This window comes from Emticicia sp. MM (assembly GCF_001649495.1).
In genome coordinates, this window is sequence record NZ_LXHX01000020.1 from 1 (window position 1) to 57,671 (window position 57,671).

Annotated in this window: 37 protein-coding genes (1 of these 37 running past the window's edge); 16 read left to right on the forward strand and 21 right to left on the reverse strand. The window is 36.9% G+C overall.

What is annotated here, in order from left to right; genetic code table 11:
- The 3 genes from A6M55_RS02895 to leuS all read right to left on the reverse strand — a co-directional run.
- On the reverse strand, positions 1 to 7,613 hold a 7,613-nt coding region (locus tag A6M55_RS02895; protein ID WP_156510968.1), incomplete at its 3' end, for a PKD-like domain-containing protein.
- A 295-nt stretch (positions 7,614 to 7,908) separates the two neighbouring features.
- Positions 7,909 to 8,175: a hypothetical protein gene (locus A6M55_RS02900; protein ID WP_064196382.1), complete on the reverse strand. Its 267-nt coding sequence runs from the start codon at positions 8,173 to 8,175 to the stop codon at positions 7,909 to 7,911.
- 135 nt (positions 8,176 to 8,310) lie between these two features.
- On the reverse strand, positions 8,311 to 11,091 hold the full coding sequence (gene leuS / locus A6M55_RS02905) for a leucine--tRNA ligase (RefSeq protein ID WP_064196383.1): 2,781 nt from the start codon (positions 11,089 to 11,091) through the stop codon (positions 8,311 to 8,313).
- A 117-nt stretch (positions 11,092 to 11,208) separates the two neighbouring features.
- Between leuS and A6M55_RS02910 the strand changes: the two genes are divergently transcribed.
- A complete protein-coding gene (locus A6M55_RS02910) occupies positions 11,209 to 12,126 on the forward strand; it encodes an S-adenosyl-l-methionine hydroxide adenosyltransferase family protein (protein WP_064196384.1) in 918 nt (305 codons plus the stop codon).
- Between the two features lie 194 nt (positions 12,127 to 12,320).
- Here the strand turns inward: A6M55_RS02910 and A6M55_RS02915 are convergent, their stop codons facing one another.
- The 4 genes from A6M55_RS02915 to A6M55_RS02930 form a co-directional block, all read right to left on the reverse strand.
- Positions 12,321 to 13,253, reverse strand: coding sequence for a dihydrodipicolinate synthase family protein (locus tag A6M55_RS02915; protein ID WP_064196385.1), 933 nt, complete (start codon positions 13,251 to 13,253; stop codon positions 12,321 to 12,323).
- Positions 13,254 to 13,316: 63 nt separating this feature from the next.
- Positions 13,317 to 14,687 carry a DUF3748 domain-containing protein gene (locus A6M55_RS02920; RefSeq protein ID WP_064196386.1) on the reverse strand — a complete coding sequence of 457 codons (1,371 nt, stop codon included), beginning with the start codon at positions 14,685 to 14,687 and terminating at the stop codon, positions 13,317 to 13,319.
- 10 nt (positions 14,688 to 14,697) lie between these two features.
- Entirely contained in the window at positions 14,698 to 16,917 is a 2,220-nt protein-coding gene (locus A6M55_RS02925) for a hypothetical protein (RefSeq protein WP_064196387.1), read from the reverse strand.
- A gap of 29 nt (positions 16,918 to 16,946) precedes the next feature.
- Positions 16,947 to 18,131 carry an exo-alpha-sialidase gene (locus tag A6M55_RS02930; protein ID WP_064196444.1) on the reverse strand — a complete coding sequence of 395 codons (1,185 nt, stop codon included), beginning with the start codon at positions 18,129 to 18,131 and terminating at the stop codon, positions 16,947 to 16,949.
- A 174-nt stretch (positions 18,132 to 18,305) separates the two neighbouring features.
- On the opposite strand from A6M55_RS02930, the gene A6M55_RS02935 reads away from it, so the two are divergent.
- On the forward strand, positions 18,306 to 19,661 hold the full coding sequence (locus A6M55_RS02935; RefSeq protein WP_064196388.1) for a PhoPQ-activated pathogenicity-related family protein: 1,356 nt from the start codon (positions 18,306 to 18,308) through the stop codon (positions 19,659 to 19,661).
- Between the two features lie 97 nt (positions 19,662 to 19,758).
- Here the strand turns inward: A6M55_RS02935 and A6M55_RS02940 are convergent, their stop codons facing one another.
- From A6M55_RS02940 to A6M55_RS02950, 3 genes are all read right to left on the reverse strand, one after another.
- The gene (locus tag A6M55_RS02940; RefSeq protein ID WP_064196389.1) at positions 19,759 to 20,583 is read right to left on the reverse strand and encodes an enoyl-CoA hydratase/isomerase family protein; all 825 of its coding nucleotides are present in this window, start codon (positions 20,581 to 20,583) and stop codon (positions 19,759 to 19,761) included.
- Positions 20,584 to 20,601: 18 nt separating this feature from the next.
- Positions 20,602 to 21,894: a DUF559 domain-containing protein gene (locus tag A6M55_RS02945; protein WP_082892907.1), complete on the reverse strand. Its 1,293-nt coding sequence runs from the start codon at positions 21,892 to 21,894 to the stop codon at positions 20,602 to 20,604.
- 83 nt (positions 21,895 to 21,977) lie between these two features.
- Positions 21,978 to 23,132, reverse strand: a complete 1,155-nt coding sequence (locus tag A6M55_RS02950; protein WP_064196446.1) for an acyl-CoA dehydrogenase family protein — start codon at positions 23,130 to 23,132, stop codon at positions 21,978 to 21,980.
- 141 nt (positions 23,133 to 23,273) lie between these two features.
- Between A6M55_RS02950 and A6M55_RS02955 the strand changes: the two genes are divergently transcribed.
- Entirely contained in the window at positions 23,274 to 24,878 is a 1,605-nt protein-coding gene (locus A6M55_RS02955) for an acyl-CoA carboxylase subunit beta (RefSeq protein WP_197491648.1), read from the forward strand.
- A gap of 145 nt (positions 24,879 to 25,023) precedes the next feature.
- Positions 25,024 to 27,930, forward strand: coding sequence for a M12 family metallo-peptidase (locus A6M55_RS02960; RefSeq protein ID WP_064196391.1), 2,907 nt, complete (start codon positions 25,024 to 25,026; stop codon positions 27,928 to 27,930).
- A 65-nt stretch (positions 27,931 to 27,995) separates the two neighbouring features.
- On the opposite strand, the gene A6M55_RS02965 is transcribed toward A6M55_RS02960, so the two are convergent.
- The 3 genes from A6M55_RS02965 to A6M55_RS02975 form a co-directional block, all read right to left on the reverse strand.
- Entirely contained in the window at positions 27,996 to 30,320 is a 2,325-nt protein-coding gene (locus A6M55_RS02965) for a family 65 glycosyl hydrolase domain-containing protein (protein WP_064196392.1), read from the reverse strand.
- An 80-nt stretch (positions 30,321 to 30,400) separates the two neighbouring features.
- On the reverse strand, positions 30,401 to 31,051 hold the full coding sequence (gene pgmB, locus A6M55_RS02970) for a beta-phosphoglucomutase (protein ID WP_064196393.1): 651 nt from the start codon (positions 31,049 to 31,051) through the stop codon (positions 30,401 to 30,403).
- 75 nt (positions 31,052 to 31,126) lie between these two features.
- The gene (locus A6M55_RS02975) at positions 31,127 to 32,998 is read right to left on the reverse strand and encodes a glycoside hydrolase family 13 protein (protein WP_229235469.1); all 1,872 of its coding nucleotides are present in this window, start codon (positions 32,996 to 32,998) and stop codon (positions 31,127 to 31,129) included.
- Between the two features lie 108 nt (positions 32,999 to 33,106).
- Between A6M55_RS02975 and A6M55_RS02980 the strand changes: the two genes are divergently transcribed.
- The 5 genes from A6M55_RS02980 to A6M55_RS03000 all read left to right on the forward strand — a co-directional run bounded on the left by A6M55_RS02980 (position 33,107) and on the right by A6M55_RS03000 (position 39,862).
- A complete protein-coding gene (locus A6M55_RS02980) occupies positions 33,107 to 34,936 on the forward strand; it encodes an alpha-amylase family protein (RefSeq protein ID WP_064196395.1) in 1,830 nt (609 codons plus the stop codon).
- A gap of 38 nt (positions 34,937 to 34,974) precedes the next feature.
- Positions 34,975 to 36,312, forward strand: coding sequence for an MFS transporter (locus A6M55_RS02985; protein WP_064196396.1), 1,338 nt, complete (start codon positions 34,975 to 34,977; stop codon positions 36,310 to 36,312).
- A 166-nt stretch (positions 36,313 to 36,478) separates the two neighbouring features.
- Positions 36,479 to 37,495, forward strand: coding sequence for a sensor histidine kinase (locus A6M55_RS02990; RefSeq protein WP_064196397.1), 1,017 nt, complete (start codon positions 36,479 to 36,481; stop codon positions 37,493 to 37,495).
- Positions 37,496 to 37,620: 125 nt separating this feature from the next.
- Entirely contained in the window at positions 37,621 to 38,358 is a 738-nt protein-coding gene (locus A6M55_RS02995; RefSeq protein WP_305953141.1) for a LytTR family DNA-binding domain-containing protein, read from the forward strand.
- Positions 38,359 to 38,629: 271 nt separating this feature from the next.
- On the forward strand, positions 38,630 to 39,862 hold the full coding sequence (locus A6M55_RS03000) for an aspartate aminotransferase family protein (RefSeq protein ID WP_064196399.1): 1,233 nt from the start codon (positions 38,630 to 38,632) through the stop codon (positions 39,860 to 39,862).
- Positions 39,863 to 40,012: 150 nt separating this feature from the next.
- Here the strand turns inward: A6M55_RS03000 and A6M55_RS03005 are convergent, their stop codons facing one another.
- From A6M55_RS03005 to A6M55_RS03015, 3 genes are read right to left on the reverse strand one after another with little or no spacing between them, the layout of a single operon-like run.
- The gene (locus A6M55_RS03005; RefSeq protein WP_064196400.1) at positions 40,013 to 41,566 is read right to left on the reverse strand and encodes a DUF1501 domain-containing protein; all 1,554 of its coding nucleotides are present in this window, start codon (positions 41,564 to 41,566) and stop codon (positions 40,013 to 40,015) included.
- A gap of 43 nt (positions 41,567 to 41,609) precedes the next feature.
- Complete coding sequence (locus tag A6M55_RS03010) at positions 41,610 to 43,223, reverse strand: DUF1800 family protein (RefSeq protein WP_082892908.1); 1,614 nt, start codon at positions 43,221 to 43,223, stop codon at positions 41,610 to 41,612.
- Between the two features lie 46 nt (positions 43,224 to 43,269).
- Positions 43,270 to 43,941, reverse strand: coding sequence for a DUF2461 domain-containing protein (locus A6M55_RS03015; RefSeq protein ID WP_064196401.1), 672 nt, complete (start codon positions 43,939 to 43,941; stop codon positions 43,270 to 43,272).
- Positions 43,942 to 43,999: 58 nt separating this feature from the next.
- On the opposite strand from A6M55_RS03015, the gene trpS reads away from it, so the two are divergent.
- The 5 genes from trpS to A6M55_RS03040 all read left to right on the forward strand — a co-directional run bounded on the left by trpS (position 44,000) and on the right by A6M55_RS03040 (position 47,807).
- Positions 44,000 to 44,974 (forward strand): tryptophan--tRNA ligase, encoded by a 975-nt coding sequence (gene trpS, locus A6M55_RS03020; protein ID WP_064196402.1) that lies wholly within the window; start codon positions 44,000 to 44,002, stop codon positions 44,972 to 44,974.
- 1 nt (position 44,975) lies between these two features.
- Entirely contained in the window at positions 44,976 to 45,551 is a 576-nt protein-coding gene (locus A6M55_RS03025) for a phosphatase PAP2 family protein (protein WP_064196403.1), read from the forward strand.
- A gap of 4 nt (positions 45,552 to 45,555) precedes the next feature.
- On the forward strand, positions 45,556 to 45,981 hold the full coding sequence (locus A6M55_RS03030) for a DUF2147 domain-containing protein (RefSeq protein WP_064196404.1): 426 nt from the start codon (positions 45,556 to 45,558) through the stop codon (positions 45,979 to 45,981).
- 69 nt (positions 45,982 to 46,050) lie between these two features.
- Positions 46,051 to 46,686: an ATP-binding cassette domain-containing protein gene (locus A6M55_RS03035; RefSeq protein WP_064196405.1), complete on the forward strand. Its 636-nt coding sequence runs from the start codon at positions 46,051 to 46,053 to the stop codon at positions 46,684 to 46,686.
- 5 nt (positions 46,687 to 46,691) lie between these two features.
- Entirely contained in the window at positions 46,692 to 47,807 is a 1,116-nt protein-coding gene (locus A6M55_RS03040) for a hypothetical protein (RefSeq protein ID WP_064196406.1), read from the forward strand.
- Between the two features lie 54 nt (positions 47,808 to 47,861).
- Here the strand turns inward: A6M55_RS03040 and dnaK are convergent, their stop codons facing one another.
- From dnaK to A6M55_RS03055, 3 genes are all read right to left on the reverse strand, one after another.
- Positions 47,862 to 49,757, reverse strand: a complete 1,896-nt coding sequence (gene dnaK, locus A6M55_RS03045; RefSeq protein ID WP_064196407.1) for a molecular chaperone DnaK — start codon at positions 49,755 to 49,757, stop codon at positions 47,862 to 47,864.
- A 105-nt stretch (positions 49,758 to 49,862) separates the two neighbouring features.
- On the reverse strand, positions 49,863 to 52,577 hold the full coding sequence (locus A6M55_RS03050) for an NPCBM/NEW2 domain-containing protein (RefSeq protein ID WP_064196408.1): 2,715 nt from the start codon (positions 52,575 to 52,577) through the stop codon (positions 49,863 to 49,865).
- Between the two features lie 135 nt (positions 52,578 to 52,712).
- On the reverse strand, positions 52,713 to 53,300 hold the full coding sequence (locus A6M55_RS03055) for a DUF937 domain-containing protein (protein WP_064196409.1): 588 nt from the start codon (positions 53,298 to 53,300) through the stop codon (positions 52,713 to 52,715).
- A gap of 151 nt (positions 53,301 to 53,451) precedes the next feature.
- On the opposite strand from A6M55_RS03055, the gene A6M55_RS03060 reads away from it, so the two are divergent.
- Entirely contained in the window at positions 53,452 to 53,877 is a 426-nt protein-coding gene (locus tag A6M55_RS03060; RefSeq protein ID WP_064196410.1) for a nuclease A inhibitor family protein, read from the forward strand.
- Positions 53,878 to 53,969: 92 nt separating this feature from the next.
- Here A6M55_RS03060 and rplT read toward each other — a convergent pair whose 3' ends face one another.
- Positions 53,970 to 54,314: a 50S ribosomal protein L20 gene (rplT, locus tag A6M55_RS03065; protein ID WP_064196411.1), complete on the reverse strand. Its 345-nt coding sequence runs from the start codon at positions 54,312 to 54,314 to the stop codon at positions 53,970 to 53,972.
- A gap of 254 nt (positions 54,315 to 54,568) precedes the next feature.
- The gene (rpmI, locus tag A6M55_RS17185; protein ID WP_015030871.1) at positions 54,569 to 54,763 is read right to left on the reverse strand and encodes a 50S ribosomal protein L35; all 195 of its coding nucleotides are present in this window, start codon (positions 54,761 to 54,763) and stop codon (positions 54,569 to 54,571) included.
- Between the two features lie 259 nt (positions 54,764 to 55,022).
- On the opposite strand from rpmI, the gene dnaE reads away from it, so the two are divergent.
- A protein-coding gene (gene dnaE, locus A6M55_RS03075) for a DNA polymerase III subunit alpha (RefSeq protein WP_064196448.1) crosses the window boundary here: on the forward strand, positions 55,023 to 57,671 show its 5' portion. It continues 930 nt past the right edge of the window; only the first 2,649 of its 3,579 coding nucleotides appear in the window; its start codon is at positions 55,023 to 55,025; its stop codon lies beyond the right edge, outside the window.

Genomic DNA, 57,671 nt, shown 5'->3' on the forward strand with positions numbered 1-57,671 from the left:
GAAAATAAATTGCTACTTTGGAAAGTCGAGCCATCTTTTGAATAAGTATAGGCCGTTGTGCCACCAATTGCCGATAAACTGATACTCCCCGTGTTGTTTGATTGACAAGTCAAATTCGTTGGTGTGGCTGTCAAATTTATGTTTGATACAGTAATAGTTACAGTATTTGAAGAACTACTTTCACAACCAGTTACAGTACATATTGCGGTATAATTCGTAGTTACACTTGGCGAAACACTTAATGGATTTCCTGTGCCTATTATCGTATTAGAAGTATTTTTCCAAGTTATTGTTCCTTCACATGAATTAGAAATACTTAGATTTGTACTTGAACCAGCACATATTGTAGTACTGCCAGTTGCAGTTGGTGTTGTTGGAATGGATTTTATTGTCACAGCTACCGCCGTTCTATCAGTTTCACAAGTGATTAAAGGGCTTGAACCAACTACTGCAAATGCTCTTGCAACATAGTAAGTTTGTGAGGCTGTTAATGTTGGTGTATTATATATTTCATTTCTTATTCCAGATGTTGGAGATAATGCTGTAATTGAATTTGCTGCATTATACCAATTAAATGTTCCCAAAGACACACTACTGTTTGCTGTAAATGCGGCAGAACCACTGCCACAAAAATTTGACGAAGCTGGGTTGACTGTTGGTATTCCACTAAGTGAATATGGTGCATTTACAGTAATAATATTTGATGTTTTGGTACAATATTCAGAAACTACCGTAACTGTATAATCGCCTGCAGTTGATGTAGTATGTATCGAGTTTGTTGCTCCTGATATTGGATTTCCATTCAAATTCCATTGGTATGAGTACGAACCAATTCCACCAACTGGCGAAGCGGTTAAGGTCGTTGTCCTATTTAAAACTCCTGTACCGCAAAAATAAGTATTTCCTGAAATAGTAACAGATAAAGGTGGAGTAACAGAAACTTTGGCAATGGCCATGTCACTACATCCAAATTGAGACGTAACTGTTCCAAAAATGGCTGTAATTTGTGTTGTTGCTGTTGGATTTATCAATACACCACTTATTGAATTTGTGTTTCCGCTAATGGGCCCCGTAAGATTAATTGTGTTATCTCGACTCCATGAAAAAGTGCTTGTTCCATTGACAGATTTCCCATCAGAAATAAGCAAATTAATACTTTCTCCACTACAAATTTTTGCAAAATCGGGTGTTATTGTTGCTTGTGGTATTGGATTAACAGCTATTGTGAAGTTTCTTGAACTTCCCACACATGTTAATCCATCATTCGTATAAGAAGGTGTTACGGTAATTACGCCAGAAATTGATGTATTCCCAGTATTTGTAACTGTAAATGTAGCAATATTTCCTGTCCCACTTGCGGCCAATCCTATCGCTGTATTAGTATTAGTCCAATTGTAAGCTGTTCCGTTTACTGCTCCTGTAAAATTGACTGCCGATGTTGACGTTCCGCTACATAAGATTTGATTTGAAACTGCATTTACTGTTGGGGTTGGATTTACCAAAATATTGAAATTTTTGGCCGTTCCTCTACATGTAACTCCGTTGTTTGTGTAAGTTGGTGTAATGGTAATTACACCCGAAATCGGTGAACCACCAACGTTAGTAGCTGTGAATGCTGCAATATTTCCTGTACCACTTGCCGCTAAACCAATGCTTGGATTTGTGTTTGCCCAGCTATAAATAGTACCTGCAACTGTTCCAGTGAAAGCAACCGTGGTCGTTTGAGTGCCATTACACAGGGTTTGGTCTGTTATCGCATCAACCTCTGGAGTCGGATTTACTGTAATTGTAAAGCTTGTTGGAGAGCCTACACAAGTAAGTCCATTGTTGGTATATGTTGGTGTTATCGAAACTATTCCACTTATGGGTGAAGTTCCAGAATTGGTTGTATTAAAGGCTGAAATGTTTCCTGTGCCGCTCGATGGCAAGCCTATATTTCCATTAGTATTCGTCCAGTTATAAACCGTACCACTAACAGCCCCCGTAAAATTAACTGCTGAAGTTGTTGAACCATTACAAAGCGTTTGACTTGAAACGGCATTAACTGTTGGCGTTGGATTGACTATAATATCAAAACTTTGTGTTAAACCTGTGCAAGTTACACCACCATTTGTATAAGTAGGCGTAACCGTAATCGTGCTAATAAGTGGAGAAGTACCTGTGTTTGTTGCAACAAAAGCCGCAATATTCCCTATGCCACTTGTAGCTAAACCAATGCTTGAATTTGTGTTTGTCCAATTATAAATCGTACCTGCAACAGCCCCTGTAAATGTAACTTGCATAGTTTGCGAGCCATTACATGAAGTTTGATCCATAACCGCATTGACTGTTGGAGTCGGATTTACGGTAATGGTTAAACTTTGCGAACTTCCTGTGCAAGTCACACCGTTATTGGAATAAGACGGTGTAACGTTTATTGTTCCTATATTTGGAGAACTGCCAGGATTTGTAGTAGCAAAAGCCGCAATATTTCCTGAACCACTACCATCTAAGCCGATGCTTGTATTTGAATTTGTCCAATTATAAACTGTTCCACTTACTGCTCCTGTAAAATTAATTGCGTTTGTTGTAGAGCCAGAGCATAGTATTTGATTGGTAACAGTATTGACTGTTGGTGTTGGATTGACAGCAATTGTAAAAATTTTCGGCGTACCTGTACACGTAACTCCACCATTTGTAAATGACGGACTAACAGTTATTTCGCCAAAAATTGGTAAACTTCCAGTATTTGTCGCTGTAAATGCTACAATATTTCCTGTGCCATTGGCAGACAAACCAATGCTTGTATTTGAATTTGTCCAGTTATAAACCGTTCCAGTAACCGCTCCCAACATGGTTATTGCCGTAGTTTGCGAGCCATTACATAAAGATTGGTCTGTAATGCTATTAACTGATGGAGTTGGATTTACCGTAATTGTAAAATTCTGAGGAGTTCCTGTGCAAGTTACACCTTGATTCGTGTATGATGGCGTAGCTGTAATCGTTCCTGAAATTGGACTACTGGTCGAATTAGTTGCCGTAAAGGCTAAAATATTGCCATTCCCGCTCGTAGAAAGGCCGATATTTGTATTTGTGTTTGTCCAATTATAAATAGTTCCACTTACCATACCTGTGAAATTTACTGCCGTAGTTGTAGTAGCATTGCAAAGGAATTGATTCGTTATCGAATTAACAGTAGGAATCGGGTTGACTGTGATATTAGCGGTTGCGACTGTACTTTTACAATTATTTGCAACAATTTCGCAAACTGCATAATAATTGGTTGTTGCACTTGGTGTAACTGTTACTGACGAAAGAGAGTTGGTCAAATCAACATCTGAATACCATAAAGGAACACCCGTGTTACACGTTGCTGATAAGTTTACACTTTGCCCTGCACAAATAGTCGAAGAAGTCACCGTTGGAGCAGCAGGTTTCTCAATTATTTCTAAATTCAATGTTTTTGTACAACCTCGAGCATCAATTACTTGGGCAATGTGAGTTCCAGCCGATAAACCAGTAAACGAACTACCACCCCAGCTACCACCATTAACTCTATACTGAAATGGAGCCAAACCTCCTGATGCACTCAAGCTAAACATACCTGTACTTCCGACAATACAATCGTTTTGACTTGTAAGAGATAATACTATATCCGGTACAGTATTTACATTCAATGTTTTTTCTAAAATACAACCATTTGCATCTTTCACTCCCACAGTATAAGTTCCTGATGATAGATTTGAAAAAGTTGTTGTGCTTCCATAGCTACCACCATTTATGTTATACGTTAATGCTCCAGTTCCTCCAGTTCCCGAAATATTAATTATACCATTATCTCCAGTTGAACAATCATTGGAAGACTGAATTGAAAGGGACAACGGGACAGCTTGTGTTATATTAACAAACTGAGCAATTAAACATCCTTTGCTATCTCTGGCAGAAATCGTGTATGAGCCAGCAAAAATACCAGTAAAAATATTATTAGTTTGAAAATCAACACCATTCTTTGAATATTGATAGCCCGGTGTTCCACCTGTAGCACTGGCGATAATTGTAACTGGCGAACCAGCACAAGCAGCATTACCTACTTCCAAGCTCAATGCTGGATTAGGATTAACCACTATTGCAATCGTAGCCCTCTCAGTTTCACAACCATTTTGTGTCTGAGAAACATAATAATTAGTTGTTCCAACCGTACTGGTAGATGGCGTAGGTGCAGTATTAGTGCCAACCCCACCTGTTATAGTATTATACCATAGAACTGTTGCTCCCGAAGCCCCCACTATACTTAATTGGGAAGCTGTATTCCCTTGGCAATATTCGGTTGTACTTGATGGTAGTGTTGCTGGGGTTTGATTGACTATAATTGTTATATTTCCTGCGGGGCTTTTACATCCTGCGGCACTTACACATGCTCCATAATATGTTGTGGTCATTGTTGGTCTAACCAGACTTGAAACGGCATTTGTTAATGCAGCTTCTGTGTACCAAGTTATAATTCCTGAACTACAAGTAGCCGATAAAGTAGAACTTTGCCCAGAACAGATTGTAGTCGAACTCGCCGCAATACCTGTGGGTGCTGATGGGGTCGGGTTTACATTTACAGTTACATTTTCTGAAGCACTATTACAGCCTAATCCACTCATACAAGCCACATAATAGGTTGTAGTAATAATTGGACTTACTGTCGTGGCTACCACCGTCGTAAGAGCGGCATTGGTGTACCAAGTTATTGTACCACTTGCACAGGTAGCTGTCAATGATGCACTCTGCCCCACACAAATTGTGGTAGGGCTTACAGAAATATTTGTTGGAGTTGGTGGAGTAGGGTTTACTGTAACAGTTATATTTCCTACACTACTTTTACAACCAGCCGTACTTACGCAAGCTACATAATATGTGTTTGTACTTGTTGGACTAACTGGAGAGGTTACCTCCGTTGTAAGTGCATTATTGGTGTACCAAGTTACTGTTCCACTGCTACATGTTGCCGACAAAGCAGAACTTTGTCCTGAACAGATTGTAATGGGACTTGCCGAAATACTTGTTGGTGCTGATGGTATTGGATTTACAGTTATAGAAATATTTCCAGGGGTACTTTTACAACCTAATGCACTCACACATGATACATAATAGGTTGTAGTTGTAGTTGGACTTACAGTATTTGAAACAGTATTTGTTAAAGCTGCATCACTATACCAAGTTGTTGTTCCTGTACTACAAGTAGCTGATAAAGTTGAGCTTTGTCCTGAGCAGATTGTAGCGGGGCTTGCCGAAATACTTGTCGGTGCAGATGGTACTGGATTTACTGTTACAGCTACAAAACCAAATGTGCTTCTACAACCAGTATTACTTAAGCACGCAACATAATAGGTGCTTGTACTTGTCGGACTGACTATATTTGAAATAGTATTTGTCAATGTAACATCATTATACCAAGTTACTGTTCCGCCAGTACATGCTGCCAATAAAGTAGAACTTTTACCCGAACAGATTGTGAGCGGACTGGCCGAAATACCAGTTGGTGCTGTTGGTGTTGGATTTACTGTTATAGCTATACTTCCTGTGGCACTCTTGCAACCTGACGCACTCACGCAAGCTACATAATAAGTAGTTGTGCTTCCTGGACTTACCGAATTTGAAATCAAATTTGTCAATGCTGCATTGCTGTACCAGGTTACTGTGCCTGTACTACATGTGGCAGATAAGGTTGAACTTTGCCCTGAACAGATTGTAGCTGGACTGGCTGAAATACCAGTTGGTGCTGTTGGTGTTGGGTTTACATTTATTGTTACATTTCCCGAAATACTTTTGCAACCACCACTTCCTACACAAGAAACATAATAAGTTGTTGTTAAGGCTGGGCTAACTGTGCTTGTAATTGTACTCGTAAGCCCCGAATCGCTATACCAAGTTGCAGTACCGCTGTTACAAGTTGCAGATAAAGTAGAACTTTGTCCTGAGCAAATTGTAGCCAAACTTGCCGAAATAGCTGTTGGAACTGTCGGTGTAATATTAATTGCTCCTACGGTAACATTTGTGGTGGAAGTACATCCACTTGCATCGGTAGCCGTAATTGTATAAGTTCCTGCTGTTAAGTTGCTAAAAGTACCTGCTGGGCTTTGTGTGCCAATATTTGGCGAAATAACATACGAAATTGCCCCAGTTCCCCCAGTCGCAGTGTTAACTATTTTTCCATTGTTTCCACCGCTACACGTAACATTTGTAATAGTTGATGCCTCAAAAGTAATAGCGGTTGGTTGAGTAATTATGAGCGTACTAAACTTTGTACAGATATTATCTTTTACGTAGAAAGTATATGACCCCGCCGATAATCCCGAAAATATATTACTTGCTTGATAATTTGTTCCGTCTTTACTATACGTGACAGAACCCGTTGGTGTACCTGTATAATTTACGGTAGCGGTTGAAGTTCCTCCATTACAAGTAATTGCCGTTGAACTTGCCGTTACGCCTGTCAAAGTACAACAGCCTACTGAGGCAGAACCTACATTAGTAGGGAAATTTACTGTCGTAGCTCTATTTGAGTAGTTAGAAATTACTAATACATAAACCTTTCCAGCTGTGACCGATGGAATTGATAATGAGATATTTGCAGAACTTGAATAATCACAAGTTAATGGCGAACTTTGAGTGGCGAAACAAGCATCAGCGACTGTATTTACTGGTCCCCAAATAGCTCCATCCACATCTACATTTGATGTATTTGTTACATTAAATGATACAGACCCACTTGTCAAGGGAACAAAATAAAACCACGATTGATTGGGACTTGTTCCAAGGCATCCCCATTGAGTTGAGGCCGTACCTCCGTTTGTGGTATTACCCACTAAAGCTGCAAATGAAGTACCGCTGCAAAGCTGTGCATCACTCGACATTGAAAGTGCCGCACAAGAAGTGGCAGGTGTATTAATTAAAGGCTTGAAGTTTTTTGATGAAATAACATTTGTAGTAGTATTACTCTTATCTAAACTTACCGAAACAGTTTTCCATTCACTCACGCAGCCTGTTTTTGGTTCTTCGTACCTTACATAATAATCTGTTGGAGTTGTCGTAGGTGTAATCAATGTTACACCACCAGTATTTCGTTCGTGTTTCCATCTAATCTCAACACCATCTATTATTTCTTTAGTACCCAAATAAAACGGTTCGTTGGAAGTTACTTTATAATCTCCTGGCACCGTTGGGGTACCTGTAAAATTGGGCTTACTTACACTAATTGTTATTTTATTTGAAGGTTTACTTTCTCGTTCACCTGCTTTGCGTATGGCATAATAAGTCGTGGTTGCTTTAGGTGAAATTATTAAAACACTACCGCTTCCAACAACTTCATTCGAACTCGTTTTCCAAGTAATATCGCCATTGTAAGCATCGGTAACCTTCAATTCTGTACTTGTTCCAGCGCAAATCTTTATTGTTCCAGCTAATATTTCTGGAACTTTTATTGCAGAATCAGCTTTGAAAAAATGTTTAGTACTTTCAAGCAGATTCGTTGTATAGGAATATTTAGTATTAATTTTATGAGCCTCAGTAATTATTGAATTAATGAAAAATAAAAAAAATAATAAATTACCTTTTTCAATTAGGAAAACTCGTTTACTTAACGCCATTATAATTTCAGTTTATTGCATATTTGTCATAAATCATTAGGTCTGATGTAGCAAATTTTGATAATGAGGTATTGGTTAAAAAGTTTTACTTAGGTTGAATCAAACAGCACATAAAATGTCTGAATTCTACCATTATTTTTCAAGATAATTTAGGTTTAACCAACAGAACAATGAATCCAAAACTTTGCTTTTCTGATTACGTTAGGACGAAAAAAAAGCTACGAGTAACAACTTTCATACTAAAAAAAACAATGGGGATGAACTTGAAAGGCCTAAAGGGGAGGATAAAATTGAATTAGGTAAATATTAAAGTTGAGATTGAAGATGGCTCAACAAAAAAATAATTGCTCTGAATACCGATTACTGATTTCATATTTTGGGCATAATTTGGATGAAAAGCCACAGCCATTACCCAGTTTACTTGGTTGGTTAAATCTAAAAATGGAGTGGGTAGCACTTGCCCGTTAGAAATGATTTTTACTTGATTTCCATCTACAATAAAAAACCTGTCATCATTGGCATGAGTGATGTCAACGATTGATGAAAAAGCATCAGAAACCAAATTTACTTGTATGTTGGGTGATTGAGCAAAAAGAATTAATGGGCTTAAGATAAATAATAGGAAAGTTTTCTTTTTGGTTTACATCAAATTAAAGAGTATAAAAAAAGGCAGCAAATAAATCGCTGCCTTTGAATATTATATTACCACATTCACAATCCGGTTCGGAACAACGATGATTTTCTTTGGTGTTGCACCTTCCAACCATTTCAAGACTAATTCATTTTCTAAAACTAATTTCTCAATTTCTTCTTTGCTCATAGCAGCTGGGAAATTGAGTGTTGCACGAACTTTGCCATTGATCTGAATCGGGTACTCAAATGAATCTTCTACCAAATGCTTTGCATCGAAGGTTGGGAATTGTTGTGCTGTAATGCTATCAGTATGTCCCAAAACTTGCCATAATTCCTCAGTTACGTGCGGAGCGTAAGGTGACAAAATGACCAATAATTGCTCAAGAATGGCTTTTTTATGACATTTTAGGTCAGAAAGTTCATTTACACAAATCATAAACGAACTAACCGATGTATTGAATGAGAATGACTCAATATCTTCGTTTACTTTTTTGATGGTTTTGTGCAAAGCCTTCAATTCTTCTTTTGTAGGTTCGGCATCAGTTACCAAATTTTTACCATTTTGGTCAAAGAACAAACGCCACACTTTACGAACAAATCTATACGTTCCTTCAATTCCACGAGTATCCCACGGTTTGCTTTCGGTCAATGGTCCCAAGAACATTTCATAAAGGCGGAATGTGTCAGCACCATAACGCTCAACGATTGTATCAGGATTCACCACATTGAACTTAGATTTTGACATTTTCTCTACTTCCGAACCACAAACATATTTTCCGTCTTCCAAAATAAATTGAGGGTCGTCGCCAATGTCATTTCTTGTTGCTTTAAATTTCTCGACGTCTAAAACATCATTTTCCACGATATTTACATCAACATGAAGTTTTGTGGTTTCATATTGGTCTTTTAAGCCGTAAGAAACAAAGGTTACTTTTTCAGAATCTTTCAAGCGATAAACGAAGTTTGAACGCCCCATAATCATTCCTTGATTAATGAGTTTCATGGCGTATTCTTCTTGCGGTACATGCCCTCTATCTTTCAAGAATTTATTCCAAAAACGGCTATACAATAAGTGGCCAGTTGCGTGTTCAGTTCCTCCTAAATATAAATCCACATTTTGCCAATAATCAATCGCTTCTTTTGATGCAAACTCTTGGTCGTTGTTGGCGTCCATGTATCTGAACCAATACCAGCTACTTCCTGCCCAACCTGGCATTGTGCTTAGCTCATATTCATTACCTTTATAATTCCATCCTTCGGCACGACCGAGTGGTGGTTCGCCATCTTCGGTTGGTAAATATTTGTCAATTTCTGGCAAAACTAACGGCAAATCTTCTTTGTCAATCAAATATGGCAAGCCCTCTTTGAAAAATACAGGTACAGGTTCACCCCAATAGCGTTGACGAGCAAAAACCGCATCACGCAAGCGATAATTAACTTTGCCTTTTCCAATGCCGTTTTCTTCCATGAAAGCAATCAATTTGGCTGTTGCTTCCTTGTATTCGAGGCCATTTATCATACCCGAATTGATGTATTTTCCCTCTTTGGTAGCATCGGCTTGGGTTTCAATATCAGCTTGAGCATCAAGTATTTGCACGATTGGTAAACCAAAATGTGTGGCGAAATTCCAGTCACGTTGGTCGCCCGAAGGTACGCCCATAACCGCACCTGTTCCGTAGCCCGCTAAAACATAATCAGCAATCCAGATTGGTACTTTTTCACCACTAAATGGATTGATACAATAGCTACCAGTAAATGCTCCCGAAACTGTTCTGACATCTGACATACGGTCGAGTTCAGAGCGTTTTTGTGTTTCAGAAATATAATTTTCGATGCTTTCTTTTTGTTCGGGTGTTGTCAATGAAGCAACTAATTCATGTTCAGGAGCTAAAACCATGAACGAAACCCCATAAATAGTATCAACACGGGTAGTAAAAACTTCGATTTTGGTATCCTCGTTGTTTTCAAGAGCAAATTTTACCATTGCTCCAACCGAGCGACCAATCCAGTTTTTTTGTTGCTCTTTCAATGAGTCTGACCAATCAACCAAATCCAAGCCACTTATCAAGCGGTCGGCATAAGCTGTGATTCTCATTACCCATTGTTGCATTTTTTTCTGTATAACTGGGTAGCCTCCACGCTCCGAAACGCCATCCTTTACTTCATCGTTCGATAAAACCATCCCCAATGCTGGGCAGAAGTTTACTACTGAATCAGAAAGATAAGTTAATCGATAATCCAATGAAATTTTGTATTTCTCAGTTTCACTAAATGCTTTCCATTCTTCGGCCGTGAAACTTGAGGTTTCGTCATTACAAGCGGCTTTTACGCCTGATGTACCATTTTGCTCAAATTTTGCGTATAAAGTTTCAATAGCCTCGGCTTTGTCAGATTCTTTATTGTACCAAGAATTGAATAATTCCATGAAAATCCACTGCGTCCACTTGTAATATTTGGCATCAGAAGTACGAACTTCACGACTCCAATCGTAGCAAAAACCAATTTTCTTTAATTGACTAATGTAAGTAGTAATATTATTTTCGGTCGTGATAGCTGGGTGCTGCCCTGTTTGGATAGCATATTGCTCGGCAGGAAGCCCAAACGAGTCGAAACCCATTGGGTGAAGCACATTAAAACCTTTAAGACGCTTGTATCTTGAATAAATATCAGTTGCGATGTAGCCCAGTGGATGCCCAACGTGCAGGCCAGCTCCCGAAGGATACGGAAACATATCCAACACATAAAACTTGGGCTTAGTGTGGTCGATTTCTACTTTATAAGTTTGGTTTTCTTCCCAAACTTGTTGCCATTTTTTTTCAATTTCACGATGGTTGAACTCCGACATTTCTTGAATTTTGAATGAGTGATTGCTTGAATGAGCGAATAAAATTTCCGCAAAAATACAATTTTAAAGCTGTATCGTTGTTATTTTGTGCCTACAAAATCAAACCTTTTCTATCTTATGTCTCGAAAGGTAATAATTTCGCTCCTCGTTATTTTGTCAATTGCTTTATTATCAGTGTTTTATGTTAAAACAAAAGCACAAAAATCGCCTTTAGTTTTAATGACTGATTTTGGAGTAAAAGATGGTGCAGTAGCCGCTATGAAAGGTGTTGCATTGAATTTAGCCCCTGATTTGACGATTCATGACCTTACGCACGAAATTCCAGCGTACAATATTTGGGAAGGGGCTTTTAGGTTACAACAAACCGCTCCTTATTGGCCGATTGGAACTGTGTTTGTCTGCGTGGTTGACCCAGGAGTTGGTACGGAACGCAAATCTATTATTCTGAAAACGAAAGCTAATCACTATTATGTTGGCCCTGATAATGGACTTTTTACATTAATTGCTGAAAATGAGGGAGTGGAGGAAATTCGTGAGATTTCGGCGGCCAATCGTTTGCCAAATTCTCAGAATTCATATACTTTTCATGGCCGAGATGTATTTGCTTATTCGGGAGCGAAATTGGCTTCTGCTGGAATTAACTTTGAAGAAGTAGGTGAGAAAGTGGCTGATAACAAGTTAGTTATGCTCGATTATCCAAAACCAAAATTTGAAAATGGCTTGATTTCTGGAGGTATTCCGATTTTGGATATTCAGTACGGCAATGTATGGACCAATATTGACCAAAAAACTACTAATCAGCTTGGATTAAAGATTGGTGATAAGCTTTCGGTGAAAATTTTTGATGGAGAAAAGAAGGTTTTTGAAGGACAAATGCCTTATGTCCATACATTTGGCGATGTAAAAGAAGGAGAAAATCTTTGCTATATGAATAGTTTATTGAATTTGTCTTTTGGAATCAATATGGATGATTTCTCAAAAAAATATAAGGTTGGCAGCGGCACAAATTGGAGAGTTGAGTTGAGGAAGTTGTGAAAATGTGAATAAAGATTAAACATTCATTAGGATGGAATAATTCATTGCCGTCTGCTTTAGCTGACGGATTGGATGAGATAAATCAAAATTGGCTTTAGCCCAAGTTTATATTTCGGCTAAAGCCATTTTGTGTTTTTATTTAAGTATCCGTCAGCTAAAGCAGACGGCAATGAGTTTTTTGACGGCCTTTAATATTATAATACATTCTTTATATCATACATTTCAGAAATTACTTTAAAAGAATCCATCAAGGCATTGAATCTGATTGTATCTACATTGGTAAGCATATCTGTTGGAATACGGCTATTGGTTTCAATTTTCAAGCCTCTTTTTTGTAAGAACAATTTAGCCGAAAATGGGTAAAAAGTATGTGTAACTCTATCCATCATCGTCAGAATGGCGTGTAATTGGTTCAATTTTTCTGTTCGGCCATTCGTGAAAAACTCATTTAATAAATAGCTGTAAGGCTCTGGATAAAAATTGGCCGAAATGGGTGAGATACCTCTTGCACCCGAATCGAGCGAGTCGAGGGCGGTGGCAGTATCAGCATTGTAAAGTCCAAAATTTGTTCCTTTTACGGCGGCTGATTTTCGCTCCAACGAAATTGAATTACAACTTGTGTCTTTGTGGTACACAAAACGCCCAGTCGAGGCCATCCATTTGAGCATATCTGTGCTTAAAAGACGTTTGTAAGGAACTGGACATTCATAAACTCCCAAAGGAATATTGCCAGTTTCGTTCATAATTTCCTCTAAACGAGATTTCAAAACATCGTCACTTTCATCGGGTTCTACGAGCATACTTGTTATCAAAATCACGGCATTTATGCCTGTATCATAGATTTTTTTGATAAAATCTGTATTTGTAGCACCTCCTCTATTAAAAGTTCCTGTGGCAACAACTGGGACTTTATCTTGGCAAAACTTAACAACGTTTCTCGTGAGCAGCAATCTTTCTTCGGTGGTGAGTTGATACATTTCGCTCGAAAGACAGTTGGCAAACATACCATTTGAACCAGCATCAAGATACATATTTGTTAGTCTCTCTAAGCCATCAATATCAATCTGATTGTTGGATTTGAACGGTGTAATCATCACAGGCCAAAGCCCTTTGGGTAATAAATTCATTGTTTAAGGAAGGTTGAATAGTGTTTTGTTAAAGATTGTTTTTAAAAAATTGCCTTCACGGATTTAATCAAGTTTTATCAAAAATATTTGTTTGCTTTTTATACTATTTGCTACGTTTTCTAAAAGTCTGTTAAAAGCAATCATTTTTCCATCGTGCGATATAACTAAATTGGTTGGTGATGGCTTGCTTGGTTTTGATATGATTTTCAAACGTTTATCAAAATCAAGGTCATTGATTGCAATTTCACAGATACTGCTATTCCAAATATAAAAAATACTTTTGCCCGAAGGATGCCATCGAATACTTCCTTCAACATCAGATTCATGGAAAGTAATTTGTTGGGGACTTCCTCCGTTTGGTGAAATGGTAAATATTTGTTTGATATTTTTTTCATCTTTTGCCAAGAATGCAAGTAAACTTCCCTCAAAGTTTGACCTTACAATACCTGTACAACCTGCATGAGAGTTTTTTGCGGTAAATGTTAAACGCCTTTGCGAAGCACCTTTTGGAGGTTGGGGTAATTGTGTTTCTGTGCCTTCTAAAGCCCCGAACTCACTATCAATTTCAATATTTTTGGGAATATCTACTACAAAAACTTCATCCACATTTTCTCCATTTTCTGTTTTTACCGTGCCAATAAATGCACGAGCCATTTGGCGAGTGCCATCAGGTTTTAAATAGCCATTTTTGCCAACCCAACTATCTCCAGCCGCATGACTTATTTCATCGCTTCCATTTTTTGGATTTGGTACAACTCTCACAACCAATGCCGAAAACCATTCGCCCGATAGATTTTCACCATTATTCTTTTCCGAAATATTAACCGATTTACCTTTTTTTGAAACACCAATTGTTCGTAAATTTTGTTTTTGACCAGTAGCATCTTCGAGAGATTTCATGATGGCATCATTATAGGTAAAGCCAATCCAATTACCGTCTCCGCTAAATTCGTGTCGATGCGTTCCGCCTCTCAATGCTCCTTTTGTAAATGGAGTATTAATATCTCGGGCATCAATATAAATGGGGTTTTCGCCTTTGGTTTCATCAATCATTACTCCAGTTCTTCTCCATTGTTGATATGGATTTTGCTCAGTAACATTCTGTAAGCCATGAATAAAAATAACCTGATTAGCAACGGGCGAGTAACTCGCTGCTCCAACACCTGGACCGAAAAATTGATTATTTTTTATTTCATAAACCACTTTTTTATCGCCTGTTTTTACATTTACTTTTTCAATCTTAGCCGAAGCTGCAATTCCACCCTCATCGGTGCGGGTATCATACACTAACCATTGATTATCAGGCGAAAAGTTATCATTATTATCTAAATCATGGTGGTAACTTAGGTCGTTCGTTAATTGTATTTCGGGTAAAAAACGCATGGTTTTACAACTTGTCAATAAAAGAAAAATTAAAGAAAAATAGCTTTTCATTGTTTCGATATCATTTGTTTTGAGGTGGACTAATCACCCCCAAATATCTGCCCAGCCAGTAGGGGAGTAACCAAATATCGCCTGCACTATGCTCCGAAGTTCCGTTCCCCTTGGTTCTGTCCAAATTAAACATATTGGCATTATGTCTTTGAATTGGTCGTTCGTCAGGTGGTAGCACTTCCTTGATGGTCTGACTGCGGAAGTTAATAGAAATTTTCTCAATATCCTTCCTGTGGCTATTCATAATTGTCCAGTCGATGAGGTCGAGTGGGTGTTCTCTTAAATACCAAGCAGCTTGGTTTAAATCAAAATTTTGCGTGCCAGTCAGGGCGGTGAAAATATTCCACAAACCCTCTTTTTCGGGGCGTTCGGCTTGCCAATGGTCGATAATCGCTTTTTTATAATGTGCTTTTAGCGTATCATTTAGAGCATAACGATATAAACCCCAATAACCCAGAAAATACATTTCATCGTCGGAATGATTCCAGGCATCCGACATTTTTTTACTGTGTTCGTCGGCATCTTCGGGGGCATAACCAATTTGTTTCATTGGTCGCATCAAATTTTCAAAATAGCCATGTTTTTGCATCAATTCCAATGCTTTTTCTTTATAAATTGGCTTTTTGGTGAAATAATAAGCCGTTTGAAGCATAGCAATGATATTCGATGAATTGAGTTTGCGGTCGCCCACATTGGTCGGAAAAGAGTTTACATAAGTCGGATTCCAACGCCCCCACGCAGTTGGTTTTCCATCATAATCAATTAAATATAGATCGTTTCGCACGATATGCCCCATGAGCGTATCAATCAGAGTTACCGCTCGTTTTTTGAGTTCGGGGTCTTTTATGAGTTCAGCCATTGCTCCATAGACAAAAATATGTCCAATTGCTTCATCGCTGCTGGTGGTTGCTTTCCAGTCCCATTCTTTATCGGGTGAGTGTTGCCAGCGGTCGGGGTCGGCAAGTTGTTGGATAAACCCACTTCGTTCAAACGAACGAGCAGGAAAGCCAGCAATCGGATTAATGGAATAAAGCCTTTCCATTGCATCGAGCGATTCTCGACAGTTTTGTAACGCATCTGCTTCTTTTGTGACTACATACCTAAAAATTTCTCCACCTAAATACATTGAAGTCCAAAGTCCATCATTATCAGAATCAGCCAAATAGCCAGTTGATAGATTTCCTTTTTCCATATTATCGAGCGAAGCATTGAAACCATTTCTTATGTGTCGGCTTCTGACTTGTTTTTCATAGAAAACGGCTTTTTCGTGCAAAGTCATTTTCTTGAAACAAATTTGCGAAAGTCCTTTATCGCTTACAATCAAAACAGAGTTTTCTGGGCCTTCGGAAATGTGTTTGATATTGTTACTGCTTAGCCATCTTTCACTATTATAATAATCAAACTTTCCATCTTTTTTCAAGGCAAAAGCCCCATTGGTAGTGCCAAACCAAACCTTTTCACCAATACTTTTGATGGTCGTAATCTCGGTCGTTGGTAATTTCGTTTGCTTACTGCCAATTTGTTTTTTTGAGGCAATATCTACGAAAAAGTATCCATCATTTATACCGACATAGAGATTTTTATTATCTGTTGAAAAATCAAAAGCAGTAAAATCGTTCCCTTCAAAAATTACTTCTATTTTCTTTGTTTCGGCTGAAAAAGTTGAAATGGATTTTTTACCCAAAATCCAAAAAAGATTTGTCGAGCTTTGAAATTTTAGGTCAATAATTTCATCTTTGAAGTCTGACAATTTCCAGAGAATTTGTGTTTTATCAATCAATTGGAGTGCTTTTCCATTTGAAACAAGGAAATTGAAACTCTTGCCTCCAACAAATAATTTTGCATCAGAAAGCTCATGTTTGGCGAATAAACTTCCTGCCCAAGCATTACTGAAAACTATTTTATCATCCATCAAGACGAATTGATTTTCGTACAGACCAATTCCTTTAATATTTTTATTTTGAATGGTTCTGTATGTGTTATCTGCAACCAGATTTCCTGCATAAAGAAATTGTCCATTGTGCGGCACTAATAAACCTGCCGTTGAATAAACTTTAATATTGCCGTTTCGGTCTGAATAGGCTTTTTGTGGAGAAACTGCATCGTTTTTTGTGTAAAACTTGATGCTGAAATCTTGCAGAAAAGGCTTGTCTTGATAAACTGGTTGTTTTGTTTGAGCCAAGATAAGGCCATATTGTAGTGTGAATATGAATAAAAGGATATTTTTCATTGGATGAGTTGATGTTTTAAGTTTTTAAATCAATCAAGTGGGATTTTCAAAGGATTCACCACCACATATTTAATTGATTTTTTGTCTTTTTCAAGGTGATAAGAATAAGTAAGATGCAATAAACCATCAGCAGTTTGAATCAATGATGGGTACGAAAAACTTCCTTTGTTAGGTTCTACTTTTTCGAGATATGTTTTCCATTTCCACGTTTTTCCTTCATCATCCGATAAAAATAAGCCAATACGGTAGCGGCCATCCTCAATATCATTACCCAAAAAAGCCCAACGGCCATCTTGAAGCACCAAAAGTTCAACACTGGCCGTATTCGGAATCGAAGTTTTCGTGCTTACTTGCCAAGTTTCACCATTGTCTTTTGATTCGCTTGTGTGTACTCGGGCGGGGTCGTCGCCGCTATCACGCATGAGTGCGAATAAGTTGCCGTTTTTCTTTTGAATAATAGCTGGTTGAATAGGTCCTCGACCAACTAATGGCAAACTTGGTCGCCATGTTGAGCCATCATCGTCAGAAATTGCCATTATTGACATATTGAAACCATCAGAATATAATGGTAAAACGATGCGTTTATTGGGCAAAAGGAGCGGCTTTATGCGAGTCATCCAGCCAAAACTACGTTTTACAGGGTCATTACTGGCAGTAATAATTGATTCATCATACTTTGGTGCGTAACCCGCCCAACCTGCTGTGCTTGGTGGAGTCTCTTTCAGTTTTTGTGCAACTTCTTTCGCAAAATTATTATCTGGTTTTAGCAAGATATTATCTTGCCAGTTCCAAATTGGTGGGCCACTTTTTTGATAATCGGTCGAGGTACGAAACCTTAAAATTGATTGTTCCCATTTATTGGCTTGAACGGCAATCCAGACCAAGAAAAGCTTTTTTTCATGGTTCAAAAATAATACAGGATTACAGTCTGGAATATTGGGTGTATCAGCCATCAAAAATGGCTCAGACCATGCAGATTTACCTTTTTCGAGTCTTGCACCCATCAGTTTTACATCATCAGAAGTGCGTTCTCCGCTTCCTTGAAACCAAACACACAGAAAATCGCCGCTCGGTAACGCCACAATACTGCTGGCATGAACGTGCTTTTCTTGAACAGGGAAAATAAGTGTAGATGATTGAATAGCAGGGTTTTGTGCAAAAAGAAATTGTGTGTTTAAAAGTAGAAGAAACTTAAATAGAGAATATTGTTTCATATTTAATGGCTTATTGAGTTGAAAAAACTGAAAGTAAAAACTGTTGATTCGTGGTCTATCGACCATGGACTACCAATATTTCAAATTTATTAGATTTTATTGAGTATTTATTAAAAAAAATCAAGAATATTACGTGACTTTTTTCAACCTTCTAAATCAAGCCTCTTTTCAGACATGAAATCTATTTCCATCAAGACATTTATTTGTTTTTTAATCTACATTTTTAATGGTAGTATTTTTGCTCAAAACGTAGCAGTTACACCGCAGACAGCTCTAAAAAGTTATTTATCTAATAATGATAAAAGTTTTCAGTGGGAATTAAAAGACTCATCTGCCATGGGGAATGTGATGGTTTATCAGCTATTACTCACTTCCCAAAAATGGCGAAACTATACTTGGCGACACCAACTGACTATTTTTGTTCCGAAAAATCGACAATATACGGATGCACTTTTGTTTATAACAGGTGGCTCAAATAAAGACGAACAACCCAATTGGAGTAAATCAGATGGTTTATGGCCTTCGTTGGCGGGAGTGGCTGAAAAAAATAAAGCAACAGTGGCTCTAATTCGCCAAGTACCAAACCAACCGCTCTATGGAAATTTGACCGAAGATGCACTGATTTCTTACACCTTACATCAATTTAAACAAGACAAAGATTATACTTGGCCCTTGTTGTTTCCGATGGTGAAATCGGCGGTTAGGGCAATGGATGCTGTGCAGGAATTTACGAAACAAAAGCAGAAATATGAAGTAAATGGCTTTGTGATTTCGGGGGCATCCAAACGTGGTTGGACAACTTGGCTATCTGCTGCCATTGATGATAAACGTGTGAAAGCCATAGCTCCAATGGTGATTGATATGCTCAATATGCCCGCCACTCTTAACTATCAATACACAACTTATGGTGAATACAGCATCGAGATAGAAGACTATGTGAAACTCGGCATTCCGCAAGGAACTGATACCGAAGATGGAAAGGCAATTACAGCAATGATTGACCCATTTTCTTATAGAAGTAAGCTAAATGTACCGAAAATGATTTTTATAGGAACCAATGATGAATATTGGACAGTTGATGCCATAAAACATTATTTAGGAGAGATTCCAGGTAAAAATATGATTCATTATGTGCCGAATGTTGGTCATAATTTAGGCGGAGGAAAACAAGCTTTTGAAACGTTAAGTGCCTTTTTCGGTCTGACTGTGCTGAACCAAGCTTACCCAGTAAATTCGTGGGAAATTACTTCAAATAAAGTTAATGCAGAATTGACTGTTTATGCAGTACAGGAAAATTTAGTTGAAGCAACTTTATGGCAAACGACTTCTTCCGACCGAGACTTTAGAAATAATCTTTGGCTAAGTAAGAATATTAAATTGAAAGATTTACCCAAAATTACAGCATCGTTACCGCTTCCCAAAAAGGGCTATCAAGCTTTTTATGTAGAAACAAAATACAAAGACCCGAACGGAGGAACATTTAGTGTTTGTACTCGTGTGTATGTGACTGATACTGAGAAGGTTTTGTGATAATCTAACTCACGCAAAGTGGCAGAGACGCAAAGGGTTTAAAGATTAATTTTCAAATTCTTTGCGTCTCTTCGACTTTGCGTGAAATAAAATTTTGTTATTTATTCTTCCAAACGGGCTTTCTTTTCTCTTTAAAAGCCAAGATTCCTTCTTTTGCATCTTCCGATTCTCGAATTTCTTGCAGAATACCCAAAAGATAAGGATGTTGTTCGTTTTCGGGTAAATTCTGAAAATTATTCATTGCTTCAAAACCTTTTTTTATTGCAAATGGAGAGTTTTCTAAAATGCTATTAATCAGAGTTTCAGTATCTTGTCCGATGTTTTCTTTTGAAGAAAGATGTGTTACGATTCCCAGCTCAAAAGCTTCTTTTGCCGAATAGTTTTTACCCAGAATTGCCATTTCCATCGCTTTTCGTTGGGGCATAATTTTGAGTAAAGTTGCCATGACTTGCATCGGGAAAATGCCTCTTTTTACTTCTGGTAAACCAAATAGTGCATCATCGACCGAAACTACAAAACTACATCCACCAATAATTAAAAATCCACCTGCAAAAACACTGCCTTCCACTTTGGCAATACATGGTTTTTCAAGATTTTTGAAGGCATCACCAATTGTAATTTCTTTGATTGGCTTGGGCAAAGTTTTATTTTGAATATCTAATTCAGGATTTTGAAAAACGTTCAAATCCATTCCTGCACAAAACGTAGGGCCTTCAGCTTGGATAAGTACACACCAAATGTCATTTGCTTGGTAAGCAAATTCTAATGCAAAAGTCAACTCTTGTAACATGGTAGGAGTGAAGGCATTGCGTTTTTCAGCTCGATTCAAAGTTATTGTAAAAAGATGACCTTCATGCTTAATTTTAATAAGTTGAAAGGTAACTTTTGAGTAATTTTGTATGTCAGATTCTGTAAAAAACATCTTTAAGATTTGCGGAATTTATGAAATAAGTTCTTGAAATGCAGTTTTTAAAATACTTAATTGATTTAATTTTTTTTCAATTTGATTTTTTGTGTGAAAATTATTTTCTAAATCAAAATTTATTAAATTTTCTGAATCCATATTTCCTACCAATTCATCAGCTGCCATCGGGCAGCCACCATAACCCAAAATTGCACCATCAAATCTTCGACAACCTGCATTGTAAGCCGCATCAATTTTTTCTTTCCAAGTATCGGGAGTTGTATGTAGGTGTGAACCAAATTCGAGATTTGGATATTTTGGAATTAAGTTTTCAAAAATGTATTTAATTGATTGAGGCGTTGCCACCCCAACTGTATCTGATAAAGAAAATATTTTTATTCCCAGTTTCTGCAATTCTTCGACCCAATGCAAAGCAATTTCGGCATTCCAAATATCACCATAAGGATTCCCAAAACCCATTGAAATATAGATAATTAATTGTTTATCAGCTTTTTGTGAAATTTCTTGGATGTGTTTTACCCGTTCCAATGATTCGGCAATGGTTGTATTTGTGTTACGCAACTGAAAAGTCTCAGAAATTGAAAAAGGATAGCCTAAATAGCTAATTTCTCTGAATTGACTGGCTTCACTTGCTCCACGTTCGTTAGCAATAATTGCCAAGAGTTTCGTATGTGTATGAATCAAGTCTAAGTGTTTCACTATTTCGGCAGTATCTGCCATTTGTGGAATAGCTTTGGGCGAAACAAAGCTTCCAAAATCTATCGTATCGAAAAGATAGCTATTCAACAATAAATTAAGGTATTTTATTTTTTTTTCTGTTGGAATAAATTGATGCAATCCTTGAATTGCATCACGTGGACATTCTATTAGTTTAACACCCCCAGCCCCTAAAGTGGAGCTTACTGATTCTCTGATTTCACCCCTAACCCCTAAAGGGGAATTTGTTAATTCTCTGATATTATTTAATACATAATTTACATTTTTAAAAACTTCTTGATTTGTAAATCTTATAATTTTTAACCCATTTGCTTTGATAAAAGCTTCTTTTTCTAAGTCGTTTTGGGAGACTTCGGGTAATTGATGAATACTTCCATCAAGTTCTATTACTAATTTTGCTGAATGACAATAAAAATCAGCTATGTATTGACCAATTGGGTGTTGTCTTTTAAAACGTAAACCAAGTTGATTTTTGCACAAATAATTCCAAAGTAACTCTTCCGCTGGTGTAGGATTTGCTCGATTTCTTTTTGCAAATTCAAATATCTCAGGAGTTGCTCCATAAAACATATTTTCTTTTTGGTCTTCCATAATTGAATGTTGTTTGTTTAACCCTAAGGTTGAAAAACAAGATTAGTCTTTTTGTCGAGAAATTGTAAATCCCCCTTTAGGGGTTAGGGGTGCTTTACAATTTCTCTACTAATCACCAATTTCTGAATCTCGCTTGTTCCTTCTCCAATCGTACATAGTTTGGCATCACGGTAGAATTTTTCGGCTGGAAAATCTTTTGTATATCCATAGCCTCCGTGAATCTGAATACCTTCGGTTGCCACCTCAACGGCTGTTTCTGAGGCAAAAAGTTTGGCCATAGCACCTTCCTTGGTCATTTTTTTGCCTTGGTTTTTGAGCGTTCCAGCATTGCGAGTCAATAATTCGGCTGCTTCAATTTTGGTTGCCATTTCGGCTAATTTAAAGCTAATTCCTTGGAAATTAATAATTGCTTTGCCAAATTGTTGACGTTCTTGTGCATATTTTAAGGCGGCTTCATAAGCTCCACGAGCAATTCCGAGCGAAAGTGCCGCAATAGAAATGCGTCCGCCATCCAAAATTTTCAAGGATTGCACAAACCCATCACCGATGTGTCCCAAAACATTATCTTTATGCACTCTACAATTATCGAAAAATAAACACGCCGTTTCGCTGGCACGCATACCGAGTTTATTTTCTTTTTTACCTGCTGTAAAACCTGGAGTTCCTTTCTCGATGATTAAGGCAGTCATGCCATGTGAATCTCCCTTTTTACCAGTTCTGACAATGACAACTGCCACTTCTGAACTGATGGCGTGCGTGATAAAATTTTTCGAGCCATTCAATACAAAATAATCACCGTCTTCTACAGCTGTGGTTGACATTCCACCTGCATCCGAGCCAGTGCCAGTTTCGGTCAAGCCCCAAGCTCCAATCCATTCGCCCGAAGCCAATTTTGGCAAATATTTTTGTTTTTGTTCTTCGTTTCCGAATGTTAAAATATGGTTCGTACAAAGTGAATTATGAGCAGCTACCGAAAGCCCGATTGAGCCACAAACTTTTGAAATTTCGTCCAAAATGGTGATATATTCTTGATAACCAAGACCTGAGCCTCCATATATTTCAGGCACAAGTATGCCCATAAAACCATATTCTCCCATTTTATGAAATAATTCTACTGGGAAAATCTGTGCTTCGTCCCAGTACATTAAGTTTGGGCGGATATAGTTTTCTGCAAAGTCTTTAGCACTCTGACGAATCATTTCCAATTGTTCGTCAATTTCAAATTCTACGTGTGTCATATTAAATTTTAGGTTTGTTGATAAATTAGTTGCAAAACTAATCATTGTTTTGGCAACTATTTAACATATTTGCAGAAAAATTGTTTAAATCTTAGAGAAAATATAACTATTTTGCTTCATCAACGAAATATAACAAGAATTATGCTAAAAATGGAAGATTTATTGAAGGAATTGACTGAGCGGTATGAGAAATTGAAATTAGGTGGAGGGATAAAAAAAATCCAAGCTCATAAAGCCAAAGGAAAACTCACTGCTCGTGAAAGAATAGAATATTTGGTTGATAAAAATACCGATTTTGTTGAGTTTGGCACTTTTGCTGGTGATGGCATGTACGAAGAAGAAGGCGGCTGTCCGAATGGGGGTTGTGTTTGCGGAATTGGTTACGTAAGTGGAAAAATGTGCGTCATTGTGTCGAATGATGCGACTGTGAAGGCAGGAGCATGGTTTCCGATTTCGGCTAAGAAAAATCTTAGAGCTCAAGAAATTGCAATGGAAAATCATTTGCCAATTATTTATTTAGTAGATTCGGCGGGAGTTTATTTACCTATGCAAGCGGAGGTTTTTCCTGATAAAGAGCATTTTGGAAGAATTTTTAGAAACAATGCTCACATGTCATCGATGGGTATTCCGCAAGTAGCTGCTATTATGGGAAGCTGTGTAGCAGGTGGAGCATATTTGCCAATTATGTCTGATTATGCTTTGATTGTTGAAGGAAGTGGTTCGGTTTTTTTGGCGGGTTCGTATTTAGTGAAATCTTCAATAGGAGAGGATATTGATAATGAAACGCTTGGAGGTGCAACTACTCACTGCGAAATTTCAGGCGTAACGGATAATAAATTTCCGAATGATGAGGCTTGCTTAGACGAAATTCGTAAGATTTTTGATAAAATGGGGCATTTTGACAAAGCTGGATTTGACAGAAAAGAAGCAGTTCTGCCCCAAAAAGACCCCAAAGAAATTTATTCGATACTACCAACCGACCGTACAAAACCTTACGATATGCTCGAAATTATTGAGCGAATCGTTGATAATTCAGAATTTGACCAATATAAGAAAGGTTACGGACAAACAATTTTATGTGGTTTAGCAAGAATCAATGGCTGGGCAGTAGGAATTGTAGCGAATCAAAGAAAAATTGTGAAGTCTAAAAAAGGCGAAATGCAAATGGGTGGTGTTATTTACTCTGACTCTGCCGATAAAGCAGCTCGTTTTATTATGAATTGTAATCAGCAAAAAATTCCGTTAGTATTCTTGCAAGATGTAACTGGTTTTATGGTTGGTAGTCGCTCTGAACACGGTGGAATTATCAAAGACGGTGCAAAAATGGTCAATGCAATGGCTAATTCGGTTGTGCCAAAGTTTACTTTTATCATCGGGAATTCTTACGGAGCTGGAAATTATGCCATGTGCGGCAAAGCGTATGACCCACGTCTGATTTATTCTTGGGTAACAGGCCAAATGGCGGTAATGAGTGGAGCATCAGCCGCTAAAACTTTGGTTCAGATTCAAACAGCAACGTTAAAATCAAAAGGTGTAGCAATCGGTGAAGCCGAAGAAAAAGAATTATTGGACAAAATTACAGACCGATATAATTCTCAGTTAAGTCCCTATTACGCTGCATCCAATCTTTGGGTTGATGGTGTAATAGACCCTCTCGAAACACGAAAAATCATTGCAATGGGAATTGAAGCTGCGAACCATGCACCAATTACGAAGCGATACAATGTTGGGGTAATTCAGACGTAGAAGTATGAAAGCCCAATTTCTAAAAACCACCAAAAAGCCTTGGTGGTTTTTTACTACCCTTTAATAGAAAAACAGACCACGATTTGACTATTTTCAAATCATTTTTCTAAATTGTTGTGTATTACATCTATTAAATTTTGTGTTAATGAAAAAATATTTATTTTTCTACCTATTATTCTGTGGTTGTTTCAAAGCCTTTTCACAAATTGAAAAGCCAATTAAAGTTTTGCCAACTGCAATTATTAAAAATACCTTACAAAAGACTGGTTTAGAAAGCGGTTATAATGTATCTCGCTCTGAAGCATTGGCTAATGGATTCACTATTAATCTACCAACGCCTAATGGCGAAGATTTAAAACTTAGTCCTATAGAATCGCCCGTTATGTCTATCGAACTGAGCAAGAAATTTCCTTCTATCAAAACATATCGTTTATATTCCTCTAATAAAAAAAGTGAGGTTTCTGGAGTATTAACAATTTCGCCCGAAGGAATAAATGCTTTAATTTTTACAAATCAGGGGAATATTCTTATTTCACCAGCAAATCTTGCTGAAGATAAATACTTTGTTTTTTATCAGAATGATACGGATTTAAAAGAATCCTGTGAAATTGGAGACGAACATATTCGGAATTTTGGGAATAATAACAGAATTAAAAGTATCCAAGATTTTTCAAATGGTACAACCCTTCGTAGTTATCGAATGGCAATAGTAACAACAGGTGAAGTATATACAAATAATGGAAGCACAGTAGCAGCCGCACAAGCAGTGGTTGTAAGTATGGTAAATTCGCTACGAGCAGTTTATGAAAAAGAAGTTGCTGTAACCTTTACTTTAGTTGCAACCAAGATTTATGATAATCCGACTACTGACCCATTCAATGGTTCAAGTGCATCGAGTGCAGCTCTGGCTTTTGGAGCATTATCAACCTCCGAACCTGCCAATTTTGCATTAAATCTTTACGATATTGGGCATGTTATTCATCATTCTCCAGGTGGTGGTGGGGTCGCTTACCTGAATGGCCCATGTAAAAACTTTAACGTTTCAAGTGGTACAAGCCCAATAAAAGCTGGCGGGTGGAGTGGTGGCACCACTACTACACTCGGAACGTTTATACATGAAGTTGGACATCAGTTTTCGGCAGGGCATACTTTTAATAGTGTAAATAGTGGTTGTAGTGGTAATATTATGACAAGTTCAGCTTTTGAGCCCGGGAGTGGTTCTACCTATATGTCTTATTGGGGGAATTGTTCGCCAGATAATATTAGTGGAACGGTGAATCGCACGTATTTTCATGCAAATTCGCTGGAAAGTATAATTAGTTTTAGTGCAAGTTCAACTTGTAGTGTAAACACTTCCACAGGTAATAATGTGCCTGTAATGAATGTAAATCCTAATGGAAATACACTTATCATTCCAAAAGGAACTCCATTTCGATTGGAAGGCAGCGGAGCTGATGCCGACGGAGAAACCATTTTATTTAATTGGGAACAGTATAATTTAGGAACAACTCGTGGTGGAGCTGATGAAGCTCAAGGTTCAACAGATTCACCGATATTTAGGAGTTTTGTGCCAAGCACAACGGGAAATATTAGAGAATTTCCTACTCTTTCTTCAATTTTAGCAGGAAGTATTGCTTCTAATGATGAAGCACTTCCGCAAGTTGCAAGAACTTTAACATTCCGCCTTACAGGAAGAGACGGACGAACTACAGGTGGTGGTAGTGAAAGTAAAACGCTTACTCTGACAGTTGATAATAGTGGACCATTTTTGATTACTTCGCAAAATAGTTCTGCTCTTTGGATTGTTGGGAGAACAGCCAATATTAATTGGTCAGTTAATAATACAAATGTCGCTCCTATTAATTGTGCAAATGTCAAAATTTCATTTTCAACTGATGGTGGACAAACTTTTCCGTATATATTGATTGCAAGTACACCAAATGATGGTTCGCATACGATTACTGTTCCGAATTTACTGACAACACAAGGTAGAATCAAGGTAGAGGCGATTGGCAATATCTTTTTTGATATTAATAATTTTTCAATTACGGTCTCGAGTAGCTGCCTATCAGGTGTTTCCGAAATTTTACCTTCAAATGATATTACAGCTACTGAAGGAGATGCCTCACTCAACTTGTCATTATTTGGTGTTGGTGCAAATATTACTTCAAAATCTGGTTCGCTTACTACTACCGACCCAGCTACTAAACTTTCGGCTCTAAACATTTCTACAAATACTTGTACGAATTTTTCAAACCCAACCTATTTTGATATTTACCCCTTTAAGGTCATCAGTACTGGCAATTATACTTTTACCAGAACAGTAGGAGCTACTTACTTAATCATGAATTTTTATAACGGTACTCATTCCCCAAATAGTGTTTGTTCAAATTGGATAGGCTCGTCGGCGAGTTATAATGGAAGTAGTGTTTCGGTTGCCAACACCATAACATTGACTTTAACACCAGGTGTTTATTATATGGTAGTAGCTGGATTTAATGCGACTACGCCAACTTACCCTGCCAGCTATGCCATTACTTTTAGCTCTGGAGTTTACGAGAATATCCCAACGACGCCATATTCATATTCAAAAATTATAGTAAAAAATGGAACTATCGTTGCCGTAGATGTAGCTACTGATTTATCAAATTCCACCAATTATCCGAGTGGTAAATATACTATTTATGGAGTATCTCATGGTGACGGTGCCGATTTTAGTACTTATGTTGGTGGAAGTTTTACTGTCTTACAATCTGCAATAGGTACTGGGGCTATATGTGCGACGATTAGTACTAACAGCAAAGCCGTAACCATCCAGAGCCCATGTCCAACTACTCTGACACTTATCAATAATGCTACTCCATCTCAAAATATTACTTCCGGAACAATCACTAAACAAGCTGCCTTGAGTAACGGCTCTATTATAGCATCAAATTTTATAACTGGGGTCAATACAAGAGCTACTTATCAAGCAAAAAATATTCAACTTAATGCAGGCTTTAAAGCTGAAAATGGGGTAGTTTTTCTTGCCGAAATAGGAGGATGTAATTGATGTTAACACAAAAAAAGCTGTCAAAACTTAATTTTGACAGCTTTTTTGTACTAAATAGACTGAAATCAATAAATAACTGATGCAGAGGATTTTGCAGAAACAATAACTTCTTTACCATAAACTAAAACCGTAATTTCATCACCAGTTATATTCTCAATTTCAATCGAATTTCCTTTGATTGAAATATTCAATGAATTTCCTCTAAATCCAGTTCTGAAAGAAAAACTCTGCCATTGTTCTGGTAAGAATGGTTCGAATGAAAGTTTATCATTTTTTACTCGCATTCCACCGAAACCTTTCACTACTGAAAGCCAAGTTCCTGCCATTGATGTAATATGCAAGCCATCTTCGGTATCATTATTATAATCATCCAAATCGAGTCGAGCTGTGCGAACATACATTTCGTAGGCCTTTTCTTTTTTGCCCAATCTTGCCGCATGAATCACATGAACACAAGGTGAAAGCGAAGATTCGTGAACGGTCATTGGTTCGTAGAAATCAAAATTTCTGCGTACCTCTTCCAAAGAAAAATCTTCTTCAAAGAAATACATTCCTTGCAAAACATCAGCCTGTTTGATGAAACAAGAACGTAAAATTCTATCCCAAGACCATTTTTGATTGATTGGACGATGAGCCGCTATTTCATCAACGCTTAATAATTCTTTATCCAAAAATCCATCTTGTTGTAAAATTACTTGACGTTCTTCATCGAATGGGAAGTACATATTGTCAATAATATGTTGCCATTTTTGTGTTTCGGCCGAAAAATTAAGCTTAGTTTTTGAAATAATTTCATCAAATTTTGATTTATTTTCATTTTTCAAGCCTTCAAAACTTTCCAAAGTATATTTTAAGCACCAAACTGCCAAATAATTTGTGTACCAGTTGTTGTTTACATTGTTTTCGTATTCATTTGGACCCGTTACACCGAGCATTACGTATTTACCTTTTTCAGTTGACCAGTTTACACGTTGAGCCCAGAATCTCGAAATTCCTGTTAAAACTTCTAAACCGAATTCTGCCAAATATTGAGAATCACCCGTGTAACGAATATAATCAAAAATCGCATAAGCAATTGCACCATTTCGGTGAATTTCTTCAAATGTAATTTCCCATTCGTTATGGCATTCTTCGCCGTTCATCGTTACCATCGGATACAAAGCTGCTCCGCTCGAAAAACCGAGTTTTTCGGCATTTTCAATAGCTTTTTGTAGATGATTATGACGATATACCAATAAATTACGAGCAACTTTTTGCTCTGAAGTTGATAAATAAAATGGTAAACAGTAAGCTTCAGTATCCCAATAAGTTACTCCACCGTATTTTTCACCTGTAAAGCCTTTTGGTCCAATATTTAGACGAGCATCTTCGCCAGTATAAGTCTGTTGGAGCTGGAAAATATTGAAACGAATCGCTTGTTGAGCTGCTACATCTCCTTCAATTTGAATATCATTACCTTCCCACTTTTTTGCCCAAGCAGCTATTTGTTCGGCAAGCATTGTATCAAAACCCTTCGTGGCAACTTTTTCAATGTAAGCCTTTGTAGTTTCGTTTAAAGCCTCAATTGAATGATTTTCAGAAGAAAGATTGGCAGCAAATTTTATTATTGAAACTTCTTCACCTTCAACAAGATTGATTTTGAATTCATTTGCTACATACTTTTCTTTTTTTATTGGAAAAGTCGGACAATCAACCTTTTCACCAGCTTGATAAACATCAAACTTCATCCCAGTGCAAACTTGAAAAGTTGGCACTGTTTCCCAAGCAGATTTCTTAGTTTCAAGTGTCAAAAATCCTTCACCATGTCCAGTTTCCTTTGAAATTTCATTCCAAAATTTCTCTCCATGATTGGAGTCTTTGTTTGAAACATCGCCATTAAGTGAAACCTTTATTTTAGCTGAACCGAAGAAATTTAATGGTGTAATTGAGTATTTAATAACGCCTGATTCATCATCAACCAAACTTAAAAAACGTTGAGAATGAATTTTTAGCGTTTTTCCACTCGCTAATTCTATTGTACAAATACGCTCCAAAACGCCAGTTCGCATATCAAGTGTACGAGTAAATTCATGCACTTTTGCCGTATTCAAATCAATGCTTTCGCCCTCAATTTCTACATCAATTCCTGTCCAATTGCAAGCATTGATAACTTTTGCGAAGTAATTTGGGTAACCGTTTTTCCACCAACCTACACGAGTTTTATCAGGAAACCAAACACCAGCCACATAATTTCCTTGTAGTGTTTTTCCCGAATATTTTTCTTCAAAATTTCCACGTCCGCCCATGCGGCCATTTCCCAAACTCATCAAACTTTCGGTGATTTCGTTATGCTCAGGATGGAAACCATTTTCTACGATGCACCATTCATCGTGTGTTATATAATTTTTCATTTTTGGCTTTAATTTCAATTAAATTTAAAGAAGTCTTTGCTGAGCGACTTTCGCCTTGAGCGAAGGCTTCCTTATTACTTTTAAGATATTTTACTTAATAAATCATTGAGTTTGAGATTTTCAAACCCACTAAAGACAATATCTGCCTTTGTTAAAACCTCTGCATGACCAATTCCGACCACCTTCATTCCTGCATTTTTGCCAGCTTCAACGCCTGCTACGGCATCTTCAAAAACAAGGCATTCTTCGGGCAATAGATTCAATTCAGCTGCACCTTTCAAAAAAACTTCGGGGTCGGGTTTGCCTTTTGAGATTTTTGTTCCGTCAATAATCGCATCAAAATCATTGATAAGACCAACGCCTTCGAGAATCATTCGGGCATTTTTACTTACCGAACCCAATGCTATTTTAATATCAGTTTGCTTGATTTGGGCAAAAAAATCACGAACACCTGGCAAAATATCGTTAGCGGTCATTTTGCTAACTAAAGTCAGATAATGTTCATTTTTCTTTGCTGCCAGTTCAAGCTTTTCTTCTTCTTTCAAAACTACATTACCATGTTCGAGAATCAAATTCAATGAATCCATTCTACTCACGCCTTTTAGGGTTTCATTAAATTCTTCCGAAATATCAAATCCTAAATCGTTGGCCATTTTACGCCATGCTTGGTAATGAAATATGGCAGTTTCTACGATTACACCATCTAAATCGAATAAAAATCCTTTAATCATATTGGTACAACAATTTTCTAAATTGTTTCATATTTAAAATTCTAACTTCTTAACTCTACAATTTGGGAAATTGTGTTACTTTAGTTCCAGAATCAACGCCGTCATTTCTGGCACCTTGATGTTTGAAATATCACTAAACGTTTCGCCAGTCATGATATTTTTTGCTGATTTTGCTCCTTTTATAATTTCGGCAAAATTAGCCGTTGGTACTGTTGATTCTGTGTTTTTAGTATTGCTCACAACCATCACAGTTTGTTTATCAGTATATCTGAAATATACATAAATTCCGCCATCAAAAGGCGTAAATTGGATAAATTTTCCTTTCGTTAATGCCTCTGAAGTTTTGCGATAATTCAACAATTTCTTATTAAACTCAAATGCTTCATTTTCTTGGGCGTTTCTTCCTGTGGAAACAAATTTGTTTTCTGAATCACCTTTAAAACCTCCAGGGAAATCTTTTCTAACTTCGGCGTCGGTTGGGTTTTTGAAATTTTTCATCAAAAACTCAGTACCATAATACATCTGTGGTACACCTCGAACCGTGTAAAGCCAAGTTAAACCTAACTTATATTTGTTAAAATCTTCACCAATTACCGAAAAATATCGGTCAGTATCATGATTTTCTACAAATGGTACAAGTTTTTCTGGGTTTTGATATACGAGATCTTGCGAAAGTGTTGTGTATAAGCAATTTACGCCTTCATTCCAACCAAAATTTTCTTTCAAAGCAGTGTTAATTGCTCCTTGAACCTGAAAGTCACAACTCGAAGGAAGGTTGCATTTGAAAGGAATATTCAAATTGTTTTTGGTGAAAAATGATTGACTAATCACTGTATTCACGGCCGATTCTCCAAAAAGCAACATATTTGGGTGTTCGTCAAGAATCGCTTTATTACAACGATTCATAAACTCCATGTCGTTATAGATATAAGTGTCAATTCTCCACGCATCAATATTAAAATATTCGATCGTCCAAAGTGCGTGTTGGATTAAATAAGTTGCCAATAAAGGCTCTTTTTGATTCAAATCTGGTAAAAAAGAAGTAAACCAGCCTTCTTCGGTTACTTTTTTGTCGTATTTCGAGCCGTTCACATCAATCAAAGGTTGGTCTTTGTAAGATGTATTGGTGTATTTATCCCAGTTGTGTAACCAATTTTTTGATGGCAAATCTTTTACTAACCAAGCGTCTTCGCCCACGTGATTGTAAACAGCATCTTGTACGATTTTAATGCCCTTTTTATGAGCTTCGTTGATGAGTTTTTGATAAGCAGCATTTCCGCCAAAACGACGGTCGATTTGATAGTGGTCAGTAAAATGATATCCGTGATACGAGCTACGCATTGTGCCGCCTTCATTACTTTGGTGGGTATTGTTTTCGATAATTGGCGTTAACCAAAGAGCGGTTACACCCAGTTCATTAAAGTAGTCGAGATGCTCAGTGATACCTTGTAAATCTCCACCATGACGCAACCATGGACTGTTTCGGTCGGCTTGTACATCAAACATATCATCGAATTTATCGTTCGATTCATCGCCATTGGCAAAACGATCGGGCATCAATAAATAGACAACATCGGCTTGGGTAACAGCTTGAGGTTTGGCAGTACGAGTGTGTAATTTGTAATTTACGGTAGAAGATTCCGAACCATTAGAGAAAACCAATTGAAGATTGCCAGCTTTCGCTATTTTTGAAATATCCAAATCAATAAAAATGTAATTTGGGTTTTCAACGGTTTGTGTTTTTTTTAGTTTTACGCCATTGTAGGGTTTCAAACTAACTTTTGCAGTACCAATGTTTTTGCCATAAACCAATATTTGCAGGTTAGGATTCTTCATGCCAACCCACCAGTTAGTTGGGTTAATTCGCTGAATATCAGGTTTTTGGGCAAAGCAAATGGTTGCGAGTCCTAATTGTACAAAAACAAGAAGGAGTAAGCGTTTTGTCATTTTCATAAGTGTTAAAGTATTCGTTTCAATGGCAAAATAACACAAACAAACTATTTTTTCATAAAAAAATCCTGTTTAGATTTGAAACTAACTTTAACCTTACATAAAATGAATAGAATAATTGCGATTGTCTTTTTGGCAATAAGCCATTTTGCAGTAGCTCAAAAATCAACAGAAATGACCAAAGAAAAATCTAACTTACCTAAAACTGACAAATTAGTAGTTTACCAAATCTACACCCGTCTTTTCGGAAACCTTAAAACTACCAATAAATTTCATGGCTCAATTGAGGAAAATGGATGCGGGAAATTTAATGATATTAACGATAAAGCTCTACAAGAACTCAAAAAGTTTGGCGTTTCACATGTTTGGTTCACGGGAGTGATTGAGCATGCAACCATGACTGATTATTCAAAGTCGGGTATTCCGCAAGATAATCCATTAGTTGTGAAAGGAATTGCTGGTTCGCCTTATGCTATCAAAGATTATTATGATGTTGACCCCGATTTGGCAGTTGATGTGAAAAATCGAATGAAGGAATTTGAGGCTTTGGTGAAACGTAGCCACACGAATGGTTTGAAAGTAATTATTGATTGCGTGCCGAACCACGTGGCAAGAAGTTATCATTCTGACAAAAGGCCAAAAGGAATAAAAGATTTTGGCGAAGAAGATGATAAAACCAAAACGTTCGACCCAGATAATAATTTCTACTACGTCAAAGACCAAATGTTTGTAGTTCCAAGTGAGGTAAATCCTCCTGTTGTACCAAAAGAGAATTATACCGAAATTCCTGCCAAAGCTACTGGTAATGATGTTTTTTCAGCAAAACCGAGTATCAATGATTGGTTTGAGACAGTAAAACTCAATTATGGCGTAGATTATCTTGATAATCGAAACAAGCATTTTACTCCTATTCCAAGTACTTGGCTAAAAATGCGTGATATTTTAACTTATTGGACAAAAAAAGGAGTTGATGGTTTCAGATGTGATATGGCAGAAATGGTGCCATTTGAATTTTGGGGTTGGGTAATTCCAGAAATCAAGAAAGTGAACCCAGAAGTAATTTTTATTGCTGAAATTTATAATCCGCAGACTTATAAGCAATATCTTTTTGAAGGGAAATTCGACTATTTGTACGATAAAGTGGGGCTTTATGATGCACTTCGCAGATTGATGGAAGGACACGGAAATGCCAATGATATTTCTCGTGTTTGGCAAAACGAATCAGGCGATTTCTCAAACCGTATGCTCCGTTTCTTAGAAAATCATGACGAACAGCGTATTGCTTCAAAATACTTTGCAAATGACCCTTATAAGGCTATTCCTTCGATGGTTGTGAGTGCTGCATTACACACAGGGCCTGTGATGCTTTATTTTGGACAAGAAGTGGGTGTAAAACCAACTGTGGCTGAAGGATTCAGCGGTGAAGATGGTCGAACAACGATGTTCGATTACTGGGGAGTACCTGAGTTTCAGAATTGGGTAAATAATCATCAATACGACGGCGGAAAACTTTCGCAAGAACAAAAATCTCTCCGAAAGATTTATGCCGAAATCTTGAAGTTTACTAATGAAAATGAGGCTGTAAAAGATGGAAAATTCTACGATTTACAATATGTAAACGGCAATGGACAAACCGTAAATTACAATGACCAAAAAATATATAGCTATTTAAGATTTACAGACAATCAAAAATTATTGTTTATTTGCAACTTTGACTTGGAAAAATCATACGACACAGGTGTGTTTATTCCGCAAGGAGCTTGGGAAATGATGAAAATTAATATCAATGAACCTGTGAGTTATTCATTAAAGGAGGTTTTTGAGAAAAGTATGAGTTCAAAGGAGATAAATCAGCAAACAAAATCAATTTCAACCAAAGAAGCAATAAGATTGACGCTACCTACTAATAGTGTAACGATTTTAGAAATTCGATAAACGAAAATATATTCAACTTTAACCTATAACTTATCAAAATGACGTCTAAAAAAAGTAAGCCACTCTTAAGTTTTTGGCAAATCTGGAATATGAGTATTGGATTTATGGGAATCCAAATGGGTTTTGCCCTCCAAAATGCCAATGCCAGTCGTATTCTACAATCTTTCGGGGCTGATGTCGAGCATCTCTCTTGGTTTTGGTTGGTAGCACCTTTTACGGGTATGGTTATTCAACCAATTATTGGTCATTACAGCGATAAAACTTGGACAAAGCTGGGACGCCGAAGACCATTTTTCTTGACAGGTGCAATTTTGGCATCCATTGGTCTGATTCTTATGCCCAATGCCGATATGTTCGTCAGTATTTTGCCAGCTTTGTGGGTTGGTGCAGGTTTTCTGATGATAATGGATGCTTCGTTTAATGTAGCAATGGAGCCATTCAGAGCATTGGTTGCCGATAAATTGAACGCCTCACAACAAACACTCGGTTTTTCGATTCAGACAGTTTTAATCGGAATCGGTGCGGTTGTTGGTTCATGGTTGCCTTATGTATTAACCGAATGGTTTGGCTTTGAAAAAACAGCCGAAGCTGGTCAAATACCTTTCAGTTTGGTGTTATCTTTCATTATTGGTGCAGTTTCGTTACTTTCTTGCATTATTTGGACAATCATAAAAACGCCTGAATATTCACCAAAAGAACAAGCCGAGTTTGAGGGGGAAGAAGAGAATGAAACCGAAAAAGGTAGCTTTTTCGATATTTTCAAAGATTTTGGTAATATGCCAACGACAATGAAACAACTCGGTTTGGTTCAGTTTTTTTCTTGGTTTGGTCTGTTTTCAATGTGGGTTTTTATGACTCCTGCCATTGCTCAACATATTTACGATTTACCTGTAAACGATTCAAGCTCCGAAAAGTATAATGATGCAGGAAACTGGGTTGGAGTCATTTTTGGTGTTTATAATGCTGTTTCGGCAGTTTACGCTTTCTTTTTACCTAAAATGGCTGCAAAATTTGGCCGTAAAAACACACACGCTTATTCCCTGATTATTGGTGGTTTAAGCTTGATTTCAATCTATTTTATAAGTGATTACCACTGGTTAGTTTTACCAATGGTAGGCGTTGGGTTTGCTTGGGCGAGTATTTTGGCAATGCCTTATGCTATTCTGGCAGGTTCAATTCCCGCCAAGAAAATGGGGATTTATATGGGTATTTTCAATTTCTTCATAACTATTCCACAAATTATCAATGGAATTATTGGTGGACCAATCGTCAAGAATATTTATAATAATCAAGCTATTTTTGCGGTAGTCGGAGGAGGCGTCTGTTTTCTTTTAGCAGCTCTAAGTGTTAGGTTTGTTGAAGATAAAAATGTATAATATTAAAAATCCACAAAAGCCTTCGTTTTCGATGGCTTTTGTCGCTTAATAGCCTCACTAAGTCTCAACTTCCAAATGGTTTATCTTATAAAAATATGACTTTTGTCAATATTTTTTATAATTGTACTGAACACTTACTAACTTACCTTACTCTATACTATCAACAATGTTTAAAAACCGATTTCTTTATATATTCTTACACATTATTATGTGGATAGGATATACAGCATTACCTTTACTCAATGCTTTTCAAAATGATTCAACAAGAAGCCGAGTAAATCCATATACTAATACAACTTATTGGTTGTATGTTTCAATCACGTCAATTATTTTGTTTTATACAAACTCAGAGGTTTTGTTTCCAAAAATCTACAAAAAACAGCCTATTCGTTACTTTTTAAGTCTGATTGCTGTAATTTTAGTTTTACTTTGGGGCCGTTTTTTTGTGAGAATTACTTTTGTCGGAAACGACATCAACAAAAGCTTGTTTTACGTAAATGCTTTCATTCAGTACTTATATGTCTTTGGAATTAGTGCATCATACTGCTTTTTTTCAGACTATCAAAAACAACAAGAAATTCAACGTGAAAATGAAAATGAACGCTTAAAATCGGAACTATCATTTTTACGTTCTCAGATTTCACCGCATTTTATGTTTAATCTGATGAATAGTTTGGTTTCGCTAAATCGAAAGAAATCAAACTTGGTTGAGCCTGTTTTATTAAAAATGGCAGATTTGTTACGTTACATGCTCTACGAAAAAGATGATAAGCGTATTTCACTCGAAAATGAAGTAAAATATCTATCAAATTACATTGACCTACAAAAAGTAAGATTTGGCGATTATGTAAAGATAGATTTTGATGTGAATTCTTCAGATTCGAGCAAAAGTATAGAGCCTATGTTACTAATTCCATTTGTTGAAAATGCCTTCAAACATGGTGTCGGACTAATTGAGAATCCTTTCATTAAGATAGAATTAGAAACCAATACTGAAGAACTTCGTTTTAAAGTTACCAATAAATTTAGTAGCGATAGCAAAGAAGTGAAAGATGGAGCATCAGGTATTGGCCTGAATAACGTTAAACGTCGATTAGAGTTGCTTTATCCAAATAAGTATATACTCAATGTAAGTGAATCTGAAAATCTTTATACCACTAATCTGAAACTAAATTTCAAATAGATTGCGTTACTAAAGATAAAAAAGTATTATTTTTTATAAATCTTTACTCTTTGGAAGATGTAAATTGCTTTTTTAAGGTTTATAGATTTTTAGAATTCAAAACCTATTATTAATCAAAACGAGCGGTGTCGCTTTTAAAAAATATGCGTTGTATTGCGGTTGATGATGAACCCTTAGCACTTGATTTATTGGAAGATAATATTACTCAAGTGCCTTATCTCGAATTTGTCGGTAGATGTAAGAATGCTTTCGAAGCAATTGAACTCATTCAAAAAGAAAAGGCAGAAAATCGAAATATAGATTTGATTTTTCTGGATATTCAAATGCCTGGTATTACAGGTGTACAGTTTGTGAAGAGTATGGTTTCAAATCCTATGGTAATTTTTATCACTGCCTATGACCAATTTGCACTCGACGGATTTGACTTGAATGTGATTGACTACTTGCTAAAACCTGTTTCTTTTGAGCGTTTTTTAAAGGCTTGTAATCGGGCAAATGAACTGTTTTTATTAAAAGAGAATGCCCAAACGCCAAAGGTTTTACAGGAAGAACACTTTTTTGTAAATGCAGAATATTCGTTAGTAAAAGTAAAGTTTGCTGATATTTTATATATCGAAGGTTTGAAAGATTATATAAAAATTTATATAAGTACACAGCCTCGACCAATCATTACACGTATGACAATGAAGAGTATTGAAGAGAAATTTGCCACAATGCCATTCATGCGAGTACATAAATCATACATTGTTTCTTTGAATAAAATAGAATCAATTAGAAACCTAAAAATTAGTATTGGTACTCATCTAATACCTGTGAGTGAACAGTTTTCTGATGAGTTATTGCGAAGAATAGGCAGTAAATAATGGTAGTCGCAAGAATTGGGCATTTTGTCTCATGTGTGTTGTGGCTTATAAATTATCTATTATTTTCGTGTTATAGATTATTAATCAAGAAAAAAAGCAATAATACTGCTTTTAAAATTAGTAAGTTGTTGGATGTGGAGATTGACTTAATGTGCATTTTAGTTTCGGAGTAATTAACGACTCATAAATAATAGGTTAGTACTTAAAACTCGTGGGCTTTGCATGCGAGTTTTTTTTATGCCAAATTTGTAAGAAAATTAGAATAAACTTTATGACAACTCGACAACTTTTTCTTCAGAATGTTGCTCAAACCTCCGACTTTCCGCTTGCCCTTGAAATCCAGAAAGCAGAAGGTATTTATTTATACAGTGAAACAAGAAAATACATTGATTTAATATCAGGAATTGCCGTTAGTAATGTTGGACACCGACACCCAAAAGTAGTGGAGGCCATTAAAAATCAAGTAGATTGTTACATGCATTTGATGGTTTATGGTGAATATGTGCAAACTCCACAAGTAAATTTGGCGGAAGCAATCTGCAAAACATTGCTTGGCACTGGGTTGAATAATGTCTATTTCACAAATTCTGGTACAGAAGCCGTTGAAGGAGCTATGAAATTGGCCAAACGATTTACCAGAAGAACCAATATTGTTTCTTGTACAAAAGCCTATCATGGCTCAACCCAAGGAGCATTATCGTTGGGAGATGAGCATTTTAAGCGTAATTTTCGCCCGCTCCTTTCTTCAATAGATAAAATTGAAAGAAACAATTTTGCCGATTTAGAAAAAATAACTAATCGCACTGCCGCTGTATTCTTTGAACCAATTGGTGGTGAATCTGGTGTACAGGAGGCAAACTATGAATATTTACAGGCTCTCCGCAAACGCTGTGATGAAGTTGGTGCTTTATTAGTTTTTGATGAGATACAGTCTGGTTTTGGTCGAACTGGAAAGTTTTGGGCGTTTGAATATTTTGATGTTAAGCCTGATATTTTACTTTGTGCCAAAGGCATGGGCGGTGGAATGCCAATTGGTGCATTTATCGCTTCGCACGAAATAATGGGAGTTTTAAAAGATAACCCAATCTTGGGGCATATCACAACTTTTGGTGGACATCCTGTGAGTTGTGCTGCATCATTGGCAACTTTAAATGCAATTTTTGAGGAAAATATGTTATATAACCCCAAAAGTTGTAAGTTTGACTGTATTCAATCAAGTTGTCGTTCGATTGAATGTAATTTGATTGAACAAAAATCTCAGTTATTCAAAAAACTATTGGTTCACGAAAAAATAAAAGAAGTAAGAGGTAAAGGTTTAATGCTGGCTGTAGAATTTGAAAGTTTTGAAGTATTGAAACCAATCATCGACCGAGCCATCGAAAAAGGCGTAATTACAGATTGGTTTTTATACTGTGATAATTCTATGCGAATAGCACCGCCTTTAATCATTACCGAAGAACAGATCAGACTTGCTTGTGAGGTAATTTTGAGTTGTATTGAATGAAGATTTGGTTGAGGATAGCTCGTTGACTTTTTTAGTTAGAGTATTATGATAGTCTGCTAATGATTAACGATTTCAAAAATGATAGAGGCTGGAGTCTTTTGAAAATCTGCAATCTATATCTTGAAATCGTTAATTTTAAATCATACTTGTTTATTTAGCCATGCGTCTCACTTGTTGAATTTGTCCGTTTTGTAGGCGAGCAAAGTACATCCCGCTGTTGAAGTCTCTTGTATCAACAAACACTTCGTGACTACCAGGGTCAAAATCGCCATCAACTGGCACAGCTATAACACGACCAATATTATCGAAAATCTGAATCATTGTATGTCCGCCTTTAGTCTGAAAGGTCAATGTTGTTGAATCTGTAAAAGGGTTCGGATAATTACTGATTAGCTCTTCGCTTGTTCTAATTGGCTCATTAGCAGTAATTTTGCCACAAGCTTGTACTTGTACAAGTGGTAGAGGCTGAAAGTCTTTGAGTAAAACATCATCAACATAAGCTTGGTCGAGACAAAACCATTGAGTAAGAATCGAAGCATAAACTGAACGAAAATCATATTGCATCGTAAGATTATCGTTGGTATTTGGTGAGGCAGCGATATCGGGAGATTTTCCGAGTACAATTGGGTTTACCAAATCGCCAAACATAAACATCGGAGCCGCTGCACCATGGTCAGTTCCACCACTGGCATTCGATTTCACTCGGCGACCAAACTCAGAATATGTTACTCCTAATACTTTTTTCGATACGCCAAGAGCAGTAATATCATCCGAAAAAGCTTTGATCGCATCGCTTACCGTTTTCCAAAGGTTGGCGTGTGTGCCTGTGGTCGTATCACTTGTATTTACTTGGTTGCTGTGCGTATCAAAACCACCAATACTTACATAGTAAACTTTGGTTTTAAGACCGCCTGCAATCAATTGAGCAACAATCTTTAATTGGTTCGCCAAACTTGTATTTGGGTAGGTTGCTTGCTTGGTTACTTTCGCTGCCGCTGCTTTTATTGAATTTGCATAAAGATTAGTCTGATTGGCTACTTCTCGCAAAAACTTTAACTCTTTGCCCGCCAATGTATTTGGAGTTGATTCTACTTTATTTGAGATTAAATTATAAAAACTCGTGGGGTTTGAAATGGCCGTTCCCATAGATTGTACGGGCCCTTGAAGTGCGGTATTTACTACAGAACCAATCTGAATGGCCAAGGGGTCAGGATATTTGGTACTTGGGTATCCAGTCGGATAATTGGGGTTTTCAATGGCCAAATATCTTCCCGCCCAACCATTATTTACAAAAACATTCGAGTCCGAGGCAGAATTCCAAATATCTGTTGCCCTGAAGTGTGAGAAATTAGGGTTTGGATAGCCCGCACTCTGAATCAAGGCTGCTTTGCCTTCCTTAAACATAGTTTGGAAGGAGGTCATTGCAGGATTCAATCCGAGCGTATCTGTCTGAGGAATCAATAGAAGCTTTTCCTTCGGAATAGCAATATTTGTTCTGGCGTTTTGATAAAGACTATACTTATCAATCGGAATAACGGTATTCAAACCATCATTTCCACCCGAAAGTTGAACAACGACCAATACGTTTTCATCACCAATGGCATTTTCATCTACGTTTCCAAAGGCTTTGAAAGAAAGACCATTTAGTAGAGCAGGCATTACAACACCTGCAAAAGTATTTTGTATAAAATCTCTCCGCTTCATAGAATCCCAATAATTTTAAAAGAGTGTTTTGTTTGACAGTTTGTCAACTTAACTGATATTCAGGTAATGCCAAAAGATATTTGAATAGATTTCGGAGTCGAGTTGTTACCATATTCAGTGTATTGGTATCGTTGGGTTTACTAATCATGGCATCCCATAGTTCTGTCCAATAATAATCACTCGATTGCCCACTTAAAAGAATATCTTTCTTGACTTGTTGCACAAGTTCGTCACTAACTGGGATTTTATACAAAATATTCAAAGAATCGCTGATAAGCTTATTTGGGTCGTTAGGTACAGGCATTTTTTTGGCAAAAGCAACCACATCAAGCTGAATGCGTCTACCATTTTTAGTAAAACCTGAATTGATAAAGGTGTCGGTAAATTGGTTGCGTTTTGGGTAGGTATCCGAATTTATCCAAATTTCATAAAACATGGGTTCTTGATAATATGCTGGCCAACCCGCAACATTCGGTGGGTCGCCGATATCTTGTTGCATAATTTGCCCTTGACGAACCATTTCTCCGAATAAATTATAATATTCTTGCAAATAATCTTTTGGAGAAGGAAAGACCACACTAAATTCTCTTATTGTTCCTACAACCAAATCCAGTGGACTTTTTATCATTGCACCATATACGTTTGCATCAAAGAAATGTTGACTTTTAAGTAGTTTTTCAATTACAGGTTTAATCTCGTATTTACTATCTCTAAAGATTTTTGCTAACGGCTCGATGATGTCTTTTTCAACCGCAGGAGTAATGTCATAATATACAAAAAACTGATAAAATTTTCTGCATATAAATTTACTGACTTCCTCGACCGCAAAAATCATAGTAAGCATCTCATCTAATTCTTGAATGCCGGTTGCATTATTTATGCCTTTTATGACAGTATTATTGTAGAAAGACGAGAATTTTTTATCAGTTATATCGTGGTTTGCTACATTAAAATTATACACCATTCGGTCGTTATTAATACCAATACCCGTAAGCACTCTTGCTGCAGCTTTTACATCATCTTCTGTATATTTTGAGCCACTTCCTTTTCCTAATGTAAAAAGCTCCTGCAACTCACGGGCATAATTTTCATCGGGAGCATTTTTAGTATTCAATCGGCCATTCAAATAGCGAAGCATGGCGGGGTCAAGCGTTATCTGCTTTACAAACTCTTTGAAATTCCCCAGTGCATATTTTCGGAGTACTGTATTGTGGAGATAGGCAAACCGAGCATCGTTAAATTCATTGATTTCGGTGGCAAAATGATTGTGCCAAAATAAGACCATTTTTTCATGGATATTTCGCTTCTGATTGGCCATTTGCATCACCCACCAATATTTATATGACGCTCTTCGCCTCGAATTGACTGTTCCATCGCCATAAATCGCTTTTACCCAAGTTTCACCAAATTTGATACCCTGTGGATCTTTATAATCGGCAGTTTCATAAAAATTTAATGGTGGTTCGGGGTCGGGTAGGGATGCCAAAAGCTCATCAATACTCTGCTTTATAGTCTTTTTCTGAAAGTAGGCAATGTCATCAGGGCTTGCACCAAACATTGTACGTTTTAACAAATGACTTATTTGAGTGGTTTTCCATTCACCCTTATACTCGTCAATACTTCCTTGAATAGCTGCTTGAGAGTAATGTTGACTCATAATTTAGATTAGGTTTTTACTATTGACAATACTTATTGAAAAAGGTTTAAATTTCTTCTCCATAAAATAAATTATTTATATAGTCAAGATATGGTTTTAGTATTTGGCAGCCATTTATTACTTCTTTTGCAAAGGTTTTGCCCAATAATTCATCATCAGAATATTTATGGACAAAGAAAAGTTGTTTATACTTCAGTAACTCGATTTCTGGATGGTCGATGGCATAACCTTTGGGCATCTTCTTTACTTTTTCACCGTGAATTTCGTTGAAATAATGCTTAAAAATACCATCTTCGATGATGCTTTTAAGGATATGTGGGCTATAATCAATTTCCTGTCTGAAACTTGCAAGTTGAGAAGATGTTGCAGCCCACATGCCTCCACCCAGAAATGATTCTCCATTAGGTTGAATGTGCAAATAGAAATCGACTTTTCCCGAACTCTTTCCACCTGGGCCAAAACCCGCTGCCAAGTATTTTTTATAAGGAGATTTATCAGCCGAAAACCGAATATCTCGATTGATCCGTAAAATGCAACTTTTAACAGTCGTGTTAAGTAAATTTTCTTGAAACTGAGCAATTCCAGTCAAAATTTCTTGGCATAAATTCTCAAATTCTTCTTTTGTTTGGTCATAATCTTTGCGATTTGCATGAAACCATTCTCGATTATTATTTTGTTCTAAGTTTCTTAAAAATTGGAGTGAATGATGGCTAAGCATTGATATTTTTGTCTATTTTTGTGGAAAATTACATTATTTTTATCATTATTCAGAAATTATGGCAAGAATTTTAACAGGCATACAAGCAAGTGGTGTACCACATCTCGGAAATATTTTAGGAGCAATTTTGCCTGCAATAAAGTTATCTCAAAATCCACAGAACGAATCTTTTTTGTTTATCGCAGATCTGCACTCAATGACCACCATCAAAGATGCAAAGATAATGCAAGAAAATACCCGTGCGGTTGCGGCTGCGTGGTTGGCGTGTGGATTTGATGCCGAAAAGAATTTTTTCTATCGTCAATCTCGTTTGGCTGGTTATCATACTGAATTGATGTGGTATTTGAATTGTCAAACGCCATATCCGATGCTGGCGAATGCTCACTCGTTCAAAGATAAATCAGACAGGCTTTCTGATGTAAACGCTGGACTTTTCACGTATCCAGTTTTGCAAGCGGCCGATATAGTGCTTTATGGAGCTAATTTTGTTCCAGTCGGCAAGGACCAACGCCAACATCTCGAAATGTCGAAAGATATTGCCGCTATTTTTAATCGTACTTATGGAGAAGTTCTGACATTACCTGAACCATTGATTGATGAAACAGTTATGGTGATTCCTGGGACTGATGGCACGAAAATGAGTAAATCTTACAATAATTTTATCAATATTTTCTTGGCTGAAAAACCTTTGTTGAAAGCAATAAAGTCAATAATTTCTGATAGTACGCCACTCGAAGAACCTAAGAATCCTGATACGGATGTAACTTTTAAGTTATTTTCGTTGGTTGCCGAACCCCACGAAATTGAAGATATGCGTCAAAAATATTTAGCAGGCGGCTTCGGCTATGGCCATGCAAAACAGGCTTTATTTGAAGTTTTGTGGAAGAAATTTGAAAAAGAAAGAGAGATTTTTAATTACTACATGGAAAACAATGATGCTTTAGAAGCAAAATTAAAACATGGCGAAGCCAAAGCTCGTGAAATTGCCGAAAAGACAATCAATGATGTAAGAGGTGTTTTAGGTTATTTATAAGATGATTGAAACAATCAAATACGCTGAATATGAGTGGTTTTTGTGGCTTAATAGCTATCATTCTCCATTTTGGGATACTGTTATGTTTTGGGTGACATATCGTTTTACATGGGTGCCACTTTACGTATTCATTATCTACTTTTTGTATAAAAATATCAGACAAGATTTTGTAAGAAGTCTGCTCTTTGTGCTAATTTCGGTAGGGTTAGCAGATAGAATTACGTCAGGATTAATGAAACCCTATTTTCAACGTTTGAGGCCATGCCATGACCCCATGATTCAGCACATTGTGCATGTGGTTGGCAATTGCGGCGGACAATATGGTTTTGCTTCGAGCCATGCTTCCAATTGTTTTGCTTTGGTTGCAGCACTGTTTATTTTGTTCAAAACACATAAAGTTGAAACAAAAATGCTGCTTTTTTTGTCGATTTGGGCAATAATTGTATCATATAGTCGTATTTATGTGGGCGTTCACTTTCCGACCGATATTTTGTTTGGGGGCTTAATCGGGTTCTTAATTGCTTTTACACTCTATCCAATAGTTACACTTTTTAAACATAAAAAATCAATAACCTAATCCTATGAAAAAAACATTGTCAATCATAGCATTCTTACTTGTTTCTGTTTTTTCTTATGCACAAGATATTACACAAGGCACTTGGTATAATGAGGAAAAAACGGGGAAAATACAATTCTACAAGCAGGGAGATAAAATCAATGGCAAAATTGTTTGGATTAAAGAGCCAAACGAGAATGGAAAGCCGAGAGTTGATAAAGAGAACCCCGATGTAAAACTAAGAACTCGACCACTTGTGGGTTTGACAAATCTAAGAAATTTTAAGGTATCGGGAAAAGGGACTTGGGATGATGGTGAAGTTTATGACCCTAATAATGGAAAAACATATTCGTGTAAAATGACATTGGTTAGTCCAACTCAATTAGATATACGTGGTTTTATCGGAATTTCGATAATTGGTCGTACTTCAAAGTTTACAAAAGCCGATTAACACATTTTATATAAAGTTCTTGAAGCGAAGATTTATTTTTGAACAAATAAACCTTCGCTTTTTTGTTGTATGCAATTATCCTTCACTAATTATCGAAAAGCCTTTGGAGCAGTTGAAGTGCTAAATATTAATGATTTAACACTTGAATCTGGCATTTATTGGGTTAAGGGGGAGAATGGTTCTGGGAAAAGTACGCTCTTTAAGTCTATTGCTGGAATTATTGATTTTGAAGGAAATATTGTGCTCAATCAAAGCCTAAATTTGCAAAAACAAACAGTTGAGTTTAGAAAAATGGTCAATTTTGCTGAAGCTGAGCCACTTTTTCCTGAGTTTCTAACTGGCAAAGATTTAATCAATCTTTTTGTGGAAGCCAAAAATGCACCTGATTTTCAAAGTGAAATTTGTTTGAGCGATATGAAAATGCAAACCTACATCAATGAACCAGTAGGAGCGTATTCAAGTGGAATGCTTAAGAAATTATCAATAGTTTTAGCTTTTCTTGGGAAACCCCAATTGATTATGCTGGACGAACCTTTAATCACGCTTGACACCGATTCGCTAAAGATTTTGTATAAATGGATTGAAAAGAAATTTGTGGAAGATGGTGTCAGTTTCTTGATTTCATCGCATCAACCATTGAGTTTTGATAGTGGAATTGCCACGAAAACACTTTTAGTTGAAAATCGAACGCTTAATTTTGCTTAACTCTGATGGCTCTTACACAAATTCTCTACAAAATTTTTGTTAAAGGTTTTTATAAAATTCATTCAGGTCAGTTATTGTTTTTATTTGGAACAATTCTGACTTATCTGTTTTATATTCAGGTACTTAGCGATGACCACATAACTACACAAGAAACTATTTTCTATAACCTGAGTTTTATTTTGACCATCATTAGCTCACCAATTTTGGCGGTTTTGATGATGTTCGTTTTTCTGATTTTTACGCTCAAAGGTTACAACTATATTTCAGCACAAATCTGTTTACCGAGCAACTTTTTTTTGTTTTATAGTGCCAATTCTTTAAGTAAGTCTGAGCAGCTAAAAAGTTGGTTTATTACCCAATTACTCATTTCTTTTCCAATTATTCTCTATATTATTTTTTCAATAATCGTTGGCTTTGTGTATGGTTATTATCTGTTGCCGATGATTTTTCTTTGCTTTGTATTTGGTGTAAGTTTACTTTGTGCTTTATCTTACATACATCTCATAAATACACCCATTAAGGCTTACAATGGTGGTTTATTGCTGAAATTTATAAAAAAATGGAAGAAAAATCTGCTGATGATTACGTTTGTTCAAATTTTTGATAAGCATTTGCTTACTTTTTTGATTAGTAAGTTTTTTGCTGTCTTACTTATATTTGGGTTGACTGAATTATTATCAGATTTTAATCAATCTGCTTTGGGGGCATTTATTACATTGTTTATAGCTTTATCGAATGCAGCCTTGATTTTTGAAATTTATCGTTTCGAACGTCAATATTTAAGTTTTATTTTGAATTTTCCAACCAAACTTTCCACTACATTTTCGCAATGGATTTTAACTATTATCATCTTAGTTTTACCCGAAATAATTGCACTAAAGTTACTTTTCAATTGGGCAGTTTTCTTGAATAGTTTCTTTATTCTTGTTGCTACTTGTTTATTCTTAAAGTCCTTACTATTAATGATTTCTCTGAATATGAAATCATTTTTATACAAGATATTTATTTTACTTTTCGTTGGTATAGTATTGATACAATTCGGACTTAGTCCTATTGTTGGCCTTGCTTATTTGGTGTTGTCAACACTTATTTTCTATAAAAAGTATTATCATCAGATATAAATAAAGCCCCCAATTCTCTCGAAAAGGGGGCTTTTGTATGAATTCTTGAAGAAATTATTTTACTTCTTCAAAGTTTACGTCAGTTACACCTTCATCAGCAGTTGCAGTGCTACCACCTGCTTGTTGGCCACTGTCTGCTCCCGGAGTTGCACCAGCAGCATACATTTCTTGCGAAGCAGCCTGCCATGCCGCATTGATTTTTTCCATTGCAGAATCAATCGCAGCTAAATCTTTCGTGCCATGAGCGGCTCTCAATTCAGTTAGTGCACCTTCAATTGCAGATTTGTTGCCTTCTGAAAGTTTGTCACCATATTCTTTCAACTGTTTTTCAGTTTGGAAAATCATGGTATCAGCCGCATTTACTTTCTCTACTTTTTCTTTTTCAGCTTTGTCGGCTTCTTCGTTTGCTTTTGCTTCATCACGCATTTTTTGGATTTCTGCGTCAGATAAGCCCGAAGATGCTTCAATTCTGATTTTTTGCTCTTTGCCTGTTCCTTTATCTTTAGCCGTAACGTTCAAGATACCGTTAGCATCAACATCAAACATTACTTCTACTTGAGGCACGCCACGTGGTGCTGGTGGAATACCATCTAAGTGGAAGCGTCCGAGAGTACGGTTTTGCGTAGCCATTGGGCGTTCACCTTGCAGGATGTGTAACTCAACCGATGGTTGGTTATCAGCCGCTGTTGAGAATGTTTCAGTTTTTTTGGTTGGAATCGTTGTGTTCGATTCAATCATTTTTGTGAATACACCACCCAAAGTTTCGATACCAAGTGATAATGGAATAACGTCAAGCAATAAAATATCTTTTACTTCACCAGTCAAAACGCCACCTTGAACTGCCGCACCGATAGCAACAGCTTCATCAGGGTTTACATTTTTCGATGGTTTCTTTCCAAAGAATTTCTCAACTTCTTCTTGAACCTTAGGGATACGAGTCGAACCACCAACTAAGATAACTTCATCAATATCACTGATATTCAAGCCTGCATTTTTCATGGCACGCTTACATGGTTCCATTGCACGTTGAATCAAGCTATCGGCCAATTGTTCAAATTTCGCTCTTGACAAGTTTCTTACCAAGTGTTTCGGAATTCCGTTTACAGGGAAGATGTAAGGCAAGTTGATTTCAGTTTGTGCTGAACTCGAAAGTTCGATTTTAGCTCTTTCAGCTGCTTCTTTCAAGCGTTGTAAAGCCATTGCGTCTTGACGGAGGTCAATACCTTCATCTTTTTTAAATTCTTCTGCCAACCATTCGATAATTACTTGGTCAAAGTCATCACCACCGAGGTGAGTATCACCATCAGTTGATTTTACTTCAAATACACCATCGCCCAATTCAAGAATCGAAACGTCGAAAGTACCACCACCTAAGTCAAAGACCGCAACTGTAATATCCTTACCTTGCTTGTCGAGACCATACGCCAAGGCCGCAGCCGTTGGTTCGTTGATGATACGTTTTACATCTAAACCAGCGATTGTACCCGCTTCTTTAGTTGCTTGACGCTCTGCATCGTTAAAGTATGCTGGAACAGTGATAACAGCCTCTGTAATAGTTGTGCCAAGATAGTCTTCGGCAGTTTGCTTCATTTTTTGAAGAATAGATGCCGAAATTTCTTGTGGAGTATATAGTCTATCGCCGATGCGTACACGTGGAGTATTATTTGCTCCTTGTTCAACATCATAAGCAATTGTTTTTAATTCACTTCCAACTTCTGTAAAACGTTTTCCCATAAAACGTTTGATAGAAGAAATCGTATTTTTAGGATTAGTGATAGCTTGACGTTTGGCAGGTGCTCCAATTTTCTTTTCTCCATTCTCTAAAAATGCTACAATCGAAGGGGTCGTACGAGCACCTTCGCTGTTTGCAATAACAACTGGCTCGTTTCCTTCCATCACAGCAACGCACGAGTTTGTTGTTCCTAAGTCAATTCCAATAATTTTTCCCATGTTTTTTGTGTCAGTATTTTTAATCAATTTATTTCAATTATTTATCTCAACAATTGAAATGCCAAGCATAAATTTGGCAGCAAATACTGACAGATTGTCAGAGAATTATTGTGTCAATTTCCTTGATGGTCTTAATTTTGTCTCAATTATTGGTACAACTTCCAAATTGTCAGCAGCTGAAGTTGGAAGACTCGGCGTGCTTGGACAACCAGCAATATTTGCTCTAAATACAGTTCCTGAATCTACAGAAAATCCAGGAAGTAGTGTTACTGATTTGGCAGCATTGTAATTTACTTTCGCACTTGAGGAAATAATATTTGTAGCTGAAATAGTTTGTGAGGCGTTGAAAGTCAGGGATGTGCTTGCACCAGTATAGTTATCTTTATTTTTTACTAAAGAATAGATACTTTTGCAGTCTGGAATAACTTTAACAGTATCTTGGGTGGCTGCACTCGTACAATCGCCAACTTTGCATGTAACGCTGTAAATTGTTGTGTCTGTTGGACTAACTACTAATGGATTTACCGATGAGCCGTTTGACCATGTAACGGTTCCTCCAAAACAACCAAAAGCCAGTAATGAACTTGATTGGCCTTTATTGATGATTTTATTGGAGTTTGATATGATTAAATTTTGTAATGTAACAATTTCTACCAAATTACTTTGGTTTGAAATATTACCTGAATAATCAACTGCTTTTACTACAAATGTATAATAATACAACTGATTGAGTCCAGTTATTTTGAAAGTTGTTATTGGTGCTTCAACACTACCAATTAAAGCTCCATCTTGGTAGATATTATATTTTTCTACCTCCATATTATCGGTAGAAGCATTCCATGAAAGTGTTACACAGTTTTGAGAAAGTAGGCTTTCAACTAATGAAGTAGGTGCGGAGGGAGCTTGGCTATCTACACAATGCAATCGAGCATTTGCCCAGTTGGCATGGTCGGCAAAGTTATTATCGCCAGCATCATTGACTTCGAGTTTGAGTTCATTTACCCCCGCAACATCTAAATTGATTTTTACGATCGAACTATTTTTATTGAGGGTGCCACTTGTATATGTTAATTGATTGTCTTTATAAACCTTAAAAATTACGGTTGCTCCTTGACTTGCGGAGGCAACCTCATCATCAATGCCAATCGAAGAAATAAATCTGCCGAAATTGTTATTTAGCCTGTAAATAATTGTTGAATTTGCATGCGTACCTATGCCTTTTGAAAAACTTGTTCCTCTTATTTTAAGAGTTGTTCCATCACCTGCTCCATTTTCTCCATTACTTTTATCCATTTCTATTGGACCCCAACCATTTGATGTGCTACAAGCCGCTACATCTGATAAATAAGTAACTCCCGAGCAAGTAGTTATACCTACACAACTGCATTGCGAACCAACATTCTGAACTGTCACTGGCTGTGTAAAAGTAATATTTCCTTGAGCATCTGTTACATAGCAACGATACGTACCAGATGAACGGTCAATAAATTGGGAGGTGGCTTCGGTAGCATCTTCATAATCCTCATTTCCAGAATCAATACGTACCCATTTGTATGAATTATAGCCCGATGGAGCTGTAATTCGGAGTTCAGTTGCTGAATGACAACTTACCGATAGTTGAGGAAAAACTTTTGCTGTGATTGGGGTTGCATCATTGAAAAAATCATTGCTTAATGCAGCATCCCATCTGTTAGCCAATTCTATAAGCCCTGCACCGTAAAAGTGAACTTCATCCAAACGATTGGAACCCAAAATATCATCGGTTGAAGGCCCTGGGTAAACCTTATTGCTACTATTAACCAATGAATTTTGTGCATTAATAATATTATAGTTTGGGTTTCCTGCACCACCATTTGCATTTTTATTATTGACAGAAGCACGAGAAATGACCCAAGGTATATTACCTAATTCTGAACGAGTTTTATTTATAATATGATTTATATTTGAATAATAATTGGATTCCGAAGTATTTGCATTATTATCAGTTTCACCTTGATGCCATAAAATTGCTCTTACACCAAATATTGAAGCGTAATAATTAATTGTTCTTTCTAATCCAGAATAAGGAACTCCAACCGCATTACAATAACTAAATTGCAATGGGTCAAAAAAGTTTTGTGTTGGTTGACCGTCTGAGCTTTCTTTCCAGTTATATGATGTGGTGTTTGTTGCCCCAGCATTAAAAAAAACTATAGGAACACCTAATTTTGCTGTTAAATTATCACCCAGTTTTCCGTAGCACCAAGGATTGAAACCTGTCTTCGATAAAAAACTTCGAGTACCACCATTGCTAAATATCTGAGTGAAAGAAGGATAATTAGGTGTTTTTTTATCACACTGCTGAATTGAAATATCATACCATGATAATTCGTTGTGGGTTAGTACACGCTCATCGTTAGCTCCAACTTCACTCCAATTACCCTCTCTCCCTTGTGCATTTGATTGGCCAGCAATCAAGAATACCTCACCTACACCAAGTCGATTAATGGTCGCTGTGCCAATAATATTCGTTCCCAATTTTCCTCTAACTTCCACAATATACCAACCCCCAGGAACATTAGCTACATACCCACTAAAAATTCCCCCGTTAATGTTAGTGGTGAAGGTTGTCCAGTCAATAACAACCTGACTATTTGTGGCGTTTATAAAGCGAGCTTCGGCAGAAGAAATATTTGACGTATAGCTTCCCGCTATATAAATATTAGAAGTGTTATTTTGATTTCTTTGGAAGACCGCTTTTTCCATTGGAAATGTTATGCTTATCTGACCAACAGAAACAAACGATAAAAACAATAGAGTGAGTGGAGCTACAAATTTCATGTAGAGGTTATTTATAATAATCAAATGCTAACCCAAATTTACAAAAAAAGCATAGCCAATCGAATATATCAATACCATTATTTATTTAATGGTCAGATATATTCAACTAACTACGCTAATTTAAGGTTGATTATCTTATTTGCCGCCAAATAGGCCTCCGAGAAGGCTTCCTAAGCCACCGCCACCTTGTTGTTTTTGGCCGCCCATCGCACTTCCTGCGATATTCATTAAATCATTCATATCTAATTTGCCATCAGCCAAAGCACCTGCTCCTTGACTAAGTAGGCTTCCGAAATCAATACCGTTTGTTTTTCCACCTGTAATAGACCCCATCAAACCACCCATGTCAATAGAATCATCATTTGGGTCGTTTGTTTTGTTAATAAGCCCTTCTAATACAGATGGCAACATACTTCCAACTACTCCGGCAGCAGCCGAATTTGACAATCCGAATTTTTCCATAAGGTTGCCAACTACACTTTGTGCAATGCTTCCAACAATTGGATTCGACATTAAGTTGCCACCGTTACCAGCACTTCCGCCAAGTAAGCCGATTAAGCTTCCAAGACCACCTTGTGAACTTGCTTGATTTGAAAGCCCTCCCATAAGACCTTGCATTACTTCGCCCATAACACCTTCATTATGTTCATTTGGAACTTCTGGGTTTTGAACGACAGCACCTTGACCCGCTTGTTGAATAAGACCTTGCAATACTTCTAACATTTTTTTTAGATTTAATGGTTTTTAATTGGCACAATATTACTATTTTACTTACATTTTTTTCCAAATATATTGGAATTATTTTCGGATATTTGACACACAAACCATCGAAAGGTAACGAAAAGTACAAAAGAAATTTTACTAACCAAAAAAAGTGAGCGAAATCAACCAAAATTCAGAAAAAACACTTGTCGAAATTTTGACGGAAGGTGTCAATGGTCTATTATATCCGAGCGAATCAGATGAAAAAATAAAAGTAATTGATTGGCAAGCCGACAATCCTGCTCCTTTTGATACAATTCTTTTCAGAAAATATATTGGTGTGACACCAGCAGTAAGAGTAGAGGTTTTACCTTGGGAAAGATTTTTCGAGTCAATAATCACTGAAAAAGAATGGTGGACTGATTTTGAAAAAGAAAGAGCAGCTAAATTTTTGAAAATTAAAGATTTAGTTACGGAAAACCTCACCAATATAGAATATTTACGAGCTGGAAACAGAGTAGAATTTGAAGCCTACTTAATTGGACAAGATAATGAAGGAAAATGGAAAGGTTTAAAAACTTTGATAATTGAAACTTAGGCCTTTCATGCTGAGTCATAAAAAAAGCATCAAGTTTACCTTGATGCTTTTTACATTATAGACTAACCTTTATTTCCTTTAGGAATTAGGGGTTATTTCACTTTGTCAACAACTGCTTTGAACGCATCGTAATGGTTCATTGCTAAGTCGGCCAATACTTTTCTGTTAAGTTCGATGCCTGCCTTTGCGAGTTTGTCAATCAAAACAGAGTATGACATTCCGAGAGGACGCACACCAGCGTTGATACGAACAATCCACAAACGACGATAACTTCTTTTCTTTTGTTTACGACCTGAATAGGCATAAACTAAACCTTTTTCAACGGCGTTTTTCGCAACCGTCCAAACATTTTTTCTACGTCCGTAATAACCTTTGGCTAATTTTAGGACTTTTTTACGTCTCGCTCTTGACGCTACGTGATTGACACTTCTTGGCATTTTTTTGTTTTTTAGTTTTTTGACGTTGGCGGCTCAATTAATTAAGAATGTAGAATTAAGAATGTAGAATGATAATCTAAACTCAGAACTCAAAACTCAAAACTCAGAACTCTTTCGTTGCCATTTGTCGGGTGAAACATTTGCGGTATGTCGATTTTCGACTCTTCGCATTAACCATGTAATTGAAAGGTGATTTTGAATAATGACATAGAAAATTAATTCGTCAATCGTCATTTAAAAACTCGTCATTCGTATTACATACATAATAATCCTTCGATACGGTCTGTATCTGCGGCACTTACAAGCGTTGCAGAAACCAAGTTTCTTTTACGTTTGTTAGATTTTTTTGTTAGGATGTGGCTATGGAAAGCGTGTTTACGCTTAATCTTACCTGTTCCTGTAATTTTGAAGCGTTTTTTCGCTCCAGAATTGGTTTTTTGCTTTGGCATCGCTAAAACATTAAGTATTGAACAAAAAGTAAATTGGGGTGCAAAGATACGATTTGATATTGAGTTTTCAAATTTTTTTGAAAATGTTTTCAATTATAAACTTGACTATCAGTGATTTAATTTTAATCAAACAAATTTCTCACAAAAAACTCACACTTTTTGACTAAATTTATGGTTGAAACAAGTAGCAAAATTTTCAAATTGTGAATTAACCGATACACAATTCTTAAAATTATACTTCATTGATAACAACAATAAAATGCAATTTTCTCATCTACATAATCATACCCAGTTTTCTTTGCTTGACGGTGCTTCTGACATCAAAAAATTATTCAAAAAAGCCCAAGCTGATAATATGCCCGCCATGGCAATTACAGACCACGGAAATATGTTCGGGGTTTTTGATTTTGTGGCTACAGCTGGTAAATTCGGCGTAAAACCAATTGTTGGCTGTGAGTTTTATGTAGTAGAAGACCACCATCGAAAGCAATTTACGAAAGAAGTAAAAGATAAGCGTTTTCACCAACTTCTACTTGCTAAAAATGCTCAGGGCTATAAAAATCTCGTAAAACTCTGTTCATTGGGCTACATTGAAGGGCTTTATGGGAAATATCCACGTATTACCAAAGCCATGATTGAGCAGTATAAAGAAGGTTTAATTGCTACTACTTGCTGTATCGGTGCATCAGTACCACAAATGATTCTGAAGAAAGGAGAAGAAGAAGGTGAAAAAGAGTTTCAATGGTGGCTGGATAGATTTGGTGAAGATTATTATGTAGAACTTCAACGCCACGATATTCCTGAGCAAATCAAGGCTAACGAGGTTTTGGTAAAATTTGCTAAGAAATATGGTGTAAAAGTAATTGCCTCAAACGATAGTCATTACGTTGACCAGCAAGATTGGGTGGCTCATGATATTTTGCTGTGTGTAAATACCAACGAAAAATTTTCAACACCTTCGGCCAAAGATTTTAATGATGATGAGGGCTCATCGAAAGATACTCGTTTTGCTTTCTACAACGACCAATTTTATTTCAAGACTACGCAAGAAATGACCACGTTGTTTAGCGATATGCCTGAGGCTATTGATAATACAAACGAAATTGTTTCTAAGGTCGAAACTCTGAAGTTGAAGCGTGACATCATGCTACCTAACTTCCCGATTCCTGATGAATTTAAAATTCATGCCGATGATGTATTGAATCAATGGGAATATTTGAAGCATTTAACTTATGAAGGAGCGAGAAAACGTTATAGCGAAATTGGTGTAGAAGTGCAAGAACGTCTTGATTTTGAGCTTTTTACCATCAAATCAATGGGTTTTGCAGGTTACTTTCTCATAGTTTCTGACTTTATAAAGGCTGGCCGAGACATGGGCGTAATGATTGGGCCAGGTCGTGGCTCAGCGGCTGGTTCGGCAGTAGCATATTGTATCGGCATTACTAATATTGACCCGATTAAGTACCAACTACTTTTTGAGCGTTTCTTGAATCCTGACCGTAAATCAATGCCCGATATTGATACTGATTTCGATGACGAAGGGCGTCAAAAGGTAATTGATTATGTGGTGCAAAAATATACCAAAAACCAAGTTGCTCAAATCATTACCTACGGTACGATGGCTACCAAATCAGCTATCAAAGATGTAGCTCGTGTAATGGAATTGCCATTGGCTGATGCCAATTATATCGTAAAACTCGTACCAGATAAACCCGCTTATGGCATTGATTTCGAGAAAATGGTCAATTATCCACTCGAAGGAAAAGGTAGTTTGGTCGAAGTTGGTATTCAGCCCGATGAGATTGAAAATGTGAAAAAGTTCAGAGCCATGTATAATGGTAATGACCTCACGGGTAAGGTTTTACAGCAAGCTCATAGGCTCGAAGGAACGGTAAGAAATACGGGTATCCACGCAGCGGGTATTATCATTGCTCCCGAAGATTTATTCAATATTTTACCAGTTTCAACATCAAAAGAAACCGAATTATTGATTACACAATACGAAGGGAAAATCATTGAAGATGCGGGGGTAATTAAGATGGACTTCTTAGGTCTGCGAAACTTGACAATTATCAAAGATTGTCTCAGAATGATTAAAGAAAATCATGATGTGACGATTGATATTGATAATATTCCGCTCGATGATAAGCTGACGTATGAGCTTTTTCAACGAGGCGAAACCAACGCAGTTTTCCAGTTTGAATCTGATGGTATGAAGAAATACATGAAGGAACTCAAACCTGATAGGCTTGATGACTTGATTGCGATGAATGCCTTGTATAGACCTGGGCCGATTGCCTATATTCCTAACTTTATCAACCGTAAACACGGTAGGGAAGAGGTAAAGTATGATTTGGCCGATATGGAAGAGTTTTTGGGAGAAACCTATGGAATTACGGTGTATCAGGAACAGGTAATGCTTTTATCGCAAAAATTGGCAGGTTTCTCGAAAGGTGATGCCGATGTTTTGCGTAAAGCTATGGGTAAAAAAGACCGTGCAACACTCGATAAACTTAAACCAAAGTTTATGGACGGTGCAATGGCCAAAGGACACGATGGAAAAACACTTGAAAAAGTGTGGACTGACTGGGAAGCGTTTGCCTCTTATGCCTTCAATAAATCGCACTCGACTTGTTATGCGTTTGTTGCCTATCAAACTGCTTATTTGAAGGCTCATTATACCTCCGAATACATGGCGGCCGTTATGACTTCCCAATTAGGAAATATTGATAAAATTACATTTTTCATGGAAGAATGTAAGGCTCTGGGTTTGAATGTACTTGGGCCTGATGTCAATGAATCTCAAAAACAATTTAGTGTCAATAAACAAGGTGATATTCGTTTCGGAATGGGGGGAATCAAAGGCTCGGGTGATGCGGCTGTTGATGCCATTATTGAGGAGCGAAAG

What these genes read in the sequence shown, in the direction of transcription:
- leuS (WP_064196383.1), bottom strand. Translation starts at nt 11,091, where the DNA reads ATGTCGGAGTTCAACCATCGTGAAATTGAAAAAAAATGGCAACAAGTT.
- A6M55_RS02910 (WP_064196384.1), top strand. Translation starts at nt 11,209, where the DNA reads ATGTCTCGAAAGGTAATAATTTCGCTCCTCGTTATTTTGTCAATTGCT.
- A6M55_RS02915 (WP_064196385.1), bottom strand. Translation starts at nt 13,253, where the DNA reads ATGAATTTATTACCCAAAGGGCTTTGGCCTGTGATGATTACACCGTTC.
- A6M55_RS02920 (WP_064196386.1), bottom strand. Translation starts at nt 14,687, where the DNA reads ATGAAAAGCTATTTTTCTTTAATTTTTCTTTTATTGACAAGTTGTAAA.
- A6M55_RS02925 (WP_064196387.1), bottom strand. Translation starts at nt 16,917, where the DNA reads ATGAAAAATATCCTTTTATTCATATTCACACTACAATATGGCCTTATC.
- A6M55_RS02930 (WP_064196444.1), bottom strand. Translation starts at nt 18,131, where the DNA reads ATGAAACAATATTCTCTATTTAAGTTTCTTCTACTTTTAAACACACAA.
- A6M55_RS02935 (WP_064196388.1), top strand. Translation starts at nt 18,306, where the DNA reads ATGAAATCTATTTCCATCAAGACATTTATTTGTTTTTTAATCTACATT.
- A6M55_RS02940 (WP_064196389.1), bottom strand. Translation starts at nt 20,583, where the DNA reads ATGTTTTTTACAGAATCTGACATACAAAATTACTCAAAAGTTACCTTT.
- A6M55_RS02945 (WP_082892907.1), bottom strand. Translation starts at nt 21,894, where the DNA reads ATGGAAGACCAAAAAGAAAATATGTTTTATGGAGCAACTCCTGAGATA.
- A6M55_RS02950 (WP_064196446.1), bottom strand. Translation starts at nt 23,132, where the DNA reads ATGACACACGTAGAATTTGAAATTGACGAACAATTGGAAATGATTCGT.
- A6M55_RS02955 (WP_197491648.1), top strand. Translation starts at nt 23,274, where the DNA reads ATGCTAAAAATGGAAGATTTATTGAAGGAATTGACTGAGCGGTATGAG.
- A6M55_RS02960 (WP_064196391.1), top strand. Translation starts at nt 25,024, where the DNA reads ATGAAAAAATATTTATTTTTCTACCTATTATTCTGTGGTTGTTTCAAA.
- A6M55_RS02965 (WP_064196392.1), bottom strand. Translation starts at nt 30,320, where the DNA reads ATGAAAAATTATATAACACACGATGAATGGTGCATCGTAGAAAATGGT.
- pgmB (WP_064196393.1), bottom strand. Translation starts at nt 31,051, where the DNA reads ATGATTAAAGGATTTTTATTCGATTTAGATGGTGTAATCGTAGAAACT.
- A6M55_RS02975 (WP_229235469.1), bottom strand. Translation starts at nt 32,998, where the DNA reads ATGACAAAACGCTTACTCCTTCTTGTTTTTGTACAATTAGGACTCGCA.
- A6M55_RS02980 (WP_064196395.1), top strand. Translation starts at nt 33,107, where the DNA reads ATGAATAGAATAATTGCGATTGTCTTTTTGGCAATAAGCCATTTTGCA.
- A6M55_RS02985 (WP_064196396.1), top strand. Translation starts at nt 34,975, where the DNA reads ATGACGTCTAAAAAAAGTAAGCCACTCTTAAGTTTTTGGCAAATCTGG.
- A6M55_RS02990 (WP_064196397.1), top strand. Translation starts at nt 36,479, where the DNA reads ATGTTTAAAAACCGATTTCTTTATATATTCTTACACATTATTATGTGG.
- A6M55_RS03000 (WP_064196399.1), top strand. Translation starts at nt 38,630, where the DNA reads ATGACAACTCGACAACTTTTTCTTCAGAATGTTGCTCAAACCTCCGAC.
- A6M55_RS03005 (WP_064196400.1), bottom strand. Translation starts at nt 41,566, where the DNA reads ATGAAGCGGAGAGATTTTATACAAAATACTTTTGCAGGTGTTGTAATG.
- A6M55_RS03010 (WP_082892908.1), bottom strand. Translation starts at nt 43,223, where the DNA reads ATGAGTCAACATTACTCTCAAGCAGCTATTCAAGGAAGTATTGACGAG.
- A6M55_RS03015 (WP_064196401.1), bottom strand. Translation starts at nt 43,941, where the DNA reads ATGCTTAGCCATCATTCACTCCAATTTTTAAGAAACTTAGAACAAAAT.
- trpS (WP_064196402.1), top strand. Translation starts at nt 44,000, where the DNA reads ATGGCAAGAATTTTAACAGGCATACAAGCAAGTGGTGTACCACATCTC.
- A6M55_RS03025 (WP_064196403.1), top strand. Translation starts at nt 44,976, where the DNA reads ATGATTGAAACAATCAAATACGCTGAATATGAGTGGTTTTTGTGGCTT.
- A6M55_RS03030 (WP_064196404.1), top strand. Translation starts at nt 45,556, where the DNA reads ATGAAAAAAACATTGTCAATCATAGCATTCTTACTTGTTTCTGTTTTT.
- A6M55_RS03035 (WP_064196405.1), top strand. Translation starts at nt 46,051, where the DNA reads ATGCAATTATCCTTCACTAATTATCGAAAAGCCTTTGGAGCAGTTGAA.
- A6M55_RS03040 (WP_064196406.1), top strand. Translation starts at nt 46,692, where the DNA reads ATGGCTCTTACACAAATTCTCTACAAAATTTTTGTTAAAGGTTTTTAT.
- dnaK (WP_064196407.1), bottom strand. Translation starts at nt 49,757, where the DNA reads ATGGGAAAAATTATTGGAATTGACTTAGGAACAACAAACTCGTGCGTT.
- A6M55_RS03050 (WP_064196408.1), bottom strand. Translation starts at nt 52,577, where the DNA reads ATGAAATTTGTAGCTCCACTCACTCTATTGTTTTTATCGTTTGTTTCT.
- A6M55_RS03055 (WP_064196409.1), bottom strand. Translation starts at nt 53,300, where the DNA reads ATGTTAGAAGTATTGCAAGGTCTTATTCAACAAGCGGGTCAAGGTGCT.
- rplT (WP_064196411.1), bottom strand. Translation starts at nt 54,314, where the DNA reads ATGCCAAGAAGTGTCAATCACGTAGCGTCAAGAGCGAGACGTAAAAAA.
- rpmI (WP_015030871.1), bottom strand. Translation starts at nt 54,763, where the DNA reads ATGCCAAAGCAAAAAACCAATTCTGGAGCGAAAAAACGCTTCAAAATT.